Below are 57,671 nucleotides of genomic sequence, written 5' to 3'. Positions count from 1 at the left end.
TGTAACGCAACCTTTTTTATGTCCGGTTTATGTTTTTTGACTAGATTACGATTTGTTGAGGATAATTTTACCAAGAACCGTTTTAACATTCATCCGAATTGCTTATTTTTGTTCGCTGAACAAGGAGGGGTGTCGAAAAGTCCGTTGAAACCTTTCGACACACCTCTTTTTAACACTTAAGGCAATCTGATGAAAAAAATATTCCTTTTTCTGATGTTTATCGCATTTTCGTTGGCGATGTCGGCCCAGATCAATACGGATCGTGTGCTGGCAATTGGGCGTAATGCTTTATATTTTGAAGATTACGTGCTGTCCATACAGTATTTTAACCAGGTAATCAAAGCGAAGCCCTGGATTGCGGAACCCTATTTTTATCGTGCTGTCGCGAAAATCAATCTGGATGATTACAAAGGGGCCGAAGAAGATTGTACGTTATGTCTTGAGCGGAATCCCTTTTTGGTGCAAGCTTATTATGCCCGCGGTATTGCCCGCCAGAGCCAGGAAAAATATGTGGAAGCGATTGCCGATTATGATAAAGGACTTGAATTCAAGCCTGACGATCGTCAGATGCTTGTCAATAAGGCTGTTGCCAATATTCAGCGAAAAGACTATAATGATGCGGAGAAGACATTCGATGTGCTGATGAGAGCGCATCCTAAATATTCTATGAATTATCTGACCCGTGGTGCGATGTACAGTGAAAAGGGAGATACGGTGAAAGCGCTTGCCGATTATAATAAGGCGATTGAAATGGATCCATATTATGCACCTTCTTATGGTAACCGTGCTATATTGCTCTACCAGACCAACGACCTCGACGGAGCTCTGGCAGACCTGAATGAAGCCATCCGTTTGAATACGCGTGAAAGCGGTTATTATATAAATCGTGGTTTGGTTCGTTATCAGAAGAACGACCTTCGCGGTGCAATGGACGATTACGACCAGGTAATCAGCATGGATAAAAATAATCTCATCGCCCGTTTTAACCGTGGATTGCTTCGTTACCAGGTTGGTGACAACAACCGTGCTATCGAAGATTTCGATGTGGTTATCCAACAAGAACCGGATAACTATATGGCTTACTATAACCGTGCTCTTTTACGTTTTGAAACCGGTGATTATCGGGGTGCTGTCCGCGACTTCGATGTTGTCCTGGGACAATATCCGAACTTTACCCCGGGCTATTACAGCCGTTCGGAAGCGAAGCGTAAGATGAATGATCAGGTCGGTGCCGACCGCGATTACTGGACCGCTATCGAAATGGAAAATAATAGTAAGAAAGGGAATGCTTCCGGTCAGACCGGCAACGCTATGGCTTCCAATAATACGACGGGGCAGGGGAATGATGCCACCTCTCCGGACAGTAAAGAGGAGAATACGCGTGAAAAGTCAGATAAAAACATCAGCAAATTTAACCGTTTGGTGGTATATGATAAGGATGAAGAGCGCAGAAATAAATATCAAAGCGATGTGCGTGGACGTGTGCAGGATCGTAATGTGCGTGTAGACCTGGAACCTCAGTTCGTCCTGACTTATTATGAAAAGATCGATCCGGTCAAGAAGATCGTCTATTATGATAAGATGATCGAGGAATATAATGCCCGCATGGTTTTGTCCCGTAAGTTGCGTATCACTAACGAAGAAGCAGCTCTTACGGAAGATCAGATTGCGGTGCACTTTGCATCCATAAATGACTATTCAGCTAAAATAGAAACTCAGCCGAATAACGCTGATGCATGGTTTGGACGTGCTGTCGACTATATGTTGGTACAGGATTTTACCGAAGCGATTAAAGACTTCAATAAAGTAGTGGAACTCGATCCAACCTATACCATGGCTTATTTCAACCGTGCGGTGGTGCGTTACAAACAGTTGGTTTATAATATGTCACAGGTATCCAGTACCGATGATTTGTCTATGTCTATGAATAGTATGAACTTCAAGATGGGACAGGCCCCGGCACCTAAAACTTCATCCGATGTGGCATCGGCAGAGGTAAAGGATAAAAAGAGAGCTTACGAACACGAAATGATCACACGCGATTATGACATGGTAATCCGTCTGAATCCCGGTTTCGTATATGCTTACTTCAACCGTGGAAACCTGCGTTGCGTACAGCGTGATTTCCGGGCTGCCATACAGGATTATGACGAAGCAGTCAAGCGTGATCCCGATTTTGCAGAAGCCTATTTTAATCGTGGGCTGGCACGCTTGTCTTTGGGTGATGCCAATCAGGGAATTGCCGACCTAAGTAAAGCCGGTGAGCTGGGTATTATTAATGCTTACAGTATCATCAAACGTATGACAAGCAATTGATATGAATCAGTTTTTTTGAATCAAAACAGACATGTTTTCCAACAAAACATGTCTGTTTTGGGTTTAAAGCATATATCTTTTAGACTAAAAATATCATTTTACGAAAAAGAATGCTAAATTTGCATGCTAATTAAAGAATTATAGAGAACAGATTATGATAAAGATTACATTTCCGGATAATTCCGTAAGAGAATACGCTGAAGGAACTACTGCAATGCAGATCGCAGAAAGTATCAGTTCCCGTTTGGCTCAGGAAGTTTTGGCCGCAAGTGTGAACGGAGAAACATGGGACCTGTCTCGCCCTATTATGCAGGATTCGACAGTGAATCTGCTGAAGTGGGACGACGAAGAAGGTAAACATGCATTCTGGCACTCGAGTGCCCACCTGATGGCAGAAGCCCTGCAGGAACTTTATCCTGGTATCAAGTTCGGTATCGGTCCGGCTATTGAAAATGGATTCTACTATGATGTAGATCCGGGTGAAGCTACAATCAAAGAAGGTGATTTTGCAGCTATTGAAGCAAAAATGCTTGAACTGGTAGCAAAGAAAGAAGAAATCAAACGTCAGGACATTTCCAAAGCAGACGCTATGAAAATGTTTGGTGACAGAGGTGAAGAATATAAGACTGAGTTGATCAGCGAACTGGAAGACGGTAAAATAACCACCTATACACAGGGCTCTTTTACTGACCTGTGCCGTGGACCGCACTTGCCTAACACATCTTACCTGAAAGCTGTTAAAATTCTGAGCGTGGCTGGTGCATACTGGCGTGGTGATGAAAAACGTAAACAGTTGGTTCGTTTGTATGGTATTACTTTCCCGAAAAAGAAAATGCTGGATGAATACCTGGCGTTATTGGAAGAAGCCAAAAAACGTGACCACCGTAAGATCGGTAAGGAACTGGAATTATTTACATTCTCTACTGCAGTAGGAGCAGGCTTGCCTTTATGGTTACCCCGCGGTACTCAGTTACGTTTGAAACTGGAAGACTTCCTGAAACGTATTCAGAAGAAATACGGTTACCAACAGGTGATGACTCCGCATATCGGTGCAAAGCAGTTGTATGTGACATCAGGTCACTATGCAAAATACGGCAAGGATTCATTCCAACCGATCCATACTCCGCAGGAAGGTGAAGAATTTCTGTTGAAACCGATGAACTGCCCTCACCACTGTGAGATCTTCAAGTCATTCCCGCGTTCATATAAAGACCTGCCTTTACGTTTCGCAGAGTTCGGTACTGTATATCGTTATGAACAGAGCGGTGAGTTGCACGGTTTGACAAGGGTTCGTGGCTTTACTCAGGATGACGCTCACTTATTCTGTCGTCCGGATCAGCTGAAAGACGAATTCCTGAAAGTAATGGATATTATCTTTATCATCTTTAAGGCACTTGACTTTGAAAACTTCGAAGCTCAGATTTCTTTACGTGATAAAGTAAACAGAGATAAATATATCGGTTCGGAAGATAACTGGGAAAAAGCAGAAACCGCCATCATCGAAGCCTGTCAGGAAAAAGGCCTGAAAGCAAAGATCGAATACGGTGAAGCCGCTTTCTATGGTCCGAAACTTGACTTTATGGTGAAAGATGCTATCGGCCGTCGCTGGCAGCTCGGAACAATCCAGGTAGACTATAACCTGCCGGAACGTTTTGAACTGGAATATACAGGCGAAGACAATAAAAAGCATCGTCCCGTAATGATCCACCGTGCACCGTTCGGCTCAATGGAGCGTTTCGTTGCTGTGCTGATCGAACATACAGGCGGTAAGTTCCCGTTGTGGTTGACTCCGGATCAGGTATGTATCATGCCTATCAGTGAAAAATTCAATGAATATGCATGGAATATCGCTCGTCAACTGGAAGAACAGGATATTCGTGTACTGGTAGACGACAGAAACGAGAAAATTGGCCGTAAAATTCGTGACAATGAATTGAAACGTATTCCTTACATGCTCATCGTTGGAGAAAAAGAAGCAGAAAATAATGAAGTTTCTGTAAGAAAACAGGGCGAAGGTGATAAAGGTTCGATGAAAATTGCTACCTTTGCAGCGCTTTTGAACGATGAAGTAGAGGACATGATGAATCGTTGGCAAAAAAGTAATAAATAAATAACTAATAACGAGGAGAATAAATCTTTTTGAATGAAGAATGACAATCTGAAAGAACAGTATAGAATTAACGAACGTATTCGTGTTCGTGAAGTTCGTCTAGTAGGTGACAATGTAGAACAGGGCGTATACCCGACATCGCAAGCTTTAAAAATGGCTGAAGATATGGGATTGGACCTGGTTGAGATTTCACCCAATGCTGCGCCCCCCGTTTGTAGAGTAACCGATTACCAGAAATTCCTCTATCAGCAGAAAAAACGACAGAAAGAGCAGAAAGCGAAGTCAGTTAAAGTTGTAGTGAAGGAGATTCGTTTCGGACCTCAGACTGATGATCATGATTATAACTTTAAATTGAAACATGCCAAAGGATTTCTGGAAGAAGGAGCTAAGGTTAAAGCATATGTGTTCTTTAAAGGACGTTCCATTCTTTTCAAAGAGCAGGGAGAAGTTTTGTTACTTCGTTTTGCTAATGACCTGGAAGACTACGGTAAAGTCGAACAGTTGCCGGTATTGGAAGGTAAACGCATGATCATCATGTTGACACCGAAAAAGGCAGGCGCACCTGCTGCTACTGCTACTCCGAAACCTGCTGCATCTGCCGGACCTGCAAAGCCTGTGGCTAAGAAAGTTATAACCTTGAAGCCGAGGACAGAGTCTGACGCAGAGGGAAACAAAGAATAAAAAACCGCCCGTTAGAGGGTGTCAAGTTTAATAATTAAAACAAATTGGAAAATGCCTAAGATGAAGACTAATTCCGGTGCCAAAAAGAGGTTCGCCCTTACCGGAACAGGAAAGATCAAAAGAAAACACGCTTTTAAAAGTCATATTTTGACGAAGAAGACTAAAAAAGCTAAGAGAAATCTTACTCATACCGGCCTTGTTGCTACTGTTGATGTAAGAAGTGTTAAGCTAATGCTTGGCATGAAGTAATCTTCTTAAATTAAGCGAGTTTTACAAAGATTTTTATTAACCGAATGTATTTAGCAAGTAAGATCATCATAAAGGATGACGCTAACATTCAAAACAGATTAGAATTATGCCTAGATCAGTAAATCATGTTGCTTCAAGAGCAAAAAGAAAACGGATTTTAAAACTTACCAGAGGTTATTATGGTGCACGTAAGAATGTGTGGACCGTAGCAAAAAATACCTGGGAAAAAGGTTTGACTTATGCATTCCGTGACCGTCGTAACAAGAAACGTAACTTCCGCGCATTGTGGATCCAGCGTATCAATGCTGCCGCTCGTCTGGAAGGTATGTCTTACTCTCGTTTGATGGGAGCTTTGCATGCTGCAGGTATCGAGATCAACCGTAAAGTGTTGGCCGACTTGGCAATGAACCATCCGGAAGCTTTCAAAGCAATCGTAGCGAAAGTAAAGTAAATTGATATATAAATGTCAATAGGGGAAGGGTTCCGATAACGGGACCCTTTTTTTGTTAGCTTTTTACAATTCATACCTTCTGAAACACTGCGACTTCACTTTTTTATTCATTATTTAAGGGGAAATTGTTGACATTTTGTTTGGAAGATTCAAAGGCTTTACATATCTTTGTAATAAGAAAAATGAGTTAGCCGCACTTGTTCGATTGGGAAACTCATCAGTTTATTTTAATTCCGAGACACAGCTCTTGTCGCTAATGGCGGGCCGCACCCTTCGGGGATGCATCGCACAGCGGATTACAAAGGTGGCAAAGCACTCAAATCCTGTCATACGGAGTTTGTTCATATCTAGGGTGCGGCTTTCTTCTCATATAAAGGGAAAATCTCTTACGGGATTTTCCCTTTTTCTTTGTATATTTACCGCACCAAGAATAAATACACAAAAAATAAATTATGATGTTATTGCCAAAACAATCGCGCATGACGATGGCTGGGATTACCGTAGCATGTTCGTTGTTCCTTGTAGCCTGTTCTCCGAAGGAAACAGTGCAGTTGAATCTAATCCCGTTACCGGCACAATTCACTGTGGCCGATGGTTTTTTCAAGGCAGACAGTGCTGCGGTCTTCTCTACGGAAAAACCTGCAAATGTTCATTTTGTTGTCGATAAGTCATTGGGAGGAAATCCGGAAGGATATCAGCTTACAGTTAATGACAAAGGTATCGACTTGAAAGCGGCTACAGAAACGGGCCTCTTCTATGGTGAGCAGACTCTCCGACAATTATTTACTCCACAGGGCTTCCCTTATGTATCCATACAGGACGAACCTCGTCTCAAGTACCGTGGATTGCATTTGGATGTGTCCCGCCACTTCTTTCCGAAAGAAGAAGTGTTCAAACTGCTGGATGTGATGTCTTTCTACAAACTGAATAATCTGCATTTCCATCTTACGGATGCCGGTGGCTGGCGTATACAGATGGATAAATATCCTAAACTGACAACAGAGACGGCTTTCCGGACAGAATCCGACTGGCGGAAATGGTGGGATGGAAAGGATCGTAAATATCTTCCCGAAGGCACTCCGGGTGCTTATGGCGGTTATTATACGAAAGATGATATACGTGAGATCGTTGCTTATGCAGCCTCTAAACATATAAATGTAATACCGGAGATCGAATTTCCTGGTCACTCGGAAGAAGTATTGTTTGCCTATCCGGAGTTAAGTTGTTCCGGTCAGCTTTATAAGAATGGTGATTTCTGCATAGGCAACCCGAAGTCGTTTACCTTTATGGAAGATGTGCTGGATGAAGTGATCGAACTTTTCCCTTCCGAATATATTCATGCGGGAGGAGATGAAGCCGGTAAAGGAGCTTGGAAGACCTGTTCTAAATGTCAGGCTTTGATGAAAAAGAATGGCATGAAGAGTGTGGATGAACTGCAGAGTTATATGATCCATAAAGCGGAAGAACATCTGATCTCTAAAGGCCGTAAGTTGATCGGTTGGGATGAGATCCTCGAAGGAGGTCTTGCTCCGGAAGCTACCGTTATGTCCTGGCGTGGTGAAAGCGGTGGAATTAAATCTGCCCGTATGGGACACGATGTGGTTATGACACCGGGCAATTATATGTATTTGGATTTCTATCAGGCTGATCCGAAGACACAGCCTTATGCTATCGGCGGATATACCCCGATCAAGAAAGTATATAGCTATAACCCGGTTCCGGTCGATTCATTGACTGCAGAAGAAAGTAAACATATTATAGGTGTACAGGCGAATACCTGGACAGAATATATCACGAATGAGAAACATCTGGAATATATGATGTTCCCGCGTGCGCTTGCTGTTGCCGAGATTGGCTGGACTCCTCAGGAAAAGCGTGAGTGGAATGACTTCAAACCTCGTATGAACGCTCATATTTCAAAATTGCAGCAGATGGGTATAAACACCTTTACCCTTTCCGACGAACTGGAAGTTACCATGTCTGTCGATACAGTAAAGAAACAGATAGAAGTATTCCTGGATGCAGAGAAATATCCGGCAGAGATCCGTTATACGACAGACGGGACTGTTCCGACTGCTTCTTCCGCCCTTTATGATGGCGTGATTGTGGTAAAAGATTCTGCTTATGTCAAAGCTGCTATTTTCAGAAACGGTCAGTTGCAGGGAGCACCGACGGAAAAGAAAGTCGATTATCATCGTGCGATCAATAAGTCTATACATTATAATAGTAAGTTGTATCCCGGCTATATGGCGGGAGGTATGAATGCCCTGATCGACGGATACCGTGGTGGACTGACTTATCTGGATGGCCGCTGGCAGGGATATCTGAACGATCTCGATTGTGTGATCGATATGGAAGAAGTGACCGACATACACAAAGTATCGGCTCGCTTTATGCAGTTGATCGGTCCGGGTGTTTACCAACCGGCCAGTGTCGAGCTGCTGACCTCGGAAGACGGTACAAACTTCACCTCTCAGGGAATTATCCCGACAACTATCTCCAATAAAGATGCAGACCTCTCTTTCCAGGAATATCTCTTCCAGGGAGACTGGAAAGCCCGTTACGTTCGCTTGAAGGCTGACGAAGCCAACAAAGGGTTTATTTTTGTCGATGAGATTGTTGTTTGGTAGGATTCACTTTGCTATTTCCATTAGTAAATTATTAATGATAACAGAATACAATATATTAATTAGTAACTAAATAAATCAAGAATGAAGAAGCAAGTAATGAGCCTTCTGCTGTGTGGCAGCCTGATGGCGGCAGCGCAACAGCCGGTAGATTATGTAAACCCCTTTATCGGGACCAGTAACTACGGGACAACCAATCCCGGAGCTATTTGTCCCCAAGGTATGATGAGTGTCACTCCATTCAATGTGATGGGGTCGGAGAGTAACCGCTTCGATAAAGACAGCCAATGGTGGTCCACTCCATACTCTTCCGACAATGATTTCATGACAGGGTTTGCTCATGTCAATCTGAGCGGCGTCGGTTGTCCTGAACTAGGAAGTCTTTTGTTGATGCCTACAGCCGGTGAACTGAAAGTCGATTACCGTGAATACGGCAGTAAATATAAAGATGAAGTCGCCCATCCCGGTTATTACAGCAATGTCCTGACAAAATATAATATCAAGACAGAAGCAACAGCCAGTATGCGTACAGGTCTCAGCCGTTTCACCTTCCCGAAAGGGCAAGGCAATATCCTTTTAAATCTGGGTGAAGGACTGACCAACGAGACCGGAGCCACCGTTCGTATCGTTAATGAGACCGAGATCGAAGGTAGTAAACTGCTGGGAACTTTCTGCTATAACCCACAGGCTGTTTTCCCTATCTATTTTGTGATGAAGGTCAGCAAGGCTCCTAAATCGATGGGATATTGGAAAAAACAGCGTGAAATGAAGGGTGTGGAAGCCGAATGGGATATCTATTCAGGTAAATATAAGTTGTATACCAAATACAATCGTGACATGAGCGGTGACGATATCGGTGTATGGTTTACCTACGATACGGAAGAAAACGAAGCAATCGAAGTGAAGATGGGCGTCTCTTTCGTCAGTATCGAAAATGCCCGCCTGAACATGAATACGGAACAGCCGGACTTTAACTTCGATAAAGTAAAAGCTACCGCCAGCAATATGTGGAACAGCGATCTGTCCCGTGTAAAGGTTGAAGGAGGTTCCAAAGACGATAAAACGATCTTCTATACCGCCTTATACCACCTGTTGATCCATCCGAACATTATCCAGGATGTGAACGGCGAATATCCGATGATGGAAAGCCTGAAAGTGGGCCATACCACAGGCAACCGTTACACTGTATTCTCATTGTGGGATACTTATCGTAATGTAAGTACCCTGATGACTCTTCTTTTCCCTGAACGCCAGCTCGACATTATCCGTACGATGATCGATATGTATAAAGAAAGCGGATGGTTGCCTAAATGGGAACTTTACGGACGTGAAACTCTGACGATGGAAGGCGATCCTTCTATACCTTATATAGTAGATGCCTGGATGCGCGGTCTTCGCGATTTCGATGTCGAAACAGCTTATGAAGCGATGCGTAAGGGAGCCACAACTCCGGGAGAGTTCAACCTGCTTCGTCCGGACAATAACGATTATATGAGTAAAGGCTATGTTCCTCTTCGTGAACAGTACGATAACTCTGTATCTCACGCCCTGGAATATTATATTGCCGACTGGAACCTTTCTCAGTTTGCCAAAGCATTAGGAAAGAAAGAAGATGCCAAGTTATTCCACGATCGTTCTATGGGATATAAGAACTATTATAGCAAAGAGTTCGGAACCCTTCGTCCGCTTCTGCCTGACGGAACGTTCTATTCTCCGTTCAACCCGAAACAAGGAGAAAACTTCGAACCGAATCCTGGCTTCCACGAAGGAAGTGCCTGGAACTATACATTCTATGTACCTCACGATATCCCCGGTCTTGTTAAGCTGATGGGTGGTCAGAAGAAATTTGTAGATAAGCTGCAGATGGTATTCGACGAAGGCCACTATGATATGGCTAACGAACCGGATATCGCTTATCCTTACCTGTTCAGCTATTTCAAAGGCGATGCCTGGCGTACACAGAAACTCGTTCGTGAATTGTTAAGTAAATACTATCATAATGCACCGAACGGTCTCCCTGGTAACGATGATACCGGTACAATGTCTACCTGGGCTGTATTCTCTATGATGGGATTTTATCCGGCCTGTCCGGGTGATATGGATTATGTATTAACATCACCGACCTTTAATAAGGTAACAATCGATCTGGACAAGAAATTCTATCCGAAAGGTGAACTGGTGATCGAGTCGATGCATCAAACTCCGGAAGATATCTACATTAAAGAGGTAACAGCCGGAGGAAAGAAGTTGAAAGGCTATACTATTTCTCAGGAAGAACTGGTGAATGCCGGAACATTGAAATTTATTTTAGAAGATACGCATAAATAGAAGGAATCAATTCTTATAAAGAAAGCCCAGAGAAGTTTATAATACTTTTCAGGGCTTTTTTTATGGTTAAAAATGATGTTGCAGATGAATTAATATGTTAGTTCTTGTGAATCTTATAAAATTTTGAAAGGTCTTGAAATTAAAATGACTAGAAAAAACGATCGTTTTTTCTAGTCATTTTTTTGTGCTGCAAATGTAGGAGATATTTATTGAAATACAAAAGGTTTTGGGAATTTTATCTATTTGTTTTTCAATGTTTTGATCTTGTTTTTTCAAAATGCCGCTTCAATCATAGGTTAACATATATTAGTCAAATAAAGCTGACTAGAAAAAACGATCGTTTTTTTTAGTCACTCCAATAACCTTCAAGTATAAGATTTTCAGTTGTTTATGTAGGTTGGCCGCTTGGGACTGACGAACTTTTTTACATAACACCCCTAATTTGTGACTTATGAATATCAATGGTTTTGCACTAGTATTATCACGCGTTAAATTTTTTAACCGTTGGATCGTCCTATTTATTGATTTATTTTTATCAATTCTGGCAACTGCTACTTCTCTGTCATTCCTGTGGTATATCCTTGGGACAGAGCTTGTAGACGATTCTCTTTTTCATATATTATTCATTTCTTTCTGCAGTAGTCTGGCAAGTTTCTTTTTGTGCCAGACCTATAAAGGTGTGATCCGGCACTCTGCATTTACAGAAGCCGGACGTCTCGCTTTATCCTCATTAATAAAGGTACTTTTCATCGTTGTTTTGGTCTACCTGACCACGACGATTCAATCTCCTCGTGAATTAGCCTTAGGAGCTGTAGTAGACTTATCCCTCACATTCTTCCTTTTAACAATACTCCGTGTCTTCATGATTGTTTTCTATACGATTATAGTCAATAGTGTATCCTTAAATCAAGGAAAACTATTGATTTATCAGGGTGATAAATCCGGGACTTTCTTGTTTGATGCTTCCCTGAGCGACAAACTGCTGTATAAAGTTTGTGGTTTCCTACGTTTTGGCGATCACACCTGTTTACGTGTAGGAAAATACAGAATTTACTCAATCAAAAAACAGGTAGACTTTAATCATTTGGTTAACAGGAAAAATATTAAAGCTGTTCTGTTTACTGACTATCATTTAGTAAAAGAAGAGAGTGAGCGTTTAGTCCGTTATTGTGAAAAGAAGAAGGTTCGTATGTTGATACTCCCTTCTGTCGATGAATTGAAGAAAGGCAGGGTTAATTTTCACAATCTTCCTGAAGTACATATAGAAGATTTATTGGGCCGTGAGGAAATCTGTATCAATATGGCTGAAATCGCCGCATCCTTAAAAGGTAAAGTGGTTTTAGTCACTGGAGCTGCCGGTTCTATTGGCAGCGAACTCTGTCGTCAATTATGTACATTCAATCTGAAACAATTGATCTTATTCGACAGTGCTGAAACTCCCATGCATAATATACGTCTGGAACTGGAAGAAAAATTTCCTCAGGTAGAGTTTACTCCTGTAATGGGAGATATCCGGATGATCGACCGTGTAGAATCTCTTTTCGTGCGTTTTCAACCTCAATATGTGTTTCATGCGGCTGCTTATAAGCACGTACCTTTGATGGAGGAAAATCCTTGTGAGGCTGTTCATACGAATGTATATGGTACTCGCAATGTAGCGGATATGGCTGTCAAATACAATGTAGATAAATTTATAATGATTTCTACCGATAAGGCGGTTAATCCGACTAACGTAATGGGCGCTTCCAAACGCCTGGCTGAAATCTATGTACAAAGTTTAAGTATCGCTATCAGCAAAGGCTTGCATCCGGGTAAAACCCGTTTTATCACGACCCGTTTTGGTAATGTTTTAGGAAGTAACGGTTCTGTTATTCCCCGTTTCCGTGAGCAATTGGCAAAAGGAGGTCCTTTAACAGTGACTCATCCCGACATCATCCGCTACTTTATGACAATCCCGGAAGCGTGTCGTTTGGTACTCGAAGCGGCCTTTATGGGTAAGGGTAATGAAATCTTTGTATTCGATATGGGAACCCCTGTAAAGATCGCTGATCTGGCTCGTCGTATGATCGAACTGGCTGGTCTTGTTCCCGGCGAGGATATCGAAATCCAATATACCGGTCTTCGCCCAGGTGAAAAGCTGTATGAGGAACTTCTGGCAACGAAAGAAAATACCCTTTCTACCAATAATGCCAAAATATATCGTGCCCAAGTGAGAGAATATGATTACAATGATATTTGTACGGTTATGAACCCGCTGATTACATTGGCGATTAAAGTCGATAAGATGGGAACAGTCCAAATGATGAAAGGGATTGTACCGGAGTTCAAGAGTAAGAATTCGGAGTATGAGGTGTTGGATAAGGAATAAATTTCTATCTTTGTAAATAAGAAATTTATAACATATGAAATCAACAACAGAATACATCGCTTTACTGCGAGGATATATGCAGAGGAATGCCGACAATTACGGTATTACCCGGATGGGGATATTTGGTTCTGTTGCGCGTAATGAACAGACTGAAAATAGTGATGTAGATATATATGTGGAGGGAGAGTTACGCGGCTTCTTTGTTTTGTCAGGCATTAAATGTGAATTGGAAGAACTATTAGGTTGTAAAGTAGATATCGTACGTTTGCGAAAGCAAATGGACTCTTTTTTGCGTGATCGAATTTTAAAGGAGGGTATTTATGTGTAATAAACTAGTAGTACTCCATATCTTGCAGTTGCTTCATGACTCTTTGATACAAATCATCAAGCGTTCTTCTGCTATCCATTCACCTGATGATTTTTTGTTAAGCGAGAGTGGTGTTACTCTTCTCGATAGTATTTGTATGAAATTGACAGCTATCGGAGAAAGTTTAAAGAATTTAGACAAAATAACCAATAGACAGTTTCTGATTAATTATCCGGAAATTCCTTGGAAAAATGTGATGGGAATACGTGATATCATTGTTCATCATTATTTTGATGTGGATGCTCTTGAGATTTTTCGAATTAGTAAAGAAAATGTTCCAGAACTATTATCTGTCATTGACAAAATGATTAATGACTTAACGGAAAATTAATTCCAACTTTAAGAATTCGTCTTTTTATACCTTTGAAAAGTTTAAATAACTTTTTTCAGATATTCTTTGTTATCTTATCCTTTCTTTGTTTGATCGGAGGGTACTATGTAGAGGGTATTTGTATTTGGCTTTCTCTTCTGACATTAGCTGTTTGGCCAATATTGGCGGGTAATCTGTTGATGGGAATAATCCAATTGTTTACAAAGAAGAAGTGGAGAAGCCTTATTTCTCTGTTTGCCATTCTACTACATATAGATTATTTATTGGCAGTTTATCAGCCACTCTATTGGAATAAACTAGAAGTTGTAGATTCGGAAGGGACGCCTCTGACTGTAGTCACTTACAATACCAGTCATTTTAGTTGGAATAAGATGTACATAATGAATGAAGCTGCAGCTTACATAAAGGAACTTCAGCCGGATATTGTCTGTTTTCAGGAAGTACCCGGTGATGGTTATTACCACCGTGACAGTATCCGATACGCTTTTGATTATGTTTTGTATAAATATATCAGTCGGCGTACCGACCATTTGCCAACAATGATTTACAGCCGTTACCCCATCCATTTGGTAAAGGCTCTTTATTATGAAAATTCTCGGAATATGTCATTGATAGCTGATGTACGGATAAACAATTAATACATCCGTGTAGTCAACAACCATTTCGAGACAACAAGCGTCAATGCTTATCGCGGTATCATTACCACTCCCGGTAAGAGTTTGGAAATTCGTGCAAAAGCAGTCAAAGATTTGGTGTTAAAAATGAAAAGTAACTATCGGAAACGAGCTGAACAGGCCGATACGATCCATGCTGAGATCAAATGCTCACCTTATCCGGTGCTGGTTTGCGGTGACTTCAATGATACACCAGCTTCTTATACATATCATCGAGTGCGAAAAGATCTGGTTGACGGTTTCCATGATTGTGGGAGTGGTTACCAATATACGTTCCGCCAGTTATACAAGCTCTGGAGGATTGATTATGTTTTTTATTCGGAATCGTTGAAAGGGTGTGAATGCTATTCGCCGGAGACATCTTATAGTGATCATAATATGGTGGTTTGGAAAGGAATAGCAAATAGATAGTTAATGGAAGTTGTAGAAATAGAGAAAGGATATTTTAGAGGTAGTATTGATGCGAACCATTTTATGTAATTCGTAGAAACAGCGATAGAGATGAACAAAGAAGGCGATCATGGTATTTCCGTTTTTGTATATGTGGAAGATGCTTCAATTAAAATAGTGAAGATTATAACTATATGGGAGTGATGGATAAGATGGTTAAAATAGAATTGTGTTAATAAAATAATGCTGAAGAAAATTGTAAGAGATACAGGATTATATTTGCTATCATCGCTTATCCCGATGGTATTGTTGGTTGCTATTAATCCATTTCTTGCAAAGAATTTATCTCCATTTGATTATGGGATTATAGGTTATTTGTCATCCTTTGCTGCGATAGAGACTCCATTAATCCAATTCTTTATAACGAGATTTTACCTTTCAAATTACTATAAGATTGATTTAGAAGAGCGAATGCGGTTAAAAACGTTGGTGGTTCAATCGTTGATTTTATTTTCGCTTTTTATGTCAATAATTGTTGGGGGTGGCATATGTTTTTATCATTATTTGTTTAATACAGAATCAAATATACCACTTTTTCCATTATTATTATTCTCCATAGGTGCTATTTGGATAAGTGGTTTATTTAGTTTTCAGCTTGCTGAGTATCGAATAGAAAGAAAAACAAGGGAGTATTGTAAATATTGTATATCAAGTGGTATATTTAGAGTAATAACAATATTAATATGCGTTGTTTTACTTCATCAAGGAGCATGGGGGTATGAATTTGCAACATTTGTTTCATCATTTGTATTCTTTCTTATTACTTTTTTTAGATTGAAAAAATATATTTTTAAACGAATAGATTTAATATTGTTAAGAAAGCTATTGTCTTTTTGTTGGCCTTTAGCTATTGCTGGATGCTTAGAGTTTTTTACTAATGGTTATAGTAGAGTTTTATTAGAGCGTGTTGGTGATACAAATGAATATGGTATTTATTGTGTAGGAGATCAATTCGCGAGATACATAAATATTTTTACAATGGCATTGTATTCTACATTCAATCCTGATTTGTATGAATCCGTTGCAAAGTTTAATAAATCAAAACTCATCAGAGTTTGTGTTATTTTGCTTGCTGCCGAAACATTGGTTGTATTATTTTATATTATACTAGCTCCATTCGTAATTGACATATTGACCGCTGGAAGATATATTGAATCAGCTAAATATTCTCAAATATTATCTGTTGCACAAATTTTTGTTGTTGGGTTTTATTTAGTGAACGATATAACTGTTGCTGCCGGCTATTCTAAAAGCGTTTTGACAACTAAAGTAATTGCCAGTTTATTATCTGTATTGGTGATTAGTTCTCTTGTGAGGATTGGGTCTTATTATGGAGCTGCTTATGGGCATATTGTTACATTTATGCTATTCATTGTTACAAATATTTTGTGCCTTTTATTCCAAATAAAAAAAGATAGAAAAAAGTAATTGTAAATGAATTTAGAAAATATGATTGCGAATCAAAAACTTATAACTCCTGTACTTTTATTGGTTTTTAATAGACCTGATAAAACGAAGATAATTTTTGACATAATACGTTCAGTTCGTCCAACAAAACTATATGTAGCAGCAGATGCACCTCGTGAAGACAGACCAGATGAACGAAAGGCTTGCGATAAAGTTAGGCAAATCGTAAAGAATGTAGATTGGGATTGTGACGCTCATTACTTATTCCATGAGAAGAATCAGGGGTGTGCAATGGGTGGATACTCTGCTTGGAGTTGGCTCTTCGAATATGAGGATAGAATGATTTTCTTAGAAGATGATTCTCTTCCTGTTAAATCATTCTTTTTTTATTGTCAGGATTTGTTGGAACGATATAAAGACAATGATAATATTGGTTATATTGGAGGTGTAAATTTTGGACAGCATTATGGTAGTGCATCTTATTATTATTCAAGAATTCCAGCTTCTACTTATGGCATGGCAACATGGAAGCGTACCCACCAAAAGTATGAATTTGGGATAGATACATTTTATGATTGTTTCAAGACTCCAAGTTATAAGGCTAATTTCAATAGTTGGTTCGAACGTATTTGGTACACCAAGAAATTTGAACGACATTTAAGTGAAAAGAGAAATGGCAGAATTAGTAGAAGTTATGATATACAGATGTTATATATATCATTTAAGTATGGGCTTTATAATATTTACCCACAGGTGAATATGGTGTCGAATATAGGATTTGATGCGGAAGCAACGAATTATGACCCCTCTTATGACCATGGTATGGCTGCTGTTTATGGTAATAGACCAACAGAGGAGTTAGGAGAAATTGTATACAATGATAATATAGTTATTGATCCAAAATTTGAAGAAAGCATGTTCGTTCAGCGTGCCTTATTTAATAAATCATATTTTTGGGCAGTAAAAGATTTGTTCGTTTACTATCCATTACGTCAAATTCCGATGTTTTATAGAGTTGGTAAATGGTTTAGAAAGTACATTAAATAGATGAAGGTAGTGCAGATAAATGCAACTTGTGATGCAGGAAGCATTGGTAGAATATGTGTTGCAGTCAGTGACTTGCTTACAAAACAAGGTATAGAAAACTATATCTTGTATACAAGTGGTCATTCTAATCATTTTTGTGGCATTAAGTATTCAAGCGATAGATATGTAAAATGGCAGGCTCTTAAAGCTAAACTTTTTGGTGGATATGGGTTTAATGCAACAAGGGTAACTCATCAGTTAATATTTGAATTGGAATCTTTAGCTCCAGACATTGTGCATTTACACAATATTCACAACCATAACTGCAACATTGGGATATTGTTCAATTATTTACGCAAGAAAAAACTCAAAGTATATTGGACTTTTCATGATTGTTGGGCTTTTACTGGTTATTGTTCACATTTTGTGATTGCTGATTGTGACAAATGGAAAATTCAGTGTCATAATTGTCCACAGCGAAAAGTATATAGTTGGTTGTTTGACAGGAGTACGGAGTTGTATAAACGTAAGAAGTACGCAATACGGAGAGGACTTGATTTAACCATTATTACTCCATCAAAATGGTTGGCAGGTTTGGTAAAGCAGTCTATGTTTAAGGATTATCCAGTCATTGTAATTAATAATGGTATAGACCTTTCTGTATTCAAACCAGTATCAAGTGATTTCAAGATTAAATATGGTGTAGGTAATAAACATATTGTTCTTGGTGTGTCATTTGGTTGGGGATATAGCAAAGGATTGGATGTTTTTATCAAACTTGCGGAACGATTACCTTGCGATTATCAAGTTGTTCTTGTTGGTACTAATGCTGATACTGATAAACAATTGCCTTCAAATATTATTTCTATCCATAAAACGACAAGCCAGCAAGAACTTGCTCAAATTTATTCAGCAGCAGATGTTTTTGTTAATGCAACCAGACAGGATACTTATCCTACGGTCAATATGGAGGCAATTGCTTGTGGAACTCCGGTAGTCACTTTTCGTACTGGCGGTAGTCCGGAAATTATAAACGAAAAGATCGGTGCTATTGTTGAGTGTAATGATGTAGTTACTTTGCAGCTACAAATTGAATCTATATGTTCGACTAAAAGATTTGTGAAAGAAGATATTTTGGAGGCTTCTAAAGCGTTTGATCAAAAAAGTCGGTTTAACGAATATATTTTACTCTATCAGTAAATTGTGATATGAATTTTGTCAAAAAGGTGATATATTTTAATATTGTCCCGTTGATTGGGAGTATATTTAATAAACGGAGTAAGTTTGTAAACGTCATTTACTATCATGACATAGTTAGGGGCAAGGGATATAGTAGTCAACAAACAAATGTGGATATATTTAAGAAGCAGATGAAATATCTTCACGATAACGGATATGTCACATACACATTTGATGAGTTGGAAAATACTGAAAACTTGAAATTCTGTTACAAACATATTGTGATTACTTTTGATGATGGATGGATTTCAAATTATACAGAGATTTTCGACTTTATGAAATCTCTGAAACTTAAGTATAACATCTTTCTATCAATGGGGAAGATTGGTGTAGATAAAAGCTACTTGACGTGGGATAGTGTGCGCGAAATGCATAATAGTGGTATTGTTGGTTTTGGAGCACATTCTTTTACACATCCTTCAATGGCAGATATAAATGCAATTAATCCTAATTTAGAAATTATTGAAGTTGATCAAAAGTTTAAAAAAGAACTTGGTTATGAACCTCATGACTTTTGTTATCCATTTGGCTATTATTCTGAGGCTTCCAACGATTATTTGGTAAAGTATTCTAATTATATGAGAATTTACACATCAGATATGAATTACTCATATATGAAAGAGGATAAGATTATTTTCGGTCGTAATTCGATTGTGAATGAGGAGCCTATGAGAGTATTTATATATAAGGTGTTAGGGTATTTTAATATATTCAGTACTTTAGTCAATAGGATTGTGGCTTTAACTGGTAAATAATAGCATGAAAAAAATACTTTTTTTTTGTACTCGTTACCCTGGATTGGGAGGGATAGAAAAGGTTACTGAGTATCTAGCTAACGAGTTGTGTATAGACTACAGTATTTCTATTTTTTCTGTGTATCCGCTGAGTGATAAGATACTATTAAACAATCTTGATCAAAATGTAAAATACTTTGAACAAAAGAACAACCTGAGTGATGATTTGTTACAGGTTATTAATAATGAACATATAGACTGTATTATTTATCAAGATTCCTATTATGGGAAAGAGGATGATGTTTTTGCAGCTATACGAATGGTAAACAAGCGTCCAAAGTTGATTATTGTTGAACATAATACACCTAACTGTTATTTGTTAAGTAATAAGTTTCATTATGGTAATACACCGTTAGCTCTTGTAAAACGATTTGGAATATGGTTATATTCAATGAAACGCCATAGGAAAATGTATAAGAATGCAGACAAATATGTTTTGTTGTCAAAGCGTTTTATTCCAATATTCAAATATATAACCTGTATTTCGAACCCTACCAAACTTACATATATAAATAATCCAGTAACATGTCAGAAGCCGGATAATGTTGTTGTTGATTTGGATAATAAAGAAAAGTTATGTCTCTTTTCTGGACGTTTGGTGCCACAAAAGGGTGTTCATCTGTTAGTAGAGGTTTGGAATAGAATTTCAAAAATGCATCCAGATTGGAAGCTTGAAATTTTAGGTGATGGAGAAAAACTTGAATGGATGAAACTATATGTCGACAAAAATAATCTTCATGAATCTGTTTCATTTGAAGGTTTCCAAACAAATGTAGTGTCATATTATAAGAGAGCCTCCATACTCACTATGTCAAGTATATATGAGGGGTGGCTTTTAAGTTTGTGTGAATCAATGTGTTACGCGGTTTGTCCTATTCTTTTTTCATCTTATGAAGCGGCTTTTGACATAATTGATGATGATAAAAATGGAGTCTTGGTAGATGCATTCAGTGTTGAACAATATGTCGAGCGTTTGGATGCATTGATGTCAAATCCATCAAAATTAAAAGCCATGCAAAAAGCAGCTGTTTCAAAATCTGAAAACTTTTCAATACAAAGTATAAGTAAGCAGTGGCGAGATTTGTTGAACGATTTGTAAATGAAACAATTTGAAATTTGAGATGATGGAAAAAGATGATATTATTATAAGAAAAGTTGAACCTAGCGATTTTGATAATTTGGTAAAACTATATTGTGAAGTATGGCCTGCAAAGTCATGTGAGGGGAAGTCTGAGCACTTCACTTCTTGGGAAAGAAAGGCTAGCTTTGTAATGAAAGAATCGACAGGCGTAAGCTATTTGGCGGAAAAAAATGGAAAAATTGTAGGTAGTCGTACGTCATTTTTTATGAATGCCTATTATGGTAACAGGAAATTAATCTGTGTACAATATGCTGATTCTTGTGTATCAAAGGAATGTAGAGGAAAACATTTATTCTTGAGACTGAATGAAGCTTTTCTAAATGAATATTTTAATGAGGCAGGTGGTGAGTTAATTTATAACATTAGTGTAGAGGCTTCTCGTAAAGCTTACGAAAAATTGGGATGGGTTTACATTAAGTCTTTGACAGGCTTTAAAAAATATCTAAATCCGTTGAAAACATTGTGGAAACTTCGTTTTGATATTCGTAAACTTGCAGGAACTCCTATTTGGGATATTGAATCTCATATAATATCAATAGATGAGCACTTGTTAGATATTCGAGAGGCAGAAATGCTGAAGAGTGATACTATACATATCCGCTATGATAAGGAGACATTCTTGTGGCGTATGAAATCGCAAAGTGGAATCAAGATGTGGAGCAAGGATGGACTTGGTTGTATTATATACAAAATAGGTAAGAAGCCTCATGGAACTGTAGTTGTTTTTATTGGTGAAGTATTCTTGTATAAATACACAAGAGTCGACCTCAAAGCTTTGTTTAAAGCATTCAATAAGGAAATTAAGCCTGAGTTAGTCCTTGCAGATATGACATTAAACCATCCTTTGTATAAATTTTATAAAAAGCTTGGTTTTTTACAGTCTAAAAAATTTGCTAATCATGGTGTCAAGGTTCTTACAGACGAAATGAAACAGATTTGCCTGAATCCTCAGAATTGGGCTTTATCTTTCATGGATATTGATACTTTCTAATATTCAAATATTTGATGGAATACCTAAATACAGATATTTTAACAAGAAAAGATAAAATATTTCTTACTGTATATACATTTTTTGCAGCGTTTATTTTATTCCCGTTGCTGTCAGATTATTTCCCATTAGATAGCCAGACGGTTGATATATTTGTATTTCTAATGTGTGTTATATTATACCCTAATGCGTATAAAAACAAGTTAATGGGTTGGGCTCTTTGTTATTTTGGTATATTGACATTGTTTTTCCTCTTTGGGGCAGATATAACTATTGGTATTGGGAAAGCTACTGTATCGAAGAAACTATTAATAGAGATAGCATGGACACTGCCTTCATTTAGTATTGTTAGTATATTGTGGTATCGTAATAATCTAAAAGTATATAACTATGTCGCTTTGATATCAGTCGCTGTTTATCTAATTTCTTTTGTTTCTGTACTTCCCATCGTTATGCATTATGATATGAGATTATTGGCAACCCAAGCCGAATTAGATATCCATGTCTTGGGATTGCCTGGGTATACATTGATGCATGCTTTTGCAATGTCTTTGCCTGTAGCATTTATGGGTTATATATCAGCAGAAGGGAAGCATAAACTGGTTGCACTCGTCCTATTAATTTGTAATATTATACTTGTTTTAAATACCAATGTTACAACATCTTTAGTAGCGATGTTGATTTGTATTATTTTTTTTCTTTCATATGGAAAGAAAAGTGGTATCAATTTCTTTCGTCTTGTAATAATAATGGTTTGCGTACTCATAATATATTCTTTCAATGTGGTAGAGCATTTTTTAGAGTTCTTATGTGGTTGGTTTGAAGGCACTGCAGTGCAACCAAAAATGGAATCATTTTTGGCTCTCTATCGAGGAGGAGAGGATGAAATAGGGGCTGTAACTGGTCGAGAAAATTTGCATGCTATTTCAATGGATTCATTTCTGTCTAATATGATTTGGGGTGGGGATCAAGTAGGCGGCCATTCTGTTATTTTGGATAGATTAGGTGGTATGGGGCTTTTGGCTGGTATCCCTTTCATTATGCTTCTTATTAGTCAGATAATAGTTTGGAAAAAAAAGTTCTGTAACCATTTATCGCGAAGTTATTATTACTTAGGTATATGTATTGCTACTGTATTCCTATATACTAAAGGATTGTTTGGTGAAGAGGGGTGGTTTATGATTTCTATTTTTGTGCCAGTTGTAATATATACATGCAGTATGTATACAGTAAAACAGAGCTCTTAAATGTAATTCTAAATGTCAAGAATACTTATCACATCTATACCTGCTTGGAGTAAAAAGACAGGCTATGACTCCTTTAGCACATTGCTTGAGGGTAATATAGAGCATGAATTTGCCAACATCTATATGCGTGCTGAATTACCAGACTCGGATGTGTGCTCAAGGTACTTTCAAATATTGGAAGGGAAGGTCGTAAAAAGCGTATTCAAACGCGGAGCAATGACTGGTTCAGAAGTTTCTATTTTTTCAAATGAAATAAGTACGGAATTGCAATTGGAAAAGAAACGCTATGCATATTTTTCGCGCAATAGGAATCTGTTATTTCTTGCTGTACGTGAGATAGCATGGATGTTGGGAAACTGGAAGACTAAGGAACTTATGGAATTTTTGGACGACTTTAATCCTGATGTACTTGTCTTCCCTATAGAGAGTTATATTTATTTTAACAATCTGAATGAATTCATTATCAAATATTGTAATCCCAAACGTGTAATTGGAGTATTATGGGATGACAATTTTACATATAAACAAAGTAGTAAATTGTCATATAAGATAGGGCGTTTCTTTACGCGTCGTTCTGTAAAAAGCCTTGTTTATCAGTGTGATGAAATTCTTACAATATGCCCTAAAATGAAGGCTGAGTGTGACAAGGAATTTGGAGTCAATTCTACTATTGTCACAAAACCCATTGTGTCACTACCGCAAGTGTCAGAAGTTTACAATCCAATACAACCATATCGATTAATATATACGGGTAAATTGAATATAGGTCGCGATAGGGTTGTGATGGCCATTGTGCGAGCTCTAAAGAAGATTAACGAGAAAGGATGTAAGGCCTATTTAGATATATACACACAGACTCTGCTGACTGAGGTGCAAGTGAAACAATTGGCTGTCGATGGTACAAGTTATTTAAAAGGTACGATCCCACAGGATCAGGTGAAAGAGGAGCAGATAAAGTCTGATATTTTAGTGTTTGTGGAAGATATATATGATATTCACAATAAGACAGCGAGGCTGTCATTTTCAACAAAAATAACAGACTATTTGAGTCAGGGGCGTTGTATTTTGGCTATAGGTCCCAATGATATAGCTTCAATGGAATATTTTACCGAACAGAAGGCTGCCATTATATGCAATACAGAAGATGAAATTTTGACGAGGTTGCAAAATCTGATAGAGAATCCGACTTTGCAAAGGGAAATGGCAACCAATGCTCGAATTTGTGGTGAGAAGAATCACAATGCAGATATGATTAAAAAAATATTTTTTAATAAAGTTTTAGGTGATAAATTATGAATACTAATAAGAGTAAGGCTCATAATATACTTGAAATTATTAATCTGGCAAGTAGTGCCAGAAATTTCATTGGTGGTCAGTTTATGTATCTTCGTCAAAATGGATATGATATGCATTTGATATGTAGCCCTGACGACATGATACAAGACTATGCAACGCAAAATCAAATCAAATATCATCCCGTTCAACTGGTGCGTACGTTGTCTCCATGGAGTGATATTAAGGCATTTGTAGCAATTTGCAAATATATAAGACGAAATAATATTGACACAGTTATTGCTCATCAAGCTAAAGCTAGGCTTTTGGGAACAATGGCTGCATTTCTGATGCGTGTTCCAAATAGAATTATTTTTGCTCATGGCGTACTTTTTGAGACCCTAAATGGGGGCAAGCGAATATTTGTCATTTTGATGGATAAGATTGTTGCAATGATGGCACATAAGACAGTATGTGTAAGTAAATCGGTCGCAAATATTAGACAAAAGTATCGAATAGAATCCAGTGCACAAGAATATTTCCTTGGTGCCGGTACTTGTGGTGGCATTGACACTGTCAACAGATTTAATCCTGATAGATTGATAGACTCGGAGCAGGATGTTTTGAAAAAAAAACTAGGAATAAAAGACGGTGACTTTGTGATTGGTTTTTGTGGACGCTTAGTGCGAGACAAGGGAGTGGCTGAACTTGTAGATGCTTTTAAGTTACTCAAGCAAAAATATAGTGATGGTAATAATCTTAAATTGTTTATTATTGGCAGTAGTGAATCGCGTGATAGTATTAGCGTTGGACTGCGTAAATATATAGATACTTGTAATGATGTAATACATGTGGAACGTGTTGAGTATACTGAGATTCACAAGTATTTTGCATTGTTTAGCATAATGGTGTTGCCTTCATATAGAGAGGGGTTTGGTATGGTTACAATTGAATGTGGGGCTATGGAAGTACCTGCAATCGTATCAAAATCAACAGGCTGTATAGATTCGATAATTGAGGATAAAACCGGTGTGTATTGTGAAATTACGCCAGAGTCTATTGCTGACAAAATTGAACTAATGCTAAAAAATGGAGAGATTCGGACTTCTATGGGACGCTATTCACGTAGTTGGATATGCGAAAATTTTGATTCATCTGTGGTATGGCCACATATTATTAATGTAATAGAAGCATAGTTATGAATTCTGAAAAATTAAGTTTAACTTATCGTTTTTTGCGTATTCTTGGAATGCATTATTCTGAAAAGGATTATGGTCAAGTTACATTATGGCAATTGATAAAACGGGTACATAAAACTTTTAGAGACTCTTTTCTTTTGAGTTGGGTGATGAATAATTGGATGTTATCTCCCTTATTGCCTCGAAAAGTACGCCCATGGGTATTGCGGCAAATAGGATGTCATGTGGGAAAGGACGTATTTATTGGAGATACAGTAAAGATTGATTCTGGTCATTCGGATTTAATTATCATTGAAGACGGTGTAAGTATTGCTGGTGGAACACGTCTGCTATGTCATCAACGTGATTTTTCAGATTACTGTGTGGGTGATGAATATTTAGCTTTAGGATATGTACTGAAACCAATTGTTTTGAAAAAGGGGTGCTTGATTGGTATGGAGTCTTTTGTGATGCCTGGTGTAACAGTGGGTGAAGGGGCTATTGTTGGTGCCGGTTCATTAGTGATCAAGGATGTTCCGGCATGGACTATAGCGATGGGGCGTCCAGCTAAAGTAATAAAACAAATACAAAAGCGCGAAGAGTTATGAATATACTATCGTTTGATATAGAGGAATGGTATATCGAAAAGAAGTTTTGTGGAGGTCGGGTGGAAAAATATAGGAAGTTTGATTCTTATTTAAACAAGATACTTGACATTCTTGATGAAAATAATCAGAAGGCAACTTTTTTTTGTGTAGGAAGAATCGCCGCTGATTTTCATTATGTTATAAGAAAAATATCGGAGAGAGGACATGAGATTGGTTGCCATTCCAACGAACATTTATGGTTAACTCAAATGACTCCAAAACAATTGCAAGAAGATACGAAAGAAGCTATTGATGCACTACAAGATGTAAGTGGACAATCTGTCGTAAGCTATCGTGCACCGGCTTTTTCTATTGGAGAAAAAAATAAATGGGCTATTGAAATTTTGGCAGAATGTGGTATAGAGAGAGATTCTTCTATCTATCCGGCCGTGAGAGATTTTGGTGGTTTTCCAGCTTTCCCTGCTAACAATCCAGTTTTAATAGAATATAATAATGTTCAATTGAAAGAATTTCCCATTGCGTTGACACACATGTTAGGCAAGGATTTTGCTTTTTCAGGTGGAGGATATTTTCGCCTTTTCCCTTTGCAGTTCATAAAATATAAAATGTCTCATAATAATTATTTTATTGCTTATTTCCATATAGGAGATTTGATTCATAATCAAGATGGCATGATGACAAGGATAGAATATGAAACTTATTTCCGAGAAAATGGAAGTGTGAAAAATCGGATGATGCGTTATGTGAAATCCAGCATAGGAACTAAAGGTGCTTTTGAAAAAATGCAAAAATTATTAAATAGTGCGTCATTTGTTAGTTTGGAAGATGCAGATAACCAATTGACGTTTGAGAATAAAATTTTATTGTAGTATTGATGATTAAACCAATGTGAAATATGTCTTTAAATCAGAATAAATATTGTGTATGGTTCTTCCCCGTGGGGACTGGCTCAAAAGGTGGTGATGCTATCTTGATAGAATTATATGACGAGGATGATAATCCATATGTATTTTTAATCGATGGAGGTTACGAAGAGACAGGTAGAGCAATAGCTGAATTTTTAAAAAGGAAATATCAAAAACCTATCATTTACATGATGATTAATACGCATCCTGATTTGGATCATTTGTCGGGATTGAAAGCGATTTTGGAAGATAGAGATATTACAGTAGAAAAAATCGTTATGAATCGTCCTTGGAAGGATGGAAAATTAAAGCCAGAGCATTTCAAGGATAAAAGGATTACTCCAAACAGTTTGGCTGAGCGTATAAAAAATTCGTTTTCTATGGCTGATGAGATAGAAAATATAGCCAAATGCAGAAAGATTATATTAAGTCCTGCATATAGCGAAGACGAACTGATTCCAGGAGTCTTGTCTATTTTAGGACCTTCTAAATCTTTTTACCAAAAATATCTTTTGGCTTCGGATAAAACCCCTGAAACATGGATTAATGAATGGAATAAACCGTATGTGAAGGCTACGATGACTGAGGATGATTATGACCCGAATAATGGAGAAATTGAATGGTTTGATGAAGAAAATACTTCGGAGGTAAATCAAACGAGCTTGATTATTTTGCTTGAAGTTGGAAATGAAAAGTTTCTTTTTACCGGAGATGCGGGAAAAGAGGCGTTAGAAGAAGCTTTTAATCAATATGAAAAGTTGAATAAAAAAAACAGTACAAATGATTTTACAACAGTACAGTTGCCCCATCATGGAAGCAGGAAGAATGTAAATCCTGAATTGTTAAGGAGACTGAATCCATGTAGTTTTATAATCTCTTGTCCTCCTGAAGGTGAAAAAGAGGGACATCCATCCCGTCGACTAATTAACAAACTGTTGGAAATAAACTATCGAAGTAGAATATTTGTAACGAAGGAACATCGATTTGTTTTTCATAAGGGAGTTAAAATAAATGCCTCTCCACAAACTCCACAAGGAATACATCATAAAATGGATGGAAAAGCTCAATAAATAAAAAAATGAAGACAATATGTGTGGATATTGATGGTACTTTGGTGCATTATGAAGACTGGCAAGGGGATAATCATTTTGGTTCGCTTGTGCCTGGAGCTGTAGATGCCATGCGGCAATTAAAAGAACAAGGGTGGTATATTATCATCTATACAACACGAGGAAACAAAGAAGCGATAAAGTCATTTTTGATTCGTCATGGTGTTTGTTTTGACAGTATTAATCAGAACCCTAATCAACCAGGCAATGCTCTTGGAGGGAAACCGATAGCTGATGTCTATATAGATGATAGAGCCATTACATTTGAAGGGGATTGGGTGGAAACAGTAAATAAAATTAATCGTTTTAAAACATGGGAGCAATGATACGAGAATGGATTGATAAGGTAATTCTTTCGTCTTTGAACCGTAATGCAGAAAAGTTAAGTACAGTGTTTGAATTTAAACAACAGGATGATGTATCAATTACCAAACAGTCTTTGGAACAAACCTTTCAAAAAGACTTGTTAGTTAATGATTTTCAGCAATGTATGTATATGTTGAGGCATTACGATTCTGTTAATTGGGATTTGACAAAATTTTCTTTCGGACAGATTCTTGTGGTAATAGGTGCTTGTTGGACTATATTAAACTACGAAAGAGAGGCTGATAAAACATTGTTGGATGTTTACAAAGATGGTATTTCCAACTATATTGTTGGTGGAATACTCGCATTGTCAACCTGTTTTGTCTTTTTGACTTTAGCAGCAATCATGCGTAACCGAACATATTTTGTGCTTATGGGGCGATATTTGAATGAACATCGTCGAAATGTCTTCAAAGACAAACCTTTTGGATTTGAGAATAAGAGCAAAATTTGGCATAATCCTGCTTATCCGGCTACTATAGATTGGAAAAGTACACAAATGATTTGTGTGATTCTCTTTTTCATTTGTTATATCTTACTGTCATTTATGGCTTTGTATAGCTTGCTTTTCTATTGTGAAAATACGCTATGTGTTAGTTTGATATGTACACTGGTTATAGGACTCGTAGGGTATTACATACTTAATAAGATGAGTAAATAAAGATAACTTTTAATAAATGTTTGGACATCTATGTATAAAATTTTTTTCAAAAGGGTAATTGATTTTATACTCGTGTTCTGTGTGTTGGCTGTCATCTGGCCGATACTGTTTCTTGTTACCCTTTGGTTGTATTTCGCCAACAAGGGTACCGGTGCGTTCTTCTTTCAAGAGCGTCCCGGAAAGAACGGAAAGATTTTTCGAGTAATCAAGTTCAAGACTATGACGGATGAACGGGATGCTGGCGGTAATTTACTTACTGATGCAGATCGGTTGACGAACGTGGGACGTTTTGTCCGTTCCACTTCGATCGATGAGTTGCCCCAGTTGATAAATGTCCTGAAAGGAGATATGGCATTGATTGGGCCTCGTCCTTTATTGGTTCAATATCTGCCATTATATAGTAAGGAGCAGGCGCGTCGTCATGACGTGCGGCCGGGTATTACCGGATGGGCACAGGTAAACGGACGCAATGCGATTAGTTGGACGAAAAAGTTTGAATTGGATGTTTGGTATGTGGATCATTGTTCGTTTCTGTTGGATGTGAAAATCATCTTTTTAACGATAAAAAAAGTGTTTGTCCGGGAAGGTATTTCACAAGAGGGACAGGCTACGATGGAGTTTTTTACGGGTAATAATTAAACGGATATGTATTTATACGGTGCGAGTGGTCATGCTAAAGTGATCATAGATATATTAAAAGCGAATCATATAGAGATAGAGGGCCTTGTCGATGATAATCCGGAGATAAATGAACTGTTGGGTTATCCGGTTTTTCATGGGAAGGAAGATATTTCACCTCTGATAATAAGTATAGGCGATAATAAAATACGTCAGATGATCGCTCATAAACTGAATGTTGAGTTTGGAACGGCGATACATCCGCTTGCGGTAGTCTCTCCATATGCTACCGTACAGGAAGGATCGGTCATCATGCAGGGAGCAGTTGTTCAGTCTTGTGTCTGTATAGGGAAACATTGCATTGTTAACACTGGAACATCTGTCGATCACGAATGTGTGATAGGAGATTATGTGCATATCTCTCCGCATAGTACGCTTTGTGGAAACGTTCATGTTGGTGAAGGAAGTTGGATCGGTGCAGGTACGACGGTTCTACCGGGTGTCAAGATCGGAAAATGGTCTGTGATCGGTGCAGGTTCGGTTGTTGCCAAGGATATTCCGGATGGGGTTTTGGCTGTTGGAAATAGATGCAAAACGATAAAAACATTGAATATTAAAATGTTAACCAGTGTTAACGGGGGGGGGGTAAATTACCTTCTTAAACCACTTTTGGCTGCAAAAGCTGCTTTGGAGTATCATGATCTTCGAGGGAATACTAATATCTTAATCACCTCCGCCGGAAAGCGGGTCACACTGACAAAGCAGTTTCAAGAAACATTGAAGCGTTTTTATCCAGAAGCGAAGGTGTTCACGACAGATATGAATCCTGCGATGGCTCCTGCCGGGATTGTTTCAGACGGGTGTATAGCTGTACCGAGGGTAACCGATTCCGGTTATATAGAGATGTTGCTGACAATATGTAAAGAAAAAGGAATTCGGGTTATCGTGCCGACTATCGATACCGAGTTGCTGGTTTTGGCGGAGAATAAGGAACTGTTTCAGAAAAATGGGATAGAATCAATGGTATCGGAATTGCCTTTCATACAAGCTTGCCGGGATAAGCGGAATACCGGTACATTCTTGAATAGTCGTGATATTCGCGTCCCGGCTCCAGTGGATAAATATCATCCGACTTTTCCACTTTTCGCCAAACCGTATGACGGTTCCTTAAGCAAAGATCTGTATGTCGTGAGGTGTAAAGAGGAACTGACATCGGAAATATTGAATCATCCGAAGTTGATCTTTATGGAATATATCGACAAACAGGAATACAAGGAATTTACGGTCGATATGTATTATGGCAAGGATAATAGGGTGAAAGCTATCGTGCCCCGCGAAAGAATAGAGATCCGTGCCGGTGAGATCAACAAAGGGTTTACCCGCAAAAACTATTTGGTTCGGTTCTTGAAGGAACGGTTAGGCTATTTGCCGGGTGTGGTCGGTTGCATCTGTATCCAATTGTTCTATAGGAAGTCGGACGATGATGTGGTCGGGATCGAGATCAATCCACGGTTCGGCGGGGGATATCCACTTTCCTATTATGCGGGAGCCAACTTTCCAGAATATGTCGTAAGAGAGTATATGTTGGGTGAAACGTTGGACTATATGGATACTTGGGCGGACAATACTTTGATGCTCCGGTATGACAGCGAGGTGATCGTATATGAAAAATAAGATTCTCATTTTTGATCTGGATGATACGTTGTATAAGGAAATTAATTTCTTATACTCTGCTTATCGGGAAATTGCAGGATGGATAGAATTGAAGTTTTCCTTGAAAGGGATCTATACTTTTATGTTGGAAACCTATAAAGAGAAAGCGGATGTTTTTTCTCGTTTGATCGATACTTACGATTTGTCGTTGACGAAAGCGGATTTACTGTCTGTCTACAGGTCTCATCGTCCTAATATCCGGTTGGAGCTTGACACCTTGAAGGCATTGGAGGTTTTGAAGCAGGATTTTACACTGGGGATGATCACGGATGGACGCTCTATAACCCAACGAAATAAGTTCCAGGCATTGAGACTTGAACAATTTATCGAAAACGAGAACTTGGTTATATCCGAAGAGTTTGGCTCTGAAAAACCATCGGAGAGGAATTTCATGTTTTTTCAGGATAAATATGCCGATGTGGAGTTTATCTATGTCGGGGATAACCTTCGGAAAGATTTTATTACACCTAATAAGCTGGGGTGGAAAACGATCTGCCTGTTGGATGATGGAAGAAATATCCACCGTCAGGACTTTTCCTGTCCGGAAGAGTACCTGCCTAATGTAAAGATACATACTCTGAAAGAATTATTGTCTTTGTAGATTTAATCATAAATAATAATGAACAAACGAATTTACCTTTGTCTCGCCCACATGAGCGGCAAAGAGCAGGCTTTTATAAAAGAAGCCTTCGATACCAACTGGGTGGTCCCTTTAGGTCCTAATGTAAACGCTTTTGAAAAAGATTTGGAAACATTTATAGGGGAAAATAAACAAGTTGTTGCCCTTTCTGCCGGTACGGCAGCCGTCCATCTTGCACTGTTGGCTTGTGGTGTGAGACCGGGGGATGAAGTGATCGTACAGAGCTTTACTTTCTGTGCATCTTCGCATCCGGTGACTTATCTAGGGGCTACTCCGGTGTTTGTCGATTCGGAGGTAGATACTTGGAATATGGACCCGGAGTTGTTGGAAGAGGCTATTAAAGATCGCATATCTAAAACAGGTAAGAAGCCGAAGGCTATCGTTCCTGTTTATCTGTATGGTATGCCTGCCAAGATTGAGGAGATTATGGCGATTGCCAATAAGTATGATATTCCGATTATTGAGGATGCTGCCGAAGGATTGGGTAGCCGGTATGATGGACAGGTTTGCGGTACGTTCGGACGGTATGGGGTACTTTCTTTCAATGGGAATAAGATGATTACGACTTCCGGAGGCGGTGCATTAATTTGTCCCAATGAAGAGGCAAAAAGGAAAATCATGTTCTATGCTACCCAAGCTCGCGAGTCATATCCTTATTACCAGCATGAAAAGATCGGTTATAACTATCGTATGTCGAATATCTGTGCCGGTATCGGATGCGGGCAGATGACAGTATTGGAAGAACATATCGCTCACCATCAGCATACTTTCTGTCTTTATAAGGAGTTACTTGCCGGAGTAGAGGGAATTGTACTGCATGAAAATCCTTCTTCCCAGTTCGATAGCAACTATTGGCTGAATACGATTTTACTTGATCCTGACTTACATGTGAATGGGGAAGAATATGCATATGAAGCGGTAGTTCAGGGAGCTGTAGGTGGTGCTGCCGGTGTGACACACGAAGCTTCTTCTTTGCATACGGATTGTGAGCCGAACAAGAATGTAGAGGCGATGCGTATGGCTTTGGATGCTGTCGGTATCGAATCTCGTCCGCTATGGAAACCGATGCATTTGCAACCCGTTTATAAAAATAATCCTTGTTATGTGAACGGTGTAAGTGAATCTTTGTTCAAACAAGGACTTTGTTTGCCGAGTGGACCATGTGTGACGGATGAGGATGTGGTTTATATTGTACAAGAGATCAAGAAGGCGATTCAGAAGTGAAATAATTGAAATTTTAATAGAATAATATATTATGTCAGTTTTTAAAGACAAAACCCTCCTAATCACCGGCGGCACCGGCTCTTTCGGTAATGCTGTCCTTCGGCGTTTCTTGGATTCCGATATCAAAGAAATCCGAATCTTTAGCCGGGATGAAAAGAAGCAAGACGATATGCGTCACGCTTTGCAGAATCCTAAAGTGAAATTCTATATCGGAAATGTACGTAACAAGACATCGGTAGATATTGCTATGCGCGGTGTGGATTATGTGTTTAGTGCAGCTGCATTGAAGCAGGTTCCCAGTTGCGAGTTCTTCCCAATGGAAGCTACCCGTACAAATGTAGAAGGAACGGAAAATGTGTTGCTTTCCGCTATCGAACATGGCGTAAAAAATGTAGTCGTCCTTTCGACCGATAAAGCGGCTTATCCGATCAATGCGATGGGAATCTCCAAGGCGTTGATGGAAAAGGTGGCGATTGCAAAAGGGCGTGAGTTGGGTGAAGGGGCGCAGACGACGATCTGCTGTACCCGCTACGGCAATGTAATGGCAAGCCGTGGTTCGGTGATCCCTCTTTGGGTGGAACAGATAGAACAAGGGAAACCGATCACTGTTACCGATCCGGAAATGACCCGCTTTATGATGACTCTGGATGATGCAGTCGATTTGGTGATCTATGCCTTTACACATGGTCATAACGGTGACCTGTTTGTTCAGAAAGCTCCGGCAGCAACTCTGTCTGTTCTGGCACAGGCATTGAAAGAGACATACGCACAGATCGATCCGAAGTATCTGGATACAGAAGTGAAGGTGATCGGTACGCGTCACGGAGAGAAACTGTATGAAACACTGGTAACACGTGAAGAGATGGCGAAAGCGATCGATATGGGAGAGTATTACCGCATTCCTTGTGATACACGCGATCTGAATTATGACAAGTTCTTTACCGAAGGTAGCGAATGTCTGTCTAAGATAGAAGATTATCATAGCCATAATACCACACGTCTGGATGTGGAAGGTATGAAAAAACTATTACTCCGCTTACGTTTTATTCAGGAAGATCTAGGACTGATTGAACGGGCAAAACCAAGAGAAATCAGAAGCGAATAAATTAGCTTCATGTCAAGCCTCCAAACTTAAAATTTTAATGTAATGAATATATTAGTTACCGGTGCTAAAGGATTCGTCGGTCGAAATCTTGTTTCCCAACTCCATAATATCCAGTCGGGGAAAGCACGGAATTACCCTGTTTCGGGAACTGAACTAAAGGTTTTCGAATATGATATTGACAGCGATCCGGCTGAGTTGGATGTCTATTGCAAGAATGCCGATTTCGTCTTTAACCTGGCGGGTGTGAACCGTCCGAAAGATCAATCGGAATTTATGAAAGGTAACTTTGGCTTTGCATCTACTTTGCAGGAAACATTGAAAAAGTATAACAATACTTGTCCTGTAATGATCTCTTCGTCTACGCAGGCGGCCTTGGATAATCCGTATGGTGAATCGAAGAGGGCGGGAGAGAACTTATTATTCGAGTATGCAAAAGAAACCGGAGCGAAAGTCCTGGTTTATCGTTTCCCGAATGTGTTCGGAAAATGGTGCAGACCAAACTATAACAGTGCTGTCGCTACTTTCTGTAACAATATAGCCAATGATCTGCCTATCCGGGTGAATGATTCGAGTGTGGTTATGAACCTGGTGTATGTGGATGATGTGGTGGATGAACTGATTGCTGCTTTGTCGGGTGGGGAACATCACGAGGGAGACTTTTGTGCCGTTCCTGTGGTTCATACGATCACGTTGGGAGGTATTGTTGACCTGCTTTATTCTTTTAAGGAAATGCCAGATAATTTAAGTGTACCTGATTTGGGTGATCCTTTCACGAAGAAGTTGTATTCGACCTATCTGTCTTATCTGCCGAAAGAGAAATTCAGCTATCCGGTACAGATGAAAACAGATGATCGTGGTAGTTTTACGGAGATTATCCGTACGCCTGACCGGGGACAGTTTTCAGTCAATATCTCCAAACCGGGGGTAATGAAAGGTCAGCACTGGCATCATACCAAGAATGAGAAATTCGTGGTGGTGAGCGGTCATGGCTTGATCCGGCTTCGTAAGATCGGAACGGATGAAGTGATCGATTTTGAGGTCAGCGGGGAAAAGATAGAGGTCGTGGAAATGATTCCCGGTTATACGCATAACATCATTAATCTTTCCGATACGGAAGAACTGGTGACTTTTATGTGGGCCAACGAACCTTTCGACCCAACCCGGCCGGATACTTATTTTGAAGAGGTGTAAATGTTAAATAAAGAAGAGAGAATGATTATTCTAAATGATTTACTACTTTTGTAAAAAGGAACTACAAATATAAAACGATATGAATACCTTTAGTGTAGATACATTGAGAGTCGATATTTTTAAAGAGCTTATAAACTTGGATCAAGAAAAGTTATCTGAAGTTTATAAGTATGTTAAAGAATTGGCTTCAAAAGGAAATTCAGAAACGCTTATTTTAAAGGAAATGTTGGATGCTTCGGCCGATTATGCGGTTAAAGCTCATAAGCGTGGTGAATTTCATTCTACTGAAGAGGTGATGGAACGGTTGGGGAAGGAGATGGGATGGATGTAATTTGGACATCTCCGGCTGAAAAAAGTTTTGCTGAAACACTCTATTATATCAGACTGAGAACGGGGGATGCTTCTGCCCGTAAAGTATGGCAAATGATTAGAAAGCAAGTCGACCTATTGACATTTAATCCATATATGGGTAAAGTCGATCCGGATTTATCTGATGAAAACCATCAATACCGTTTTATAGTTGTCAACAAAAAAAGTAAAGTCTACTATTTTATACAAGAGGATTTTCTCTATATAGCTTTGGTAAAAGATACCAGGCAGGACTTGGAACATTTAAGAGAACTTCTATCTTTGTTATTCTAAGAAAATCAATCTCTTCCATAATCCATTTGAAGAGAAATGAATAAACTGAAATTAATGACCATCATCGGTACCCGTCCGGAAATCATCCGTTTGGCAGCGGTGATAAAACGATGCGATCAGTACTTCGATCAGATCTTAGTCCATACCGGACAAAATTACGATTATACATTGAACCAGGTATTCTTTGATGATTTGGGACTTCGTGCTCCTAACTATTATCTGGACGCCGTAGGTGCGGATCTGGGAGAAACGATCGGGAATATCATTGCCAAATCGTATAAACTGATGGCGGAGGTGAAGCCTGATGCCGTGCTTGTCTTGGGAGATACGAACTCCTGCCTGTCTGTTATCGGTGCGAAGCGTTTGCATATTCCTATCTTTCATATGGAGGCAGGTAACCGTTGTTTCGACGAATGTTTGCCGGAAGAAACTAACCGTCGTATCGTGGATGTGACGGCCGATGTCAATATGTGTTATTCAGAACATGCGCGCCGGTATCTGAATGCTGCCGGTACACCGAGAGAACGTACTTATGTAGTCGGTTCGCCGATGGCAGAGGTATTACATAATAACCTGGAACAGATCAAAGCAAGTGATGTACTGGAACGTCTGGGATTGAAGAAAGGAAAGTATATCTTATTGTCTGCCCACAGGGAGGAGAATATCGATACGGAAGTAAACTTCTTCAACCTGATGAATGCGGTAAATGCGATGGCAGAGAAATATGCCATGCCCATTCTTTATTCCTGCCATCCCCGTTCCAGGAAATACATAGAACAACGTGGTTTCAAATTCGATCCGCGTGTGATACAGCATGAACCACTGGGGTTTCACGATTACAATCATCTTCAGATGAATGCCTTTGCAGTGGTATCCGATTCGGGTACGCTTCCCGAGGAAAGCAGTTTCTTCTTGTCTGTCGGCAATCCTATTCCTGCGGTATGTATCCGTACGAGTACGGAGCGTCCGGAAGCATTGGATAAGGGAAATTTCATCTTAGCTGGTATTACAACAGAACAGGTGTTGCAGGCGGTGGATGTGGCTGTCGAGATGAATAAAGATGGCGCTTTGGGAATCCCCGTTCCCGACTACGTGGATGAGAATGTTTCGGTGAAGGTAGTCAAGCTGATCCAGAGCTATACCGGAATCGTGAATAAAATGGTTTGGAAAAAATATTGAAACAAAAGTCATGCAACTAATTAATTCAACCTTATTAAATGAAGTGACGAAGCAAGCCCAGGAATCTCCCCGCTTGCGTATGAACTGTAATTTTCATGATTCTTTGGATGCCAAAGCCCAGCGTTTGCTGAATGCGTTGGAGCCGGGGACTATTTTACCGATTCATCGCCATCCGCATACGGCAGAGACTTATTTGCTGTTGCGTGGGAAGATTCGGGTGATGTTTTATAATGATAAAAAAGAAGAAACAGAATCGACCCTGTTGGATCCTTTGGTAGGAAGTTTTGGTGTACATATTCCGGCTAATCAATGGCATACATTGGAGGTGTTGGATAGCGGCTCTGTGTTGTTTGAAGTAAAAGACGGCCCCTATACTCCGTTGAGGGAAAACGATTTGTTGAAGTAAGAGAATAAGAAGGGAGTACCTTCCTCATATCGGCAGTGCACTCCCTCTTTTTATATCGCTTACGCAATAAACCATTTATAAAGACACCCGACCCCGCCCATCAGCATCAGGCTATATCCTGACATTCCGAGCCAGTCGGCTCCGGGCGGGAGGTTCTTCTTCCCATCTCTGCGGTTTCCCCAGTCCCCTTGGGTGAGAGCGAGAGAATCGCCCCGATGCAGGTCAGGGTCACTTCCGTCTCCCTCATCAGGAGGGAGAGGAGGCTCAGGAGGAGCAGGCAGAGGATGAGAACAGGGGCAGTCACCGGCTGCCGGTTTTCGCTTGCGGGGGAAGATGATCCGGGCAAGATCGGTGAGGAAGTTGAGAATTGTTTCAAGGACATTCATGGAAATTGAAAATTATAAATTGAGAATTGAAAATTAATTTACCTTCAATCGCTCTATCGACCGGCTGACCGCCACCAACATGCGCTGGTAAGCCGCACGGTTATCGCCGTTCACTTCGCTGATATATTTGCTGTAAGCAATCTCTTTGGCATAGGCGGAAGGGTGGAAGGTGAGAGTCGCGGCCACAGGATAGGCCGAGTGGATCAGACGGGCGAAATCGAGAAAACTGGCTTCCGGAGTGAGGTAACTGCGGAACCACAGACACGGACGGCCGTCGTTGGCAGACAGGTCGGTACGGTCTCCTTCCCAGAAAGGGTTGGGACGGCCATAAGCGGTGATGCCGAAAAAGTTGTTATGCTCTCTGCACAGCGCACTTTCGCCCCAACCGGTCTCGATGGCGGATTGAGCCAGGATGATGACCGGGTTCATTCCGAACCGCTCTGCCGCCTTTTGGGCGAGGGGAAGATACTGTTTGATAAAATCTAGTTTTGTCATAATCGATAATGAAATTATTTGTCAATGTGTCAATGTGCCAATATGCCAATATGCCAATGGGAATACCAATTATTGCAATCTTAATTGCCACATTGGCAAATTGGTTGATTCTTTTACTCAATCTCCGGACGGTCGCTACCGCCGCCCGAACCTGAACCGGAGCCTGAATCGCTGCCCGGAATGACCCACTTCTCGTAAGAAGCGTCGCGGACAATATCCATCAGCATGGTACCCGGATAAAATACGATATGAGCACGATTGAACAACGAAGAATTGAAATCCTTTTCGGTGCTGGAACCTTTGCTGCCGGCAACCATACGGAAACTACCGAAATCGCCCAGATGGATCGATTCGCCGTCGGCAAGGGATTCGTTCATGACGGTGATCAAACCGTCCAGGACCAGCAGGATATCGCCACGGCTGGCGGTACTGTATTTGCTGATGCGGCTGCAGATGCGGTTCAGATCGACCTTTTTACTGATGCTGGTCTGCGCGTAGTAGAGCTCGGCTCCTTCTGCTGCATCTTTACTCATGTCTTTGCGTTTGACAAGTCTGTACTTTAATGGCATAGATTTTAAAAATTAGGGTTGATACTTGAAATTAATTGTTGGTTATCGATAACATTATAAAGGTACGGCAGCCCGAAAACACGCAGACAGATAGATGCCGGTAGAGACAGATAGGGTCAGATAAAAACAGTTAAATATTTACATTCAAAACAGGTATGTTTCGTTGTTAAAACATATATGTTTTGAAGACAAAAGGTATATGTTTTACAATCCGGACAGACTATACGGAGACATAAAAAAGTATAGACTTATGGATTTATTTAACAGACAAGATCTACAAAAAGGAATCAGCCTTTTAAAAAAAGGATACGAGGAATAGCAGGTAAACATCTGTCATTCCCCTTGCTGAAAAAATCGATCGACGAACAGGAAAATGAGATACCGGATATCTTTTTACTGGCATTTTTGCTGGGAGACCCGAAGATCAGGGAGAAAAGGACATGGGACGACCTGGCCAGGTCGTTTTTCAAACAGTACCGCAAGGTGATATACAGTTACTGCCATTACGATACCGGTCCCCTCGACCTGGAACGGATCAGGGTGAAGGAACCGAAGTTGTTTATCGAATATTTGTCGGGGATGGTCAGAAGCGGGATGTTCGGTGATTGTTCGTATGAGGAACTGGCGGATTATATCTACATGATCTTTCAAACCGACTTTGAAAAATCGTACATCTGCAGCATTCTGAAGAATGCACATGAGGATTATCTGCATATACATGACCAGATAAGACAGGAAATGAAGCTCGAACCGAAGAGAAAGAACGGAATTTTTAATAACTAACCTGTTGATGTATAGTCTGTTGGGTTGTAATAAATACGTGAAAAACAGTTTTTTATATCAGAAAAGCACTGTGTACCTTTGTTTTAAAGCGTTGGAGAACGGTCTTATTCTGAAAAAAAATTGAAAAACCTCCTATTATAAAATCTTTATATAAGAAATACTTCTTTTTATATTAAAGAGGAACGCATAAAAGCTAAATAGAGAGCAAATATAAACCTGATATGATCTGATGTTATTCAATTGTTTTTGCGAATAGAGCGCACATAAGGACGCAAATACTAATTTTAGTTAAACCAAACACAATGAACAGAGAGCAGAGAAACTATGCCCAGGTTGCAACGTTACTGGGAAAGGCTTTTATCAGGTTGCCGAGAAAGATCTTGAACAAGTTAACTTGTCCGATAAAAAAAGAACGCGATCTGGCAAAAATGTACGTCACTTTGATTATCAGAGCTTTTTATGTCGACGGGACGGTGATTTTAGGAAAGTACCGGCATATTTGCCGCCGGGGGGAGTATATGGGAACCTATCATGAATTGTCGGAATTGACTTGTATCAGTATCGGGTCGGTCGGCTATTATTTGAAATTACTGGCTATTGATCATCTGATCGTAATCAATGCCGTGACCGGAGGAACACGTATCGGTATTTGTGGCTACGACTATTTTTCCGGTTACGAATTGGAAACGGACACGCAGCAACGGGAATCTGAGCCGTCTTGCACATTGGCCGATATCGAGCGGAAAATGGGGGGACGCAGTATGCAGGATGCCGGTAACCGACAGGAAAGGAGTGACGTATGATGGATGTCGAGAAAACGTTGATCTGTTGCCTGCTGACCTCGGCGGAAGCTCCGATGCTGGTAGCTTCTTCCTTGCGTAAAGAGATGTTTGAAGATAAGTCGCTGAGCTTTGTTTACGGGGTTATCATGGATTTGTACAACCGGGGTGTGCGGCCGGATATGATGACGGTCGAGACTGAAATGCGTCGCCAGGACGAGGCACAGTGGAAAGAACTGAACGGGCTTTCTTTCATCCTCCCGGCCATGCTGAATGTCCGTACCGGAGAGAATGTAAGCCTGTATGCCGATGAGGTGAAACGCCGGTATAAACTGCGTCTGCTGGGACAATTGTTCGTTATGCTGAATTTTAAATCGGGACAGTTCGATGCCGTGCCCGATGAGCTGATCGCGGAGGCGGAACAGTCGTTGATGGATATCCGGCGGAATACGGCCGACGGGGAACCGATGCAGACGGTGGGAGAACTGTCGGCAAAGGCTGTGGAATGGCACCGGAAACGGATGAATGCTTCCGAGGATGTCACCCGGATATTGAGCGGGATGGAGGAACTTGATTATGTCACGGGCGGTTTGCATCGTGGGGAGGTGATCGTTTTGGGCGGCCGTCCCAGCGACGGGAAAACGGCGGTGGCACTTCATATCGCTGTCAATGCGGCACGTGCCGGAAAGCATGTCTGCCTGTTCAGCCTGGAAATGTCGGACTTGCAACTGTTGAACCGTATCCTGGCTGGCATGACCGATGTGGATGCCGATCATCTGCGTATTTCCGGATTGACGCAACAGGAACTGGAGATGCTGGCGGAAGCAGGAAAGAAGTTGGATAAGCTACCGTTGTATATCGATTACACGCCTTGCTGTACGGTCGGCGATATCCGAGCCAAGGTGATGCTGAAGAGTAAGGCGGGCGAGTGCGACCTGGTGGTGATCGATTATCTGCATCTGTTGTCGTCGGTCCGCCAGAAGAATGAAACACTGGATCAGGTGGTAGGACGTAATGTGACTGCCTTGAAACAGCTGTCACTGGAGGCTGATTGTCCGGTTTTGCTTGTTTCGCAGATGAACCGTGCCTGCGAGACGAGACCGGATAAGGCACATGTCCCGGTGATGAGCGACCTGAGGGATTCGGGTACGATCGAGCAGGTGGCGGATTGTGTAATTTTTGTCTATCGTCCGGAAAAGCATGGGATTATACGGGACGAACGGACAGGGGAGAGCCTGGTGGGAGTAGGCAAACTTTATATCGTGAAAAACAGGAACGGGGCAACAGGAATTGCCCGTTACCGTTACAACGAATCTTATACGAAGATCACGAACTATCGTAATACTCCTGCATCATGACGCAATGGGAAATAAACAATATAAAACAGTCTGCACCGCCGATCGAAGAAATCATCGGGCGGTATGTACAGCTGACGCAGAAGGGGAGAAGCCTGTTGGGGTGTTGCCCGTTCCATAAAGATCGTCACCCTTCTTTGGCGGTAAATCCGGAGAAGCAGTGTTTCATCTGTTTTGCCTGTGGAGAGAAAGGGGACGTAATCAGTTTTTTACAGAAGATAGAAGGGATATCGTTCGGAGAGGCAATAGATAAATTGAAAATTGAAAATGGAAAGTCGAAAATGAAATCTGAGGTCAAACCCGAAGTCAAATTGACAAAGCCGGTATGTGAAACAGACAAATTTTCAAATCTCGATTCTCAAATTTCAATTGAAAAAAATCTTCAGTTTCTTTCGTCTCTCCTTCCTGCCGCTTCAGGGGATTCGGACCTGACACCGACCTGGCTCGATTTCGGGGTTGGGACTTCACCGGCGATGGTTCCTGAAGAATGGAAGGCAATGCGTAACCGGCTGGTGTTTCCCATCCGGAATGAGGAGGGGCAGTTGGTCGGGTTCGGAGCACGCCGTCTGACCGAAAATCCGGATATCCCTAAATATATCAACTCGCCGACCAGCGGACTTTATCGTAAAAACGAGATACTTTACGGCTTGGATATGGCCCGGAAAATGATTCGTGAAAAACAGTTTGCCATTCTGGTGGAAGGATACAAAGATGTGCTGGCGATGCACGCAGCCGGATTCAGGAATACGGTGGCGCTTTGCGGAACGGCTTTGTGCGACGGGCATATTGCCTTGTTGAAGAAATACACCTCGCGGGTGGTCGTGATGCTGGATGCGGACGCAGCAGGAAGAAAGGCTGCTGAAAAGGCGGTTTGCCAGCTGGGTATGCAAGATCTCCGGGTGTATAGGATGGAACTGCCGGAAGGGCAAGACCCGGACTCGTTGTTCAGGCTTTGGGGAAAAGAAAGGTTTACAAGGTATCTGCGGGAAAGACTCATGCAGGGGGCCTCTTCGGAAGAGGCTTTATTACTGGGACGTATCCGGGAAGGGATACTGCTGTTGTCTGCCATCACCGACACGGCGAAACGGATGGAGGCACTTCGTTGCCTGAATGTCGGAATGGCTTACCTGACCGGTCTGTCGCAGAGGGAGAGACGTCCGGCCACGATGGACTGGAGGTGGGTATGAAGAAGGACGATAGAAAAAGCAGGATAAAGACCGCCGGGGAAGATGAGGAGGAAAGGATGTGGAAGAACCGCAGTTTTACCTGGATGGAACTGGGGATATTGTATAGTCCGGATCTGACTCCTGCGGCAGCCTCACGTCGGTTGAAGGTATGGGTGACGGCAAATGCCGGATTACTCCGTAGCCTGGGAAAGACGGGATGGAACCGTACGCAACGCATTCTGACACCGCGCCAGGTGGGGTATATTGTGGAAGTTCTGGGCGAACCCTGATTTTAGGATGAAAGAAATATCTGTCGACAGATAAATCAAATGAACTATTTTTTGAAATTCTTTTTTGTGGTCTGCATGTTACCGGTCGCTTCGTCATTGAATGCCCAGTATTCGCTGGGCATGACCGGGTTGCAGACGATTCCGACTGCGGATATGCAAGCAGACGGAACTTTTATGGGAGGAGCTAATTTCCTGCCCGAAGCGATGACACCCGGCTACTGGGACTATGATACCGGAAACTATTTTGTCAATATGACTTTCCTGCCGTTCCTGGAGGTTGCATACCGTTGTACTTTACTTCACGGAGAATTTGAAAACGGGAATAAATGGCAACAGGACCGTTCCGTCTCATTGCGTCTTCGCCCCCTGAAAGAGGGGAAGTGGCATCCGGCAATCGTTCTGGGATCGAATGATGCCTTTACGAGCAGCGAACTGAATATGTTTGCGAAAGTCAAAGGCAACCGTTTTTTCTCGTCCGTATATGTTGTTGGAACGAAACATCTGTTATTCGGCGGCCATGATCTGGGGCTTTCTTTGGGAGGTAATATCCCGTTCCGTAAAGATGCTTACCATAAGGGCGTTTTTGGAGGAGTAAGCTATCGTCCGGCTTTTCTGAAACCTGTCGTACTGATGGTCGAATATGATACGGAGGCAGTGAGTGTAGGGGCTGCTGCACGGTTTTTCAATCATTTATCCCTACACGCTTTCTGCTATGATTTCAAAGCTCTCTCTGCCGGGATACGGTATGAGTTCAGATGCTGGAAATGACTTAAATCGTTACAGTCGGATGTTGAAGATATATCGTATACTTTTTTTATTTCTCCTGGGCTGTCTGTTTGGTTGGAAAGGAAAGGCGACAGTAAAGGAGGCGCTTGTCGACCTGGGGATGGAAAACGTAAAAGTGGCGGTACAGGCTGGTGGGGTGTGTATTGCTTATGAGGATAATGTTTACCGGGGTACTTATCGCGGATTGTTTGAGGTGATCCGGACTTTATTGGATGAACCGGATATTGCAGATGAAAACATACAACTGGCCGTATTGGAAAACGGGATTCCTCAAATCAGGGTGTCGCTGGACCGGGAGTTTGTCTCTGCTTACCGGCAGGGGCGTTTGTCACTGGCGGCCGTGATGAAGGGACTGGCGATAAGTTACGATACGGATGAGGTTATGAAGGCTTTGAAAGGGACGAAAGCGGTAAACCGTTCGGCAGGGAAAGTGGATCTGGTATTGTATCCCCAGGTCAGATTGCAAAATTCCTGGCTGGATAAAATATACGGAGCCGTACTCGATATAGCACCGGCTGTAGAGATCGGTTTATGGAAAGGTGCCTCTTTTACCGGGCAGGTGATATTTCCGGTCTGGAATAATCTGGTAGGAGAAATGGATTATATCCGTGCAGGGATGCTGGTGGTACGTCAGGAGATACGGTTACCGAAAAATGTGTTTGCGACATTGAGTGTAGGCAATTTTAATCAGGACCGGATCGGGGTGGACCTGAACCTGTTGTATCATACAAATTCCGACCGTTGGGCTTTCGGCTTGAGCGGCGGCTTGACGGGAGCATCCACTTTTTACGGCGGTAGATGGGAGGTGACACAATGGAGACGGGTAAACGGCTCGGTATTGGTGCGCTATAACGAGCCGTATTATAATTTGCGGTTCGACTTATCGGCGCATCGGTATATCTATGGCGATTATGGAGTGCGTGGTGATTGCAGCCGTCATTTCGGAGAGATAACAGTCGGTTTGTTTGCCATGTATTCCGAAGGGGAGGTGAACGGTGGATTTCACTTTGCTATTCCTCTGCCCCGGAAAAAACGTAGCAAGCACCGGGCTGTCCGGGTGCGTTTGCCGGAATATTTTGACTGGCAGTATGAAGCGCAGTCGGGGCCCCGGTATACATCACGCAGGCTGGGACGTTCTTACGAGACACGTCCGGATGAAAACAGAAACCGCACTTACTACAATCCTGACTTTATCAAGGATAACCTGGTGATCCTGGCAGAACAATCCAAATAATATCAAGAAATATTTTTTTAACAAAAAAGAAGACAAAATGAAAATGAACAAGCATTTGGTTGCGGGCATGGCTATATGTCTTGCTGCAACAGTAGGTGTAGGACTTAGCTCCTGTAAGAAAGATGAACCGACTCCCGTCATTGTGGAAAATCCGTTGGATGCGGAGGTCTATTACATTGCCGGAAAAGTGATGGTTGGAAATAATGCTTTGGAGGGTGTAAAAGTAACTGCATCGAACTCGGAAGCAACGACGGCCGCCGACGGTACTTTCCAGTTGGAGATGACATCGAAAAATGATTACGTTGTCACTTTTGAGAAGAGCGGGTATGTGACCGTTACGGCAGAAGCCAGCTTCCCGTCTGATGCCAAGAAGCAGAGTGTCGTATCGCTGGTGCAGGAACTGGAGGAAAAAAATCAGCCTGTTACCGTTACTCCGGATGCCGGAAGTACAGTGATAGAGGCTAAACGGCAAATGGTGGAACTGGAATTTCCGGCCGGTGCGGTTAAAACGGCAACGGATATAACTGTGACGGCTTATAAGGAAGGTGCTAAAAAGTCTCAGGCAGGTACCGTTCGTGCCAGCCTCTCTACTGTTAGTTGTGAACCGGACGGTCAGACTTTTGAGAAGCCTGTTATTCTGCGGATGAAGAATCCGGCAAGTAACAGCGTTTATTTTGCTGATGTAAGGCATTATGTGGAGAAGAACGGCGTGTGGAATGAAACCGGTACTGCCGATTACAATGGAAATGGATATTATATGACCACGATCGACGGATTTTCAAATCACTCGTTCGGAGTGCCTTGTTCATCACAAAAGGGAACATCTAAAACTGAAGATCTGGCATCGGTTGTGATTGATAATCTGGGAAATATGGATTCAAAAGAACAGGCGATCGATGTGACATTCCACTTGGGTTGGAAGATCGACGGAACTACGAGCGACCTGCTGAAGAAACAATTGGCAGGCTTGAGTGATAGTGATGTTACAGCTTTATCCGGTGCTGTCGAAAGTTCATTGGCTTCATTGCTGGGAGGAACTCAGAGTGTCGGTGAGATGACATTGAAACGTGATGCCAGAGTAAGCGGGGATATGAAAGCGACTGTTTCCATGATTGAAAAGACCACTACTACGGTATTTGGTTTTCCGGTCGTATTCGGAGGACAGACTGTAGCGCTGACCATTCCGGTTGTGAAATATGAGGGAGTCGACCTGGTAGTGACAACTGAGAAAGGGGCGAGTCATGGAAGTCATTCCGGTGGTTCAGGCGAGTAAATATCCGGAAAAGAAGAAAAGTATGAAGATACAATATGTGACTTATCTGGTGATGTGTATGGCGGTGTTTTTTTCCGCCTGCACTTCAACCAAGAAAATTATCTATCTACAGGATGTTATCCCATTGAAACAGCAGGAGATCGAACAGAAATATGAAGTGATTATTCATAGCGACGACCTGCTGGCTATCATGGTAAACAGCCGTGATCCGGAGCTGGCGTTGCCTTTTAATATGCCGATGGTGACTTATCAGTTGGGATCGAATAATGGCGGACAGCAACGTGTTTTAGGTTATCTGGTGGATACGAACGGAGATATAGATTTTCCGATCCTGGGGAAGATCCATGTGGAAGGGTTGACCCGCATGCAGTTGACGGAGCTGGTAAAGAGCAAACTGATCGAAGGCGACCTGATCAAAGATCCGATCGTAACGGTACAGTTCCTGAACTTTAAAGTTTCGGTGATGGGCGAAGTGGGCCGTCCGGGTAGTTTCACTATCTCCGGCGACCGTATCACATTGCTGGAAGCATTGAGTATGGCAGGCGACCTGACTATCTACGGCCGTCGCGACCGGGTAGGTGTTATCCGTGAAAATAACGGGAAACGTACGATCCTTTTCCATGATCTTCGGTCGGCTGATATTTTTAATTCTCCCTGCTATTACCTGCAACAGAACGATATTGTCTATGTAGAACCGAATAAAGCGAAATCAGGTCAGAGCAGCATTAACCAGAATAACTCGATCGGAGTCTGGGTTTCTGTCATATCGTTGCTGACGACGATCGCGGTATTAATCTTTAAATAATCGGATAATCTAATGAATTCTGAACAAGAAACTACTTATTTACGTGAAAAAGAAAACGAACTGAATCTGAACGACCTTTTCCATATAGTCCTGGCTAACTGGTACTGGTTCCTGTTGTCCACCCTGTTTTGTTGCGGGGTGGCGTTCCTGTATCTGAAATGGGCGCCGAAGGTGTATACACGTACGGCTTCCGTGCTGATCAAGGATAATACCAAAGGGGGTGGTCTTAGTGAATCGGCGGCTTTTGAAGAACTGAATATGTTCAATGTAAAAAGCAACGTGGATAACGAGGTGTTGGTTTTCAAATCGAAACGTTTGATGAATATTGTTTCCGAGCGTCTGAATCTGGATGTCAGCTATACGGAGAAGGACGGGTTGCGTACGGTTGAGTTGTATACGCAGTCGCCTGTAGCCGTACAGTTCCCGGAGGCGGAGGCGACGCAGGCGTTTTCATTGGTAGTGACGCCTTTGTCGGAAAAAGAAGTGCTGCTGTCGGATTTCTCTATGGCCGAGGGGAAAATGCAGAAGGTCGTGTTGAACGATACGGTGGCAACGCCTGCCGGCAAGCTGGTGGTAACTCCGACCTTGTATTATTCGGATAAATATTTCGGAAAGTCTGTCGTTGTCGGGAAGAAGAACCGGGAAGATGTCGCATTGAATTACAGCAATGCCCTGCAAGTGGTATTGGCCAGTAAAACGGCTACGATCATTAACCTGACCTTGCAGGATGTGTCTATCCCGCGTGCGGAGGATATCCTGAATATGTTGATCGCTGTTTACAATGAGGATGCGATAAACGACAAGAACCAGGTAACGGTGAATACATCCAATTTCATCAATGAGCGTCTGATCATTATTGAAAAGGAGTTGGGAAGCGTGGATGCCGATATCGAAACGTATAAACGGGAAAACCGGTTAACGGATATCAGCTCCGAGACAGGCATGTACCTGCAGGAAAGCAGTCAGTACAGTAAAGAAGGACTGGGGTTGGAAAACCAGAGGACGCTTGCCAAATATATACGCGATTACCTCACGGACCCTCATAAAAGTGCCGACCTGATACCGGCTAATACCGGCATCGCGGATGTGAATATCGAGGGACAGATCAGCGAGTACAACAACCTGTTGCTGAAACGTGACAAACTGATCAGCAACAGTAGTAATAAGAACCCGGTGGTTATGGATCTGAACAATTCGCTGAATGCGATGAAACAGACCATAATCCGGGCGGTTGACAACCTGATTGTCGGTCTGAATATCAAGATAAAGAATATCAAGGAGCGGGAGGTACAAACGACACGCCGTATCTCGGCTGTACCGACACAACAGAAGTATGTGCTGTCGGTCGAACGCCAGCAGAAGATCAAGGAAGAGCTGTATCTCTACCTGCTGAATAAGCGGGAAGAGAATGCCTTATCGCAGGCGATCACGGAAAGTAATGCCCGTGTGATCGATGCAGCCCAGGGTAGCCGGAGTCCGGTGGCTCCCAAGTCGATGATGATTTTACTGGCGGCTATGGTATTGGGGTTGGCTATTCCGGCAGGTATTATCTGGCTGCGGATAGTTATGAATACAACCGTGCGTACACGTAAAGATGTGGAAGATGCCGTATCGATTCCGTTCCTGGGAGAGATCCCTTTGCGTGACAAGAAGAATAAAGATGAAATAGTCGTGCGTGAAAACGGGCGCGACAGTATTTCGGAGGCGTTCCGCATTGTTCGTACGAATATGGATTTCATGCGTGTGAAAGCAAAGGATATGAAAGTGGTGATGTTTACTTCTTTCAATCCGAATGCCGGTAAGACATTTGTGTCGATGAATCTGGCGATGAGCTTTGCTTTGACCAGCAAAAAGGTGATACTGATCGATCTCGATATTCGTAAGGGTACCCTTAGCAGCCATGTTAGTGCTAGCACTAACATGGGAGTTACAAACTATTTATCCGGAAAAGTGGATGATGTAGATGTAATCATAGGAAAAGAGGAAATTGCGAAGAATCTGGATATTATCCATACGGGCCCTGTTCCTCCCAATCCTTCCGAGCTTTTGTTGAGTACCCGTTTGGATACTTTGATCGAAGAGCTGAAGAAACGGTATGACTATATCATTCTGGATAATGTGCCTGCAGGTCTGGTTGCCGATGCGGCTATTGTGAATCGCGTAGCTGACCTGACCATTTATATCCTGCGTGCCGGTTTGATGGACCGCCGCCAGCTTCCGGAACTGGAGAAGCTGTATAAACAGGATAAGTTCAGGAATATGAGTTTGATCCTGAACGGCGTACGCTATAACCATTCGGGCTATGGTTACGGCTATGGTTACGGATACGGCTATGGTTATGGCTACGGTTACGGGAATGAAAAGAAAAAATCAAAATAATTTCCGTTATGTTGACCTGGATTATACCGAAGAGAAATATTCTTTATACCACATTGCTTGAGGGAATGACGGATGTGCATGCACATCTGCTTCCCAATGTGGACGGGGGAGCGGAGTCCTTAATGGACTCGATGGCTGCATTGGATAGGATGAGGGAGGTAGGGGTAAAGCGAATCTTCCTTACTCCTCATATTGCGGAAGAATGTACGAATAATTCGTTAGAACTTTTACAGGCAAAATATTCCATTCTGAAAGAGTGTTGCCCTGCGGATATTGAATTATGTCTGGCTGCCGAATATATGCTGGATAATGGTTTTGATGCCCGTAAGAGGGGAAAAGTATTGACTTTCCCCGGTAAGCAGATATTGGTGGAGACTTCCCGCTTATCGGCACCCGAGAAATTCCTGACTTTTTTATTCGATCTTATGCTGGAAGGGTATAGGCCTGTTATCGCTCATCCGGAACTGTATCAGTATATGACGCAGGATGATTATTATTTTCTGAAAGACAAAGGATATAAGTTTCAGTTGAATTTGTTCTCGTTGGCCGGACTGTATGGAAAGCAAGCCCGGTCGGTTGCCCGGGTTTTGTTGAATAAAGAATATTATGATTATGTGGGGTCGGATTTTCACCGGCTGGCCGATTATGAAAAAGGCCTGAAAAAACTCTACTTGTCGGGAAGTCAGATGAAACAAATCTACAAACTATTTAATAATAACGATTCGCTTTGGAACAGCGGATCGTTGGAAGAACAAAAAATTTAAAACTGTAAAAATATGATGAACAAAAGAGAATTGATATACTCTATCGCAGAAAAGACGGGGTATACGCAAAGTGCTGTACGGAATGTTTTGAATACATTTATTAATACTGTATTTGAAGAAGTGAAATCAGAAAATAAAGTAAGGATAGGGGGCCTTGGGGTTTTTTCTCCAATGTTTCAGAAACCTCGTCCGGTCAGGAATCCGCAAACAATGGAACCCCTGATGCTTGCACCCAGAAGTACCGTGAAATTTCGTGCTGCGGATGACCTGGTCAGAAAACTGAATAAAGAGGAAGAATAGCTGCTTTAAGCTTTCGTCCAGTTGAATATTTAACTCTGTATTTTCCGATATTATTTCAATTAAAGTCGGAAAATACAGAGTTTTTTTATGCTGAATTCATAAAGATCCGATGTGATGACTAAAATAAACGAACGTTTTTTCTAGTCATTTATTTGGTGCAAATATATTTTATATTAAATGAAAAACAAAGCGTTTTTTATCTTTTTATTTTACTGAATTACAGATAGATATATGTAGTTTTTCAAGAAGTTGCAATAATCATATTATCTTGAATTTTCGTCTCAGAATAATGACTAGAAAAAACGTTCATTTATTTTAGTCATTATTTTTTTTATTAAAATGAAAATAGAATAATCCAATATAGTATTAATAGTTTGTTATAATGTCTGATATGCGATATAAAAGTAATTGTATAATTGTTTTTGGTGTTATTATGATAATGTATCGTAAGATGTTTATCAGGCTTTATAGTCCTAAGAGTCTGATTTTTATAATAATGATTATCAGTTCTTTATCTAAATTGAACTGTCAGAATATAGCAGTGAAAACAAATGTACTTTATGATTTGACGTCGTCTTTGAATATCGGGGGAGAAATAAAATGTAAAGATGCCTATTCATTCACTTCTATTATCAGTTATAACCCGTGGACTTTTGCTGATAACAAGAAGATGAAACATCTGCTTATACAACCGGAGTTCAGAAGATGGTTTGGTGAAGTTTTTCAGGGAAGTTTTGTAGGTATACAGGCCCATTATGCGCGTTTTAATTGGGGAGGAATATTGTCAGATTATCGTTTTCAGGGAAATCTGGTCGGTGCCGGAATTTCTTACGGATACCAATGGATGATAAGTCCGCTATGGAACCTGGAAGCTAGTATTGCTTTAGGGTATGCTTATCTGAGTTATGATAAATACGGGCAGGAAAAAGGAACTCCCCGCATAGAAAAGGCACATACCAATTATGTGGGACCGACACAAATAGGCATATCTCTAATTTACTTTATACAATAAAAAAACAATAAATATGAAAATCAATCCGCTCGTGTTGTTGAGCTTATTTTTTATTTGCAATTCCTTATATGCAAAGGATATTGATGTGGAGATAAAATCGCAGTCATGTTTTGTGAAAGGTGATTCGTTGATGGTATCGGTGAAATGTATTGTCAATACCCATGATTTCACATCTGACGAATCACTTACCATTATTCCGGTGATAAAAGAGAACAGGCAGGAAAAAGAACTTGCGCCTGTCTTGCTGAACGGTAAAAAAAGACATCGCATATATGAACGGAACCGTGTATTGAATAAACGAAAAGGTATTGAAGGGGAGAACTATTTTCTTGTCAGGGAGCTGTCAGGAGAATACCCTTGTGAAGTGATCTATAATACTTCTGTTGCTTCCGAAAATTGGATGCGTATGCCGGAACTGTTTTTGAAGGTAAACAGGCTGGCTTCTTCCGGGGAAATTGTCCAGGAAACGATCGGTCTGAAAGAATCGGGTAGGTCACCGGAGGTAAAGAGAGTGGCTGTAACCAATGATGTTACGCTTTCGACGAAGGTTTCGGAAGTATCCGGGTTAAAGGCTTCATACATTTCTCCGGAAAGTGATGCGACCGATGTACGGAATCAGAAAGAATTGAATTTTAACCTGGAAGAGGCCAGGGTGGTGGCGGAAATGAATCCCCAGATGCTTTCTTTACGCGAGTTGTATATGGTGGCGTTGAGCTATAAAAATGAACCGGGGAAATTTTATCAGATAATAGAAACGAGTGTAAAGATTTACCCGGCTCATCCGGTAGCCAATCTGAATGCGGCAGCGGCTGCTATCGAGCAGGGCAACTGGCAGGCAGCCGGGGAGTATCTGCGGATGGCACCCCATGAAACCCTGGCTTATAAAAATTGCAAAGGGGTGTACGAGTTGATGACCGGGAATCTGTATGAAGGCATTCGTTTGCTGAAAGCGGCAAAAGCGGAAGGATCGGAAGAGGCCGGTATGAATTTGGCCGTATTTTTTGAGAATAATAAACGTCATTGAATGTATAATTATTTACTAAGTGCTTTTATCATATGAAAAACAACTTTTTTGTAAAATCAGCAGGACTGTTATGCCTGGTATTGGGCTTGTCGGGATGTATTAACGATGCAGATGTATTACCGGAAGATAATTCCGGCTTTGTAGACGAGGGAGAAGGAAATGTCCGGTTCGCTTTTGTCGTTCCTAACAGTTCTACGACCAAAGCCGGCGAGGCGGAAACTTCGGGTATTTATGAAACCGGTACTGCCAATGAGTATAATGTAAAGTCGCTTACCGTTTATCTGTTCAATTCGGATACGAAGGCTTTATATAAAAAGATCTCGTTGGAGAATATAACCCGTACGGCAGGACCACAGGTTTCGGAAAATGCTTCTTCCGGAAACCAGAGTGAACATATCGTAAAGTACACGGCTAACAGGGTTTTGATAGATCCGGGTACGTATGATATTTTTACGGTTGCCAACGGGGATGTGACAGGTTCTTTCAATACGGAGAATGAGTTTATCAACCTGGTGGACAGATCCACTTATAAAGACGGCTTCGGGGTTTTGACCGAGGATGGTACTTTATTGATGTCAGGGCGTGCCGACAATAGCGGTTTGTATGAGGGTACTACGGATTCGAATTTGAAAGTGACTGTACGTGAGATTTTACCGTCGGAAGATCCTACTATCATAACTATAAACCTGGAGCGGGCTATGGCTAAGGTATTGGTCGGACAGTCGAAAGAGAAATACGATCTGACGACCGGCGATGGCGATAAATATGTTTCCATCAGCCTGTCCGGATTCCAGTATATCAACTTAAGCCGTTGGTTTTACACCTTCCGTCATACAGCAGTCCTGACTGCAAACCGGGCTCCTTCTTCCTATACCATTACAAACGGAAATTTCGGGGAGATAAATCCTGTTAACGGGTATGTGATCGATCCTTATTTCTTCTCGAAAACGATAGATGGGGCTACCGATTTCGATAATACGGACGGATATTATGCTTATCCATTGAAGACGGTTGCTGAAAACTGGCAGTCTGTACCGGTTAATTCGTACCATGGTTTTTACTGTCTTGAAAACTGTATGTTTAAAACGAACCAGTTGAATGCTTATTCCACCGGAGTGCGGTTTAAGGCCAGTTTTACACCTGAGACTCTTTGGGGAGAGAATAAGGAGACGACCGATGCGAGACCTGATGTTATCTATTATGCGAATTATAAATTTTATACCAGTATCCAGGCTATGAAAGATGCCGGATTCAAACTGGATGGTATTACGGAAGGATCGACCGATGAAGAACTGGCAAAAGTGTTTGTGAAACGTTACCGGAAAGATCCGGAAGTGGCGAGCTATTATTGCTATTACAATTACTGGATCAGACATCTGGATAATAATAAGGAGAATGAGATGGGAGTCATGGAGTTTGCGATCGTACGCAACAATATTTATCGTTTGCTGGTGACCAATATCTCTGGACTCGGCACGGGAACTCCGGAGATCGATCCGGAAAAACCGGATGAATATGAAGCTTATCTGAAAATGGATTTTAATGTGTTACCCTGGATTGTCCGGAATCAGGGAGGAGACGGAGGCGCAACCCTTAAATAAGTATATATTGTTGTTCAGGAGACAGTGATTGTTTCTATGAAAACAGGCCAGGTAGCCACGGTTTATTCCGTGGCTATTTTTTTTCTATAGGCCATCGGTGATATGTCCTTGTATTTCTTGAAGAATTTACAAAAAGCCGCCTGGTCTGAAAAATGCAGTATTTCTGCGATCTGGCGAACCGGGATTCTGTCGTCTTCCAATAGGGTCATAGCCATGTGGAAGATTTCTTCGGAGATGACGGCATGAGGTGTCTTTCCCATTTGGTCTTTGATGATTCGTGAGAGGTGTTTGGTCGAGATACAGAGTTTGTCGGCATAGAAATCCACATTGTGCTCTGTCTTGAAGTGCTGCCATACCAGTTTCATGAAATCCAGCATGACCAGTTCTTTCTTTTCGATCGTGGAAGGGGTCTCATCTGCTGGTGCTCTGTGTTTGAAAAGCAGGTTGCCCAGCTCCAGCATTAAACTTTTGAAGTAAGTCCTGGCCAGCTCTGTCCGGTAATAGTTGTCTGTATTCCGGAGGCAGTCTTGGAGCAGAAGCATTTGGTTTTCCAGAATATGGTTCTCTTCGGGAGAGAAAGAGAGGATGGGAGCGTCCATGATGTCCAACATATAAGTCAGTGGTCCGGGCTTCAGGTTCTTCAGGGATTCACTGGCAAACTTGTAGTTGATGAACAGGCAGTAAGCTCTTATATCCGTGCTGGTATTGAGAATCTGGATGGTGATCCCGTCCAGCATATCCAGGAGTGTATGTTCCCTCATTTCGTAGCGTCTTCCATTGAGTTGCAGTACCAGGCAACCTTTGCATACCAGGATGAAGGCACGGGTACGTTCGATATAATGCTCCTTTAACCGTCCGAATTCGGATGAAGGAACCAATAACACCCTGTCGGTTAAAACACAGGCAGGCGGAAACATCGGGAATAGTTCTTCCAGGCTTAGTGGATTCATGGCTGTTTTTTTCGCGAATGTAATTATATCATGTCTAAAATGAGCAAATCTATGCGCTAAATAGACAAACGTTTTGCTAATAATATATAATGATGGGCAAAATGGACAAATATGAGAGCGGATTGTACAAATGACGCTTGTAGGATAGCTTCTATTTTTGCCTTCGAGAAAAACAAATGCAAGAAAATGAAGGCAAGAAGTGTTATTACGATTGGTTTAGGTTTGCTGCTGTTTGTGGCTTGTAAACAACAGGAGCAACAACAGGTTGAAGGTGAAAATTACCCTTTATTGACCTTGAAGCCGGAGAACAGGCAGTTGTCTGTCAAATATTCGGCAGTGATAGAAGGAAAGCAGGATGTGGAAGTTCGTCCGCAGGTTTCAGGAACGATCACACAGGTGTGTGTGGAAGAAGGGGCACATGTCCAAAAGGGACAAGTATTGTTCGTGATCGATCAGGTTCCCTATGAAGCCGCCTTGCAGAAGGCGGAAGCGGCTGTGGCTACGGCAGAGGCGAATGAGGCAACTGCCAAACAGACGCTGGAAGGAAAACAGTTGCTGTATGAGGATCGTGTGATTTCCGATTTCGAACTTCGTACGGCACAAAATTCTTATAAGAGTGCCAAGGCTGCTTTGCTTCAGGCACAGGCGGAAAAGCGGGATGCGGAGAATAATTTGTCTTATACGCTGGTGAAGAGTCCGGTGGATGGGTTTGCCGGTATGACCTCTTACCGTATCGGGGCGCTGGTGAGTGCTTCGATGACCGATCCCTTGATCCGTGTATCGGACAATTCGGATATGTATGTTTATTTTTCGCTGACGGAAAAACAGGTTCTTTCACTGACCGCCCAATATGGTTCGCTGGATAAGGCGTTGGAGTCGTTCCCGGAAGTTTCTCTGGAGCTGAATGACGGAACGGTCTATGAGCAGAAGGGAAAAGTGGATGTGATCAGCGGGATTATAGACAAGACGACCGGGACTGTCAGTATGCGTGCGGTATTCGGCAATGAGGGAAAGCGTCTGATGAGCGGAGGTTCGGCCAATGTGATCGTGCCTTACGATCGGGAGGAATGTATCGTGATTCCTCAGGGCGGTACTTACGAGATACAGAACCGTATTTTCGCTTATAAGGTGGTGGACGGTAAAGCGGTGTCGACACCTATCCGGGTGTTTGAGGTCAATGACGGTAAAGAGTATATTGTGGAGGACGGACTGAAGGCCGGTGACGTGATCGTATCGGAAGGTGCCGGCTTGTTGAAAGACGGTACAGTCGTGTCGGGTACTAAAACAGAGGAGAACTGACTATGAAACTACAACAATTTATAGACCGGCCGATTTTATCGATGGTTATTTCGGTCGTTATCACGGTGGCCGGATTGATCGGGCTGTATGCTTTGTCTGTGGAACAGTATCCGGACATCGCACCGCCTACGATCCGTGTGTCTACCACTTATAGCGGAGCTAATGCGGAAGCAGTACAGAAGAGTGTGATCGTCCCGCTGGAAGAGGCGATCAACGGGGTGGAGAATATGACCTATATGACTTCTACCGCCAGCAATACCGGTAGCGCGGAGATCACGGTTTATTTTAAACAGGGTAGCGATGCGGATATGGCTGCCGTGAATGTACAGAATAAAGTATCTACCGCCACATCCCTGTTACCGGCAGAGGTGACCAAAGTCGGTGTGACAACGATGAAGCGGCAGAGCAGTATGCTGAAGATTTTCGGTTTGTACAGTCCGAACGGTACATACGACGAGACCTTCCTGACCAATTACCTGAGCATTAATGTGAAACCCCAGATACAACGTATCTCCGGTGTCGGTGAAGTGAATGTGATGGGAGGGGACTATGCGATGCGTATCTGGTTGAAGCCGGATGTGATGGCGCAGTACGAACTGGAACCGAGCGATGTGGAAACAGCACTTTCCAGCCAGAATATAGAAGCCTCCACGGGGGCTATCGGCGAGGACTCCAAGAATGTCTATCAATATACGCTGAAATATCGCGGACGGTTGGAAAAGGAGCAGGAGTTCGAGGAGATCGTGATCCGTGCTTATGACGACGGGCGTGTACTTCGCCTGAAAGATATTGCCACGGTGGAGCTGGGAG

Annotated in this window: 57 protein-coding genes and 1 pseudogene (1 of these 58 running past the window's edge); 54 read left to right on the top strand and 4 right to left on the bottom strand. The window is 41.4% G+C overall.

Going from position 1 to position 57,671, the window contains the following annotated elements:
- Positions 1 to 189 precede the first annotated feature (189 nt).
- From IEY67_RS13810 to IEY67_RS13635, 37 genes and pseudogenes are all read left to right on the top strand, one after another.
- A complete protein-coding gene (locus IEY67_RS13810) occupies positions 190 to 2,316 on the top strand; it encodes a tetratricopeptide repeat protein (RefSeq protein WP_183671715.1) in 2,127 nt (708 codons plus the stop codon).
- A gap of 154 nt (positions 2,317 to 2,470) precedes the next feature.
- Positions 2,471 to 4,426 (top strand): threonine--tRNA ligase, encoded by a 1,956-nt coding sequence (thrS, locus tag IEY67_RS13805; RefSeq protein ID WP_122351341.1) that lies wholly within the window; start codon positions 2,471 to 2,473, stop codon positions 4,424 to 4,426.
- A gap of 33 nt (positions 4,427 to 4,459) precedes the next feature.
- Entirely contained in the window at positions 4,460 to 5,107 is a 648-nt protein-coding gene (infC, locus tag IEY67_RS13800) for a translation initiation factor IF-3 (protein ID WP_122351340.1), read from the top strand.
- A 51-nt stretch (positions 5,108 to 5,158) separates the two neighbouring features.
- Complete coding sequence (rpmI, locus tag IEY67_RS13795) at positions 5,159 to 5,356, top strand: 50S ribosomal protein L35 (RefSeq protein WP_122351339.1); 198 nt, start codon at positions 5,159 to 5,161, stop codon at positions 5,354 to 5,356.
- A 106-nt stretch (positions 5,357 to 5,462) separates the two neighbouring features.
- A complete protein-coding gene (gene rplT, locus IEY67_RS13790; protein ID WP_005635321.1) occupies positions 5,463 to 5,807 on the top strand; it encodes a 50S ribosomal protein L20 in 345 nt (114 codons plus the stop codon).
- A gap of 455 nt (positions 5,808 to 6,262) precedes the next feature.
- A complete protein-coding gene (locus IEY67_RS13785; protein WP_183671739.1) occupies positions 6,263 to 8,437 on the top strand; it encodes a beta-N-acetylhexosaminidase in 2,175 nt (724 codons plus the stop codon).
- Between the two features lie 81 nt (positions 8,438 to 8,518).
- Positions 8,519 to 10,762: a GH92 family glycosyl hydrolase gene (locus IEY67_RS13780; protein WP_183671714.1), complete on the top strand. Its 2,244-nt coding sequence runs from the start codon at positions 8,519 to 8,521 to the stop codon at positions 10,760 to 10,762.
- 451 nt (positions 10,763 to 11,213) lie between these two features.
- On the top strand, positions 11,214 to 13,130 hold the full coding sequence (locus IEY67_RS13775; protein WP_183671713.1) for a UDP-N-acetylglucosamine 4,6-dehydratase family protein: 1,917 nt from the start codon (positions 11,214 to 11,216) through the stop codon (positions 13,128 to 13,130).
- Positions 13,131 to 13,164: 34 nt separating this feature from the next.
- Entirely contained in the window at positions 13,165 to 13,458 is a 294-nt protein-coding gene (locus IEY67_RS13770; protein ID WP_183671712.1) for a nucleotidyltransferase family protein, read from the top strand.
- Positions 13,451 to 13,828 carry a HepT-like ribonuclease domain-containing protein gene (locus IEY67_RS13765; RefSeq protein WP_183671711.1) on the top strand — a complete coding sequence of 126 codons (378 nt, stop codon included), beginning with the start codon at positions 13,451 to 13,453 and terminating at the stop codon, positions 13,826 to 13,828. The genes IEY67_RS13770 and IEY67_RS13765 overlap by 8 nt, the downstream gene beginning before the upstream one ends.
- Positions 13,829 to 13,860: 32 nt before the next feature.
- Positions 13,861 to 14,466 (top strand): endonuclease/exonuclease/phosphatase family protein, encoded by a 606-nt coding sequence (locus tag IEY67_RS25185; protein ID WP_506330614.1) that lies wholly within the window; start codon positions 13,861 to 13,863, stop codon positions 14,464 to 14,466.
- 123 nt (positions 14,467 to 14,589) lie between these two features.
- Positions 14,590 to 14,913, top strand: coding sequence for an endonuclease/exonuclease/phosphatase family protein (locus IEY67_RS25180; protein WP_229801062.1), 324 nt, complete (start codon positions 14,590 to 14,592; stop codon positions 14,911 to 14,913).
- Between the two features lie 222 nt (positions 14,914 to 15,135).
- Positions 15,136 to 16,380 carry a lipopolysaccharide biosynthesis protein gene (locus IEY67_RS13755; RefSeq protein ID WP_183671710.1) on the top strand — a complete coding sequence of 415 codons (1,245 nt, stop codon included), beginning with the start codon at positions 15,136 to 15,138 and terminating at the stop codon, positions 16,378 to 16,380.
- 6 nt (positions 16,381 to 16,386) lie between these two features.
- Positions 16,387 to 17,406, top strand: coding sequence for a hypothetical protein (locus tag IEY67_RS13750; RefSeq protein WP_183671709.1), 1,020 nt, complete (start codon positions 16,387 to 16,389; stop codon positions 17,404 to 17,406).
- Positions 17,407 to 18,585, top strand: coding sequence for a glycosyltransferase (locus IEY67_RS13745; protein ID WP_183671708.1), 1,179 nt, complete (start codon positions 17,407 to 17,409; stop codon positions 18,583 to 18,585). It abuts the gene before it with no gap.
- 149 nt (positions 18,586 to 18,734) lie between these two features.
- A complete protein-coding gene (locus IEY67_RS13740; protein WP_183671707.1) occupies positions 18,735 to 19,379 on the top strand; it encodes a polysaccharide deacetylase family protein in 645 nt (214 codons plus the stop codon).
- Between the two features lie 4 nt (positions 19,380 to 19,383).
- Positions 19,384 to 20,517 carry a glycosyltransferase gene (locus IEY67_RS13735; protein ID WP_183671706.1) on the top strand — a complete coding sequence of 378 codons (1,134 nt, stop codon included), beginning with the start codon at positions 19,384 to 19,386 and terminating at the stop codon, positions 20,515 to 20,517.
- 22 nt (positions 20,518 to 20,539) lie between these two features.
- Positions 20,540 to 21,550 carry a GNAT family N-acetyltransferase gene (locus IEY67_RS13730; protein WP_183671705.1) on the top strand — a complete coding sequence of 337 codons (1,011 nt, stop codon included), beginning with the start codon at positions 20,540 to 20,542 and terminating at the stop codon, positions 21,548 to 21,550.
- Positions 21,551 to 21,564: 14 nt separating this feature from the next.
- On the top strand, positions 21,565 to 22,794 hold the full coding sequence (locus IEY67_RS13725) for a hypothetical protein (RefSeq protein WP_183671704.1): 1,230 nt from the start codon (positions 21,565 to 21,567) through the stop codon (positions 22,792 to 22,794).
- 12 nt (positions 22,795 to 22,806) lie between these two features.
- Complete coding sequence (locus tag IEY67_RS13720; protein WP_183671703.1) at positions 22,807 to 24,090, top strand: glycosyltransferase family protein; 1,284 nt, start codon at positions 22,807 to 22,809, stop codon at positions 24,088 to 24,090.
- Complete coding sequence (locus IEY67_RS13715) at positions 24,087 to 25,262, top strand: glycosyltransferase family 4 protein (RefSeq protein WP_183671702.1); 1,176 nt, start codon at positions 24,087 to 24,089, stop codon at positions 25,260 to 25,262. The genes IEY67_RS13720 and IEY67_RS13715 overlap by 4 nt, the downstream gene beginning before the upstream one ends.
- A gap of 2 nt (positions 25,263 to 25,264) precedes the next feature.
- Positions 25,265 to 25,852, top strand: coding sequence for an acyltransferase (locus IEY67_RS13710; protein ID WP_183671701.1), 588 nt, complete (start codon positions 25,265 to 25,267; stop codon positions 25,850 to 25,852).
- Positions 25,849 to 26,721 carry a polysaccharide deacetylase family protein gene (locus tag IEY67_RS13705; protein ID WP_183671700.1) on the top strand — a complete coding sequence of 291 codons (873 nt, stop codon included), beginning with the start codon at positions 25,849 to 25,851 and terminating at the stop codon, positions 26,719 to 26,721. The genes IEY67_RS13710 and IEY67_RS13705 overlap by 4 nt, the downstream gene beginning before the upstream one ends.
- A 26-nt stretch (positions 26,722 to 26,747) precedes the next feature.
- On the top strand, positions 26,748 to 27,827 hold the full coding sequence (locus tag IEY67_RS13700; protein WP_183671699.1) for a ComEC/Rec2 family competence protein: 1,080 nt from the start codon (positions 26,748 to 26,750) through the stop codon (positions 27,825 to 27,827).
- An 8-nt stretch (positions 27,828 to 27,835) separates the two neighbouring features.
- Positions 27,836 to 28,192, top strand: a complete 357-nt coding sequence (locus IEY67_RS13695; RefSeq protein WP_183671698.1) for an HAD family hydrolase — start codon at positions 27,836 to 27,838, stop codon at positions 28,190 to 28,192.
- Positions 28,189 to 28,893 (top strand): hypothetical protein, encoded by a 705-nt coding sequence (locus IEY67_RS13690; protein ID WP_189086825.1) that lies wholly within the window; start codon positions 28,189 to 28,191, stop codon positions 28,891 to 28,893. The genes IEY67_RS13695 and IEY67_RS13690 overlap by 4 nt, the downstream gene beginning before the upstream one ends.
- A 30-nt stretch (positions 28,894 to 28,923) precedes the next feature.
- Positions 28,924 to 29,532, top strand: a complete 609-nt coding sequence (locus IEY67_RS13685) for a sugar transferase (RefSeq protein ID WP_183671696.1) — start codon at positions 28,924 to 28,926, stop codon at positions 29,530 to 29,532.
- A 6-nt stretch (positions 29,533 to 29,538) separates the two neighbouring features.
- A pseudogene (locus IEY67_RS13680) lies at positions 29,539 to 30,120 on the top strand (acetyltransferase); the annotation flags it as partial.
- A 78-nt stretch (positions 30,121 to 30,198) separates the two neighbouring features.
- Complete coding sequence (locus tag IEY67_RS13675; RefSeq protein ID WP_183671738.1) at positions 30,199 to 31,185, top strand: ATP-grasp domain-containing protein; 987 nt, start codon at positions 30,199 to 30,201, stop codon at positions 31,183 to 31,185.
- The gene (locus IEY67_RS13670) at positions 31,175 to 31,825 is read left to right on the top strand and encodes an HAD family hydrolase (protein ID WP_183671695.1); all 651 of its coding nucleotides are present in this window, start codon (positions 31,175 to 31,177) and stop codon (positions 31,823 to 31,825) included. Before IEY67_RS13675 ends, IEY67_RS13670 begins: the two co-directional genes overlap by 11 nt.
- An 18-nt stretch (positions 31,826 to 31,843) precedes the next feature.
- A complete protein-coding gene (locus IEY67_RS13665; RefSeq protein ID WP_183671694.1) occupies positions 31,844 to 33,088 on the top strand; it encodes a DegT/DnrJ/EryC1/StrS family aminotransferase in 1,245 nt (414 codons plus the stop codon).
- 31 nt (positions 33,089 to 33,119) lie between these two features.
- Complete coding sequence (locus IEY67_RS13660; protein ID WP_122373267.1) at positions 33,120 to 34,193, top strand: polysaccharide biosynthesis protein; 1,074 nt, start codon at positions 33,120 to 33,122, stop codon at positions 34,191 to 34,193.
- Between the two features lie 42 nt (positions 34,194 to 34,235).
- Entirely contained in the window at positions 34,236 to 35,384 is a 1,149-nt protein-coding gene (locus tag IEY67_RS13655) for a capsular polysaccharide biosynthesis protein CapF (protein WP_183671693.1), read from the top strand.
- Positions 35,385 to 35,463: 79 nt separating this feature from the next.
- Positions 35,464 to 35,715: a hypothetical protein gene (locus IEY67_RS13650; RefSeq protein ID WP_122373265.1), complete on the top strand. Its 252-nt coding sequence runs from the start codon at positions 35,464 to 35,466 to the stop codon at positions 35,713 to 35,715.
- Positions 35,706 to 36,026, top strand: a complete 321-nt coding sequence (locus IEY67_RS13645; RefSeq protein ID WP_183671692.1) for a type II toxin-antitoxin system RelE/ParE family toxin — start codon at positions 35,706 to 35,708, stop codon at positions 36,024 to 36,026. Before IEY67_RS13650 ends, IEY67_RS13645 begins: the two co-directional genes overlap by 10 nt.
- Before the next feature lie 36 nt (positions 36,027 to 36,062).
- On the top strand, positions 36,063 to 37,205 hold the full coding sequence (gene wecB / locus IEY67_RS13640; protein ID WP_183671691.1) for a non-hydrolyzing UDP-N-acetylglucosamine 2-epimerase: 1,143 nt from the start codon (positions 36,063 to 36,065) through the stop codon (positions 37,203 to 37,205).
- Positions 37,206 to 37,215: 10 nt separating this feature from the next.
- Positions 37,216 to 37,611, top strand: coding sequence for a WbuC family cupin fold metalloprotein (locus IEY67_RS13635; RefSeq protein WP_183671690.1), 396 nt, complete (start codon positions 37,216 to 37,218; stop codon positions 37,609 to 37,611).
- 59 nt (positions 37,612 to 37,670) lie between these two features.
- Here IEY67_RS13635 and IEY67_RS13630 read toward each other — a convergent pair whose 3' ends face one another.
- The 3 genes from IEY67_RS13630 to IEY67_RS13620 form a co-directional block, all read right to left on the bottom strand.
- The gene (locus tag IEY67_RS13630; RefSeq protein WP_183671689.1) at positions 37,671 to 37,997 is read right to left on the bottom strand and encodes a hypothetical protein; all 327 of its coding nucleotides are present in this window, start codon (positions 37,995 to 37,997) and stop codon (positions 37,671 to 37,673) included.
- Between the two features lie 33 nt (positions 37,998 to 38,030).
- The gene (locus IEY67_RS13625; protein WP_183671688.1) at positions 38,031 to 38,492 is read right to left on the bottom strand and encodes a glucosaminidase domain-containing protein; all 462 of its coding nucleotides are present in this window, start codon (positions 38,490 to 38,492) and stop codon (positions 38,031 to 38,033) included.
- A gap of 113 nt (positions 38,493 to 38,605) precedes the next feature.
- Positions 38,606 to 39,061, bottom strand: a complete 456-nt coding sequence (locus IEY67_RS13620; RefSeq protein WP_122351318.1) for an HU family DNA-binding protein — start codon at positions 39,059 to 39,061, stop codon at positions 38,606 to 38,608.
- A gap of 342 nt (positions 39,062 to 39,403) precedes the next feature.
- Between IEY67_RS13620 and IEY67_RS13615 the strand changes: the two genes are divergently transcribed.
- The 15 genes from IEY67_RS13615 to IEY67_RS13545 all read left to right on the top strand — a co-directional run bounded on the left by IEY67_RS13615 (position 39,404) and on the right by IEY67_RS13545 (position 54,612).
- The gene (locus tag IEY67_RS13615; RefSeq protein ID WP_183671687.1) at positions 39,404 to 39,844 is read left to right on the top strand and encodes a hypothetical protein; all 441 of its coding nucleotides are present in this window, start codon (positions 39,404 to 39,406) and stop codon (positions 39,842 to 39,844) included.
- A gap of 302 nt (positions 39,845 to 40,146) precedes the next feature.
- Entirely contained in the window at positions 40,147 to 40,647 is a 501-nt protein-coding gene (locus IEY67_RS13610; RefSeq protein WP_122373258.1) for a hypothetical protein, read from the top strand.
- Positions 40,644 to 41,981, top strand: a complete 1,338-nt coding sequence (locus tag IEY67_RS13605) for a replicative DNA helicase (RefSeq protein WP_122351315.1) — start codon at positions 40,644 to 40,646, stop codon at positions 41,979 to 41,981. The genes IEY67_RS13610 and IEY67_RS13605 overlap by 4 nt, the downstream gene beginning before the upstream one ends.
- The gene (locus tag IEY67_RS13600; protein ID WP_183671686.1) at positions 41,978 to 43,165 is read left to right on the top strand and encodes a DNA primase; all 1,188 of its coding nucleotides are present in this window, start codon (positions 41,978 to 41,980) and stop codon (positions 43,163 to 43,165) included. Before IEY67_RS13605 ends, IEY67_RS13600 begins: the two co-directional genes overlap by 4 nt.
- Entirely contained in the window at positions 43,162 to 43,434 is a 273-nt protein-coding gene (locus IEY67_RS13595) for a DUF4248 domain-containing protein (RefSeq protein WP_122351313.1), read from the top strand. Before IEY67_RS13600 ends, IEY67_RS13595 begins: the two co-directional genes overlap by 4 nt.
- A 39-nt stretch (positions 43,435 to 43,473) precedes the next feature.
- Positions 43,474 to 44,202 carry a YjbH domain-containing protein gene (locus tag IEY67_RS13590; protein WP_122373255.1) on the top strand — a complete coding sequence of 243 codons (729 nt, stop codon included), beginning with the start codon at positions 43,474 to 43,476 and terminating at the stop codon, positions 44,200 to 44,202.
- 19 nt (positions 44,203 to 44,221) lie between these two features.
- Positions 44,222 to 45,454, top strand: coding sequence for a YjbH domain-containing protein (locus tag IEY67_RS13585; protein ID WP_229801061.1), 1,233 nt, complete (start codon positions 44,222 to 44,224; stop codon positions 45,452 to 45,454).
- Positions 45,455 to 45,491: 37 nt separating this feature from the next.
- Complete coding sequence (locus tag IEY67_RS13580) at positions 45,492 to 46,727, top strand: carboxypeptidase-like regulatory domain-containing protein (RefSeq protein WP_183671684.1); 1,236 nt, start codon at positions 45,492 to 45,494, stop codon at positions 46,725 to 46,727.
- Between the two features lie 22 nt (positions 46,728 to 46,749).
- On the top strand, positions 46,750 to 47,532 hold the full coding sequence (locus IEY67_RS13575; RefSeq protein ID WP_183671737.1) for a polysaccharide biosynthesis/export family protein: 783 nt from the start codon (positions 46,750 to 46,752) through the stop codon (positions 47,530 to 47,532).
- A gap of 12 nt (positions 47,533 to 47,544) precedes the next feature.
- On the top strand, positions 47,545 to 49,911 hold the full coding sequence (locus IEY67_RS13570; RefSeq protein WP_122373252.1) for a GumC family protein: 2,367 nt from the start codon (positions 47,545 to 47,547) through the stop codon (positions 49,909 to 49,911).
- A gap of 8 nt (positions 49,912 to 49,919) precedes the next feature.
- Entirely contained in the window at positions 49,920 to 50,675 is a 756-nt protein-coding gene (locus IEY67_RS13565; RefSeq protein WP_183671683.1) for a tyrosine-protein phosphatase, read from the top strand.
- A 12-nt stretch (positions 50,676 to 50,687) separates the two neighbouring features.
- The gene (locus IEY67_RS13560; protein WP_122351307.1) at positions 50,688 to 50,975 is read left to right on the top strand and encodes an HU family DNA-binding protein; all 288 of its coding nucleotides are present in this window, start codon (positions 50,688 to 50,690) and stop codon (positions 50,973 to 50,975) included.
- 496 nt (positions 50,976 to 51,471) lie between these two features.
- Positions 51,472 to 51,987, top strand: coding sequence for a DUF3575 domain-containing protein (locus IEY67_RS13555; protein WP_229801060.1), 516 nt, complete (start codon positions 51,472 to 51,474; stop codon positions 51,985 to 51,987).
- Between the two features lie 13 nt (positions 51,988 to 52,000).
- Entirely contained in the window at positions 52,001 to 53,011 is a 1,011-nt protein-coding gene (locus IEY67_RS13550) for a DUF3868 domain-containing protein (RefSeq protein WP_183671681.1), read from the top strand.
- Positions 53,012 to 53,043: 32 nt separating this feature from the next.
- Complete coding sequence (locus IEY67_RS13545; protein WP_183671680.1) at positions 53,044 to 54,612, top strand: Mfa1 family fimbria major subunit; 1,569 nt, start codon at positions 53,044 to 53,046, stop codon at positions 54,610 to 54,612.
- A 62-nt stretch (positions 54,613 to 54,674) separates the two neighbouring features.
- Here the strand turns inward: IEY67_RS13545 and IEY67_RS13540 are convergent, their stop codons facing one another.
- A complete protein-coding gene (locus tag IEY67_RS13540; RefSeq protein ID WP_075557298.1) occupies positions 54,675 to 55,562 on the bottom strand; it encodes a helix-turn-helix domain-containing protein in 888 nt (295 codons plus the stop codon).
- A 186-nt stretch (positions 55,563 to 55,748) separates the two neighbouring features.
- On the opposite strand from IEY67_RS13540, the gene IEY67_RS13535 reads away from it, so the two are divergent.
- Entirely contained in the window at positions 55,749 to 56,861 is a 1,113-nt protein-coding gene (locus tag IEY67_RS13535) for an efflux RND transporter periplasmic adaptor subunit (protein ID WP_122373247.1), read from the top strand.
- Between the two features lie 2 nt (positions 56,862 to 56,863).
- A protein-coding gene (locus tag IEY67_RS13530) for an efflux RND transporter permease subunit (RefSeq protein ID WP_075557300.1) crosses the window boundary here: on the top strand, positions 56,864 to 57,671 show its 5' end (the start). The gene runs 2,330 nt beyond the window's last position; only the first 808 of its 3,138 coding nucleotides appear in the window; the start codon lies at positions 56,864 to 56,866; its stop codon lies beyond the right edge, outside the window.

Source organism: Parabacteroides faecis, assembly GCF_014647375.1.
In the GTDB taxonomy this organism is placed as follows: Bacteria; Bacteroidota; Bacteroidia; order Bacteroidales; family Tannerellaceae; genus Parabacteroides; species Parabacteroides faecis.
Note: the sequence above shows the minus strand (reverse complement) of the source record. Positions and strands in the feature narration are given on the sequence as shown.

Coding starts and splice junctions, on each gene's coding strand:
- IEY67_RS13810 (WP_183671715.1), top strand. CDS start 190: ATGAAAAAAATATTCCTTTTTCTGATGTTTATCGCATTTTCGTTGGCG.
- thrS (WP_122351341.1), top strand. CDS start 2,471: ATGATAAAGATTACATTTCCGGATAATTCCGTAAGAGAATACGCTGAA.
- infC (WP_122351340.1), top strand. CDS start 4,460: ATGAAGAATGACAATCTGAAAGAACAGTATAGAATTAACGAACGTATT.
- rpmI (WP_122351339.1), top strand. CDS start 5,159: ATGCCTAAGATGAAGACTAATTCCGGTGCCAAAAAGAGGTTCGCCCTT.
- rplT (WP_005635321.1), top strand. CDS start 5,463: ATGCCTAGATCAGTAAATCATGTTGCTTCAAGAGCAAAAAGAAAACGG.
- IEY67_RS13785 (WP_183671739.1), top strand. CDS start 6,263: ATGTTATTGCCAAAACAATCGCGCATGACGATGGCTGGGATTACCGTA.
- IEY67_RS13780 (WP_183671714.1), top strand. CDS start 8,519: ATGAAGAAGCAAGTAATGAGCCTTCTGCTGTGTGGCAGCCTGATGGCG.
- IEY67_RS13775 (WP_183671713.1), top strand. CDS start 11,214: ATGAATATCAATGGTTTTGCACTAGTATTATCACGCGTTAAATTTTTT.
- IEY67_RS13770 (WP_183671712.1), top strand. CDS start 13,165: ATGAAATCAACAACAGAATACATCGCTTTACTGCGAGGATATATGCAG.
- IEY67_RS13765 (WP_183671711.1), top strand. CDS start 13,451: ATGTGTAATAAACTAGTAGTACTCCATATCTTGCAGTTGCTTCATGAC.
- IEY67_RS25180 (WP_229801062.1), top strand. CDS start 14,590: ATGAAAAGTAACTATCGGAAACGAGCTGAACAGGCCGATACGATCCAT.
- IEY67_RS13755 (WP_183671710.1), top strand. CDS start 15,136: ATGCTGAAGAAAATTGTAAGAGATACAGGATTATATTTGCTATCATCG.
- IEY67_RS13750 (WP_183671709.1), top strand. CDS start 16,387: ATGAATTTAGAAAATATGATTGCGAATCAAAAACTTATAACTCCTGTA.
- IEY67_RS13745 (WP_183671708.1), top strand. CDS start 17,407: ATGAAGGTAGTGCAGATAAATGCAACTTGTGATGCAGGAAGCATTGGT.
- IEY67_RS13735 (WP_183671706.1), top strand. CDS start 19,384: ATGAAAAAAATACTTTTTTTTTGTACTCGTTACCCTGGATTGGGAGGG.
- IEY67_RS13730 (WP_183671705.1), top strand. CDS start 20,540: ATGATGGAAAAAGATGATATTATTATAAGAAAAGTTGAACCTAGCGAT.
- IEY67_RS13725 (WP_183671704.1), top strand. CDS start 21,565: ATGGAATACCTAAATACAGATATTTTAACAAGAAAAGATAAAATATTT.
- IEY67_RS13720 (WP_183671703.1), top strand. CDS start 22,807: ATGTCAAGAATACTTATCACATCTATACCTGCTTGGAGTAAAAAGACA.
- IEY67_RS13715 (WP_183671702.1), top strand. CDS start 24,087: ATGAATACTAATAAGAGTAAGGCTCATAATATACTTGAAATTATTAAT.
- IEY67_RS13710 (WP_183671701.1), top strand. CDS start 25,265: ATGAATTCTGAAAAATTAAGTTTAACTTATCGTTTTTTGCGTATTCTT.
- IEY67_RS13705 (WP_183671700.1), top strand. CDS start 25,849: ATGAATATACTATCGTTTGATATAGAGGAATGGTATATCGAAAAGAAG.
- IEY67_RS13700 (WP_183671699.1), top strand. CDS start 26,748: ATGTCTTTAAATCAGAATAAATATTGTGTATGGTTCTTCCCCGTGGGG.
- IEY67_RS13695 (WP_183671698.1), top strand. CDS start 27,836: ATGAAGACAATATGTGTGGATATTGATGGTACTTTGGTGCATTATGAA.
- IEY67_RS13690 (WP_189086825.1), top strand. CDS start 28,189: ATGATACGAGAATGGATTGATAAGGTAATTCTTTCGTCTTTGAACCGT.
- IEY67_RS13685 (WP_183671696.1), top strand. CDS start 28,924: ATGTATAAAATTTTTTTCAAAAGGGTAATTGATTTTATACTCGTGTTC.
- IEY67_RS13670 (WP_183671695.1), top strand. CDS start 31,175: ATGAAAAATAAGATTCTCATTTTTGATCTGGATGATACGTTGTATAAG.
- IEY67_RS13665 (WP_183671694.1), top strand. CDS start 31,844: ATGAACAAACGAATTTACCTTTGTCTCGCCCACATGAGCGGCAAAGAG.
- IEY67_RS13660 (WP_122373267.1), top strand. CDS start 33,120: ATGTCAGTTTTTAAAGACAAAACCCTCCTAATCACCGGCGGCACCGGC.
- IEY67_RS13655 (WP_183671693.1), top strand. CDS start 34,236: ATGAATATATTAGTTACCGGTGCTAAAGGATTCGTCGGTCGAAATCTT.
- IEY67_RS13650 (WP_122373265.1), top strand. CDS start 35,464: ATGAATACCTTTAGTGTAGATACATTGAGAGTCGATATTTTTAAAGAG.
- IEY67_RS13645 (WP_183671692.1), top strand. CDS start 35,706: ATGGATGTAATTTGGACATCTCCGGCTGAAAAAAGTTTTGCTGAAACA.
- wecB (WP_183671691.1), top strand. CDS start 36,063: ATGAATAAACTGAAATTAATGACCATCATCGGTACCCGTCCGGAAATC.
- IEY67_RS13635 (WP_183671690.1), top strand. CDS start 37,216: ATGCAACTAATTAATTCAACCTTATTAAATGAAGTGACGAAGCAAGCC.
- IEY67_RS13630 (WP_183671689.1), bottom strand. CDS start 37,997: ATGAATGTCCTTGAAACAATTCTCAACTTCCTCACCGATCTTGCCCGG.
- IEY67_RS13625 (WP_183671688.1), bottom strand. CDS start 38,492: ATGACAAAACTAGATTTTATCAAACAGTATCTTCCCCTCGCCCAAAAG.
- IEY67_RS13620 (WP_122351318.1), bottom strand. CDS start 39,061: ATGCCATTAAAGTACAGACTTGTCAAACGCAAAGACATGAGTAAAGAT.
- IEY67_RS13610 (WP_122373258.1), top strand. CDS start 40,147: ATGAACAGAGAGCAGAGAAACTATGCCCAGGTTGCAACGTTACTGGGA.
- IEY67_RS13605 (WP_122351315.1), top strand. CDS start 40,644: ATGATGGATGTCGAGAAAACGTTGATCTGTTGCCTGCTGACCTCGGCG.
- IEY67_RS13600 (WP_183671686.1), top strand. CDS start 41,978: ATGACGCAATGGGAAATAAACAATATAAAACAGTCTGCACCGCCGATC.
- IEY67_RS13595 (WP_122351313.1), top strand. CDS start 43,162: ATGAAGAAGGACGATAGAAAAAGCAGGATAAAGACCGCCGGGGAAGAT.
- IEY67_RS13590 (WP_122373255.1), top strand. CDS start 43,474: ATGAACTATTTTTTGAAATTCTTTTTTGTGGTCTGCATGTTACCGGTC.
- IEY67_RS13585 (WP_229801061.1), top strand. CDS start 44,222: ATGTTGAAGATATATCGTATACTTTTTTTATTTCTCCTGGGCTGTCTG.
- IEY67_RS13580 (WP_183671684.1), top strand. CDS start 45,492: ATGAAAATGAACAAGCATTTGGTTGCGGGCATGGCTATATGTCTTGCT.
- IEY67_RS13575 (WP_183671737.1), top strand. CDS start 46,750: ATGAAGATACAATATGTGACTTATCTGGTGATGTGTATGGCGGTGTTT.
- IEY67_RS13570 (WP_122373252.1), top strand. CDS start 47,545: ATGAATTCTGAACAAGAAACTACTTATTTACGTGAAAAAGAAAACGAA.
- IEY67_RS13565 (WP_183671683.1), top strand. CDS start 49,920: ATGTTGACCTGGATTATACCGAAGAGAAATATTCTTTATACCACATTG.
- IEY67_RS13560 (WP_122351307.1), top strand. CDS start 50,688: ATGATGAACAAAAGAGAATTGATATACTCTATCGCAGAAAAGACGGGG.
- IEY67_RS13555 (WP_229801060.1), top strand. CDS start 51,472: ATGATTATCAGTTCTTTATCTAAATTGAACTGTCAGAATATAGCAGTG.
- IEY67_RS13550 (WP_183671681.1), top strand. CDS start 52,001: ATGAAAATCAATCCGCTCGTGTTGTTGAGCTTATTTTTTATTTGCAAT.
- IEY67_RS13545 (WP_183671680.1), top strand. CDS start 53,044: ATGAAAAACAACTTTTTTGTAAAATCAGCAGGACTGTTATGCCTGGTA.
- IEY67_RS13540 (WP_075557298.1), bottom strand. CDS start 55,562: ATGAATCCACTAAGCCTGGAAGAACTATTCCCGATGTTTCCGCCTGCC.
- IEY67_RS13535 (WP_122373247.1), top strand. CDS start 55,749: ATGAAGGCAAGAAGTGTTATTACGATTGGTTTAGGTTTGCTGCTGTTT.